The sequence below is a fragment of the Stenotrophomonas sp. GD03794 genome (assembly GCF_029842145.1).
In the GTDB taxonomy this organism is placed as follows: Bacteria; Pseudomonadota; Gammaproteobacteria; order Xanthomonadales; family Xanthomonadaceae; genus Stenotrophomonas; species Stenotrophomonas riyadhensis.
Window position 1 is genome coordinate 224,679 of the sequence record NZ_JAOCFV010000001.1, and the last position, 54,988, is coordinate 279,666.

General features: G+C 66.9%; 58 protein-coding genes and 1 tRNA gene (2 of these 59 only partly in view). 24 read left to right on the top strand and 35 right to left on the bottom strand.

Annotated features, from left to right (window positions below; translation table 11 throughout):
* The 7 genes from fabF to N5D91_RS01180 all read left to right on the top strand — a co-directional run.
* Window positions 1-782 carry the 3' portion of a beta-ketoacyl-ACP synthase II gene (gene fabF, locus N5D91_RS01150; RefSeq protein ID WP_110711294.1) on the top strand. It extends 481 nt beyond the left edge of the window, so the window shows 782 of its 1,263 coding nt (coding positions 482-1,263); its start codon lies off the left edge, out of view; it ends in the stop codon at window positions 780-782.
* 134 nt (window positions 783-916) lie between these two features.
* Complete coding sequence (locus tag N5D91_RS01155; RefSeq protein ID WP_180854061.1) at window positions 917-2,281, top strand: aminodeoxychorismate synthase component I; 1,365 nt, start codon at window positions 917-919, stop codon at window positions 2,279-2,281.
* A 155-nt stretch (window positions 2,282-2,436) separates the two neighbouring features.
* Window positions 2,437-3,498: an endolytic transglycosylase MltG gene (mltG, locus tag N5D91_RS01160; protein WP_180854062.1), complete on the top strand. Its 1,062-nt coding sequence runs from the start codon at window positions 2,437-2,439 to the stop codon at window positions 3,496-3,498.
* Window positions 3,495-4,160, top strand: coding sequence for a dTMP kinase (gene tmk, locus N5D91_RS01165; RefSeq protein ID WP_180851383.1), 666 nt, complete (start codon window positions 3,495-3,497; stop codon window positions 4,158-4,160). The genes mltG and tmk overlap by 4 nt, the downstream gene beginning before the upstream one ends.
* Window positions 4,157-5,113, top strand: a complete 957-nt coding sequence (locus N5D91_RS01170) for a DNA polymerase III subunit delta' (RefSeq protein WP_107230033.1) — start codon at window positions 4,157-4,159, stop codon at window positions 5,111-5,113. Before tmk ends, N5D91_RS01170 begins: the two co-directional genes overlap by 4 nt.
* Complete coding sequence (locus N5D91_RS01175) at window positions 5,110-5,463, top strand: PilZ domain-containing protein (RefSeq protein ID WP_004146965.1); 354 nt, start codon at window positions 5,110-5,112, stop codon at window positions 5,461-5,463. Before N5D91_RS01170 ends, N5D91_RS01175 begins: the two co-directional genes overlap by 4 nt.
* Window positions 5,464-5,574: 111 nt before the next feature.
* A tRNA-Val gene (locus N5D91_RS01180) sits at window positions 5,575-5,649 on the top strand.
* Between the two features lie 84 nt (window positions 5,650-5,733).
* Here the strand turns inward: N5D91_RS01180 and N5D91_RS01185 are convergent.
* Window positions 5,734-6,297 carry a hypothetical protein gene (locus N5D91_RS01185; RefSeq protein WP_180854063.1) on the bottom strand — a complete coding sequence of 188 codons (564 nt, stop codon included), beginning with the start codon at window positions 6,295-6,297 and terminating at the stop codon, window positions 5,734-5,736.
* Window positions 6,298-6,349: 52 nt separating this feature from the next.
* Entirely contained in the window at window positions 6,350-6,757 is a 408-nt protein-coding gene (locus N5D91_RS01190) for a hypothetical protein (RefSeq protein ID WP_110711303.1), read from the bottom strand.
* A gap of 519 nt (window positions 6,758-7,276) precedes the next feature.
* On the opposite strand from N5D91_RS01190, the gene N5D91_RS01195 reads away from it, so the two are divergent.
* The gene (locus N5D91_RS01195; RefSeq protein ID WP_180854064.1) at window positions 7,277-7,657 is read left to right on the top strand and encodes a tautomerase family protein; all 381 of its coding nucleotides are present in this window, start codon (window positions 7,277-7,279) and stop codon (window positions 7,655-7,657) included.
* 47 nt (window positions 7,658-7,704) lie between these two features.
* Complete coding sequence (locus N5D91_RS01200; protein WP_180846513.1) at window positions 7,705-8,127, top strand: hypothetical protein; 423 nt, start codon at window positions 7,705-7,707, stop codon at window positions 8,125-8,127.
* Window positions 8,128-8,194: 67 nt separating this feature from the next.
* Here the strand turns inward: N5D91_RS01200 and N5D91_RS01205 are convergent, their stop codons facing one another.
* The 23 genes from N5D91_RS01205 to N5D91_RS01315 all read right to left on the bottom strand — a co-directional run bounded on the left by N5D91_RS01205 (window position 8,195) and on the right by N5D91_RS01315 (window position 26,785).
* A complete protein-coding gene (locus tag N5D91_RS01205; RefSeq protein WP_110711308.1) occupies window positions 8,195-9,268 on the bottom strand; it encodes a contractile injection system protein, VgrG/Pvc8 family in 1,074 nt (357 codons plus the stop codon).
* The gene (locus N5D91_RS01210; protein WP_110711310.1) at window positions 9,259-9,474 is read right to left on the bottom strand and encodes a tail protein X; all 216 of its coding nucleotides are present in this window, start codon (window positions 9,472-9,474) and stop codon (window positions 9,259-9,261) included. The genes N5D91_RS01205 and N5D91_RS01210 overlap by 10 nt, the downstream gene beginning before the upstream one ends.
* Window positions 9,458-9,925 carry a phage tail protein gene (locus tag N5D91_RS01215; protein WP_110711312.1) on the bottom strand — a complete coding sequence of 156 codons (468 nt, stop codon included), beginning with the start codon at window positions 9,923-9,925 and terminating at the stop codon, window positions 9,458-9,460. Before N5D91_RS01215 ends, N5D91_RS01210 begins: the two co-directional genes overlap by 17 nt.
* Before the next feature lie 2 nt (window positions 9,926-9,927).
* On the bottom strand, window positions 9,928-12,330 hold the full coding sequence (locus N5D91_RS01220) for a phage tail tape measure protein (protein WP_239496523.1): 2,403 nt from the start codon (window positions 12,328-12,330) through the stop codon (window positions 9,928-9,930).
* Between the two features lie 165 nt (window positions 12,331-12,495).
* On the bottom strand, window positions 12,496-12,786 hold the full coding sequence (locus tag N5D91_RS01225; RefSeq protein ID WP_005412456.1) for a phage tail assembly protein: 291 nt from the start codon (window positions 12,784-12,786) through the stop codon (window positions 12,496-12,498).
* Between the two features lie 80 nt (window positions 12,787-12,866).
* The gene (locus N5D91_RS01230; protein WP_110711318.1) at window positions 12,867-13,370 is read right to left on the bottom strand and encodes a phage major tail tube protein; all 504 of its coding nucleotides are present in this window, start codon (window positions 13,368-13,370) and stop codon (window positions 12,867-12,869) included.
* 2 nt (window positions 13,371-13,372) lie between these two features.
* Window positions 13,373-14,572: a phage tail sheath C-terminal domain-containing protein gene (locus N5D91_RS01235; RefSeq protein WP_110711320.1), complete on the bottom strand. Its 1,200-nt coding sequence runs from the start codon at window positions 14,570-14,572 to the stop codon at window positions 13,373-13,375.
* Window positions 14,573-14,679: 107 nt separating this feature from the next.
* Entirely contained in the window at window positions 14,680-15,264 is a 585-nt protein-coding gene (locus tag N5D91_RS01240) for a hypothetical protein (RefSeq protein WP_088024784.1), read from the bottom strand.
* A 4-nt stretch (window positions 15,265-15,268) separates the two neighbouring features.
* The gene (locus N5D91_RS01245) at window positions 15,269-16,768 is read right to left on the bottom strand and encodes a tail fiber protein (RefSeq protein ID WP_094002002.1); all 1,500 of its coding nucleotides are present in this window, start codon (window positions 16,766-16,768) and stop codon (window positions 15,269-15,271) included.
* 7 nt (window positions 16,769-16,775) lie between these two features.
* Window positions 16,776-18,077 carry a phage tail protein I gene (locus N5D91_RS24265; RefSeq protein WP_180854065.1) on the bottom strand — a complete coding sequence of 434 codons (1,302 nt, stop codon included), beginning with the start codon at window positions 18,075-18,077 and terminating at the stop codon, window positions 16,776-16,778.
* On the bottom strand, window positions 18,070-18,966 hold the full coding sequence (locus N5D91_RS01255; RefSeq protein ID WP_164161007.1) for a baseplate J/gp47 family protein: 897 nt from the start codon (window positions 18,964-18,966) through the stop codon (window positions 18,070-18,072). The genes N5D91_RS24265 and N5D91_RS01255 overlap by 8 nt, the downstream gene beginning before the upstream one ends.
* Window positions 18,967-18,968: 2 nt before the next feature.
* Window positions 18,969-19,307 carry a GPW/gp25 family protein gene (locus tag N5D91_RS01260; RefSeq protein ID WP_005408332.1) on the bottom strand — a complete coding sequence of 113 codons (339 nt, stop codon included), beginning with the start codon at window positions 19,305-19,307 and terminating at the stop codon, window positions 18,969-18,971.
* A 52-nt stretch (window positions 19,308-19,359) separates the two neighbouring features.
* A complete protein-coding gene (locus N5D91_RS01265) occupies window positions 19,360-19,950 on the bottom strand; it encodes a phage baseplate assembly protein V (RefSeq protein WP_180854066.1) in 591 nt (196 codons plus the stop codon).
* Window positions 19,947-20,501: a hypothetical protein gene (locus tag N5D91_RS01270; RefSeq protein ID WP_180854067.1), complete on the bottom strand. Its 555-nt coding sequence runs from the start codon at window positions 20,499-20,501 to the stop codon at window positions 19,947-19,949. Before N5D91_RS01270 ends, N5D91_RS01265 begins: the two co-directional genes overlap by 4 nt.
* Before the next feature lie 117 nt (window positions 20,502-20,618).
* Window positions 20,619-20,849 carry a hypothetical protein gene (locus tag N5D91_RS01275; protein ID WP_180846507.1) on the bottom strand — a complete coding sequence of 77 codons (231 nt, stop codon included), beginning with the start codon at window positions 20,847-20,849 and terminating at the stop codon, window positions 20,619-20,621.
* Between the two features lie 22 nt (window positions 20,850-20,871).
* Window positions 20,872-21,249, bottom strand: coding sequence for a hypothetical protein (locus N5D91_RS01280; RefSeq protein ID WP_180854068.1), 378 nt, complete (start codon window positions 21,247-21,249; stop codon window positions 20,872-20,874).
* On the bottom strand, window positions 21,246-21,731 hold the full coding sequence (locus N5D91_RS01285) for a glycoside hydrolase family 104 protein (RefSeq protein WP_180854069.1): 486 nt from the start codon (window positions 21,729-21,731) through the stop codon (window positions 21,246-21,248). Before N5D91_RS01285 ends, N5D91_RS01280 begins: the two co-directional genes overlap by 4 nt.
* Window positions 21,728-22,078 carry a hypothetical protein gene (locus N5D91_RS01290; protein WP_110711331.1) on the bottom strand — a complete coding sequence of 117 codons (351 nt, stop codon included), beginning with the start codon at window positions 22,076-22,078 and terminating at the stop codon, window positions 21,728-21,730. The genes N5D91_RS01285 and N5D91_RS01290 overlap by 4 nt, the downstream gene beginning before the upstream one ends.
* Window positions 22,075-22,503: a Mor transcription activator family protein gene (locus N5D91_RS01295; protein ID WP_228756442.1), complete on the bottom strand. Its 429-nt coding sequence runs from the start codon at window positions 22,501-22,503 to the stop codon at window positions 22,075-22,077. The genes N5D91_RS01290 and N5D91_RS01295 overlap by 4 nt, the downstream gene beginning before the upstream one ends.
* 357 nt (window positions 22,504-22,860) lie before the next feature.
* The gene (locus tag N5D91_RS01300) at window positions 22,861-23,244 is read right to left on the bottom strand and encodes a hypothetical protein (RefSeq protein ID WP_125428585.1); all 384 of its coding nucleotides are present in this window, start codon (window positions 23,242-23,244) and stop codon (window positions 22,861-22,863) included.
* Between the two features lie 154 nt (window positions 23,245-23,398).
* Window positions 23,399-24,028, bottom strand: a complete 630-nt coding sequence (locus N5D91_RS01305) for a hypothetical protein (protein WP_180854070.1) — start codon at window positions 24,026-24,028, stop codon at window positions 23,399-23,401.
* 40 nt (window positions 24,029-24,068) lie between these two features.
* On the bottom strand, window positions 24,069-24,296 hold the full coding sequence (locus N5D91_RS01310; RefSeq protein ID WP_110711338.1) for a hypothetical protein: 228 nt from the start codon (window positions 24,294-24,296) through the stop codon (window positions 24,069-24,071).
* Window positions 24,297-24,448: 152 nt separating this feature from the next.
* Window positions 24,449-26,785 (bottom strand): VapE domain-containing protein, encoded by a 2,337-nt coding sequence (locus N5D91_RS01315; RefSeq protein ID WP_180854071.1) that lies wholly within the window; start codon window positions 26,783-26,785, stop codon window positions 24,449-24,451.
* Between the two features lie 488 nt (window positions 26,786-27,273).
* Here N5D91_RS01315 and N5D91_RS01320 point away from each other — a divergent pair, with 488 nt between their 5' ends.
* The 5 genes from N5D91_RS01320 (at window position 27,274) to N5D91_RS01340 (ending at window position 32,147) form a co-directional block, all read left to right on the top strand.
* A complete protein-coding gene (locus N5D91_RS01320; RefSeq protein ID WP_110711342.1) occupies window positions 27,274-27,498 on the top strand; it encodes a hypothetical protein in 225 nt (74 codons plus the stop codon).
* An 11-nt stretch (window positions 27,499-27,509) separates the two neighbouring features.
* A complete protein-coding gene (locus N5D91_RS01325; protein WP_153856496.1) occupies window positions 27,510-27,764 on the top strand; it encodes a hypothetical protein in 255 nt (84 codons plus the stop codon).
* Window positions 27,765-27,974: 210 nt separating this feature from the next.
* Entirely contained in the window at window positions 27,975-28,361 is a 387-nt protein-coding gene (locus N5D91_RS01330; RefSeq protein WP_180854129.1) for a DUF2946 family protein, read from the top strand.
* Between the two features lie 130 nt (window positions 28,362-28,491).
* Window positions 28,492-30,630, top strand: coding sequence for a TonB-dependent receptor (locus tag N5D91_RS01335; protein ID WP_180854072.1), 2,139 nt, complete (start codon window positions 28,492-28,494; stop codon window positions 30,628-30,630).
* Between the two features lie 11 nt (window positions 30,631-30,641).
* Window positions 30,642-32,147 carry a PepSY domain-containing protein gene (locus N5D91_RS01340; RefSeq protein WP_180854073.1) on the top strand — a complete coding sequence of 502 codons (1,506 nt, stop codon included), beginning with the start codon at window positions 30,642-30,644 and terminating at the stop codon, window positions 32,145-32,147.
* A 9-nt stretch (window positions 32,148-32,156) separates the two neighbouring features.
* On the opposite strand, the gene N5D91_RS01345 is transcribed toward N5D91_RS01340, so the two are convergent.
* Window positions 32,157-33,290, bottom strand: coding sequence for an MFS transporter (locus N5D91_RS01345; RefSeq protein ID WP_110711350.1), 1,134 nt, complete (start codon window positions 33,288-33,290; stop codon window positions 32,157-32,159).
* A gap of 11 nt (window positions 33,291-33,301) precedes the next feature.
* Window positions 33,302-34,078, bottom strand: coding sequence for a DeoR/GlpR family DNA-binding transcription regulator (locus N5D91_RS01350; RefSeq protein WP_279907049.1), 777 nt, complete (start codon window positions 34,076-34,078; stop codon window positions 33,302-33,304).
* Between the two features lie 159 nt (window positions 34,079-34,237).
* Between N5D91_RS01350 and smqnr the strand changes: the two genes are divergently transcribed.
* Window positions 34,238-34,885, top strand: a complete 648-nt coding sequence (gene smqnr / locus N5D91_RS01355) for a SmQnr family pentapeptide repeat protein (RefSeq protein WP_121504026.1) — start codon at window positions 34,238-34,240, stop codon at window positions 34,883-34,885.
* A 3-nt stretch (window positions 34,886-34,888) separates the two neighbouring features.
* Here the strand turns inward: smqnr and N5D91_RS01360 are convergent, their stop codons facing one another.
* Window positions 34,889-35,563 carry a class I SAM-dependent methyltransferase gene (locus N5D91_RS01360; protein WP_180854075.1) on the bottom strand — a complete coding sequence of 225 codons (675 nt, stop codon included), beginning with the start codon at window positions 35,561-35,563 and terminating at the stop codon, window positions 34,889-34,891.
* An 87-nt stretch (window positions 35,564-35,650) separates the two neighbouring features.
* Window positions 35,651-36,358, bottom strand: coding sequence for a glutathione S-transferase family protein (locus N5D91_RS01365; RefSeq protein ID WP_180846497.1), 708 nt, complete (start codon window positions 36,356-36,358; stop codon window positions 35,651-35,653).
* 115 nt (window positions 36,359-36,473) lie between these two features.
* Here N5D91_RS01365 and N5D91_RS01370 point away from each other — a divergent pair, with 115 nt between their 5' ends.
* Window positions 36,474-37,418 (top strand): LysR substrate-binding domain-containing protein, encoded by a 945-nt coding sequence (locus tag N5D91_RS01370; protein ID WP_164161026.1) that lies wholly within the window; start codon window positions 36,474-36,476, stop codon window positions 37,416-37,418.
* Here the strand turns inward: N5D91_RS01370 and N5D91_RS01375 are convergent.
* The gene (locus N5D91_RS01375) at window positions 37,357-38,736 is read right to left on the bottom strand and encodes a PLP-dependent aminotransferase family protein (protein WP_180854076.1); all 1,380 of its coding nucleotides are present in this window, start codon (window positions 38,734-38,736) and stop codon (window positions 37,357-37,359) included. The genes N5D91_RS01370 and N5D91_RS01375 overlap by 62 nt on opposite strands.
* A gap of 130 nt (window positions 38,737-38,866) precedes the next feature.
* Here N5D91_RS01375 and N5D91_RS01380 point away from each other — a divergent pair, with 130 nt between their 5' ends.
* The 3 genes from N5D91_RS01380 (at window position 38,867) to N5D91_RS01390 (ending at window position 41,687) form a co-directional block, all read left to right on the top strand.
* On the top strand, window positions 38,867-39,730 hold the full coding sequence (locus N5D91_RS01380; RefSeq protein ID WP_101765038.1) for a DMT family transporter: 864 nt from the start codon (window positions 38,867-38,869) through the stop codon (window positions 39,728-39,730).
* Window positions 39,731-39,888: 158 nt separating this feature from the next.
* Window positions 39,889-40,770, top strand: a complete 882-nt coding sequence (locus tag N5D91_RS01385; RefSeq protein ID WP_180854077.1) for an SDR family oxidoreductase — start codon at window positions 39,889-39,891, stop codon at window positions 40,768-40,770.
* 38 nt (window positions 40,771-40,808) lie between these two features.
* Complete coding sequence (locus N5D91_RS01390) at window positions 40,809-41,687, top strand: LysR family transcriptional regulator (RefSeq protein ID WP_110711365.1); 879 nt, start codon at window positions 40,809-40,811, stop codon at window positions 41,685-41,687.
* A 13-nt stretch (window positions 41,688-41,700) separates the two neighbouring features.
* Here N5D91_RS01390 and N5D91_RS01395 read toward each other — a convergent pair whose 3' ends face one another.
* Window positions 41,701-42,600, bottom strand: coding sequence for a LysR substrate-binding domain-containing protein (locus N5D91_RS01395; RefSeq protein WP_110711367.1), 900 nt, complete (start codon window positions 42,598-42,600; stop codon window positions 41,701-41,703).
* A 107-nt stretch (window positions 42,601-42,707) separates the two neighbouring features.
* On the opposite strand from N5D91_RS01395, the gene N5D91_RS01400 reads away from it, so the two are divergent.
* Window positions 42,708-44,225: an MFS transporter gene (locus N5D91_RS01400; RefSeq protein WP_180854078.1), complete on the top strand. Its 1,518-nt coding sequence runs from the start codon at window positions 42,708-42,710 to the stop codon at window positions 44,223-44,225.
* Window positions 44,226-44,322: 97 nt separating this feature from the next.
* Here the strand turns inward: N5D91_RS01400 and N5D91_RS01405 are convergent, their stop codons facing one another.
* On the bottom strand, window positions 44,323-45,708 hold the full coding sequence (locus tag N5D91_RS01405; RefSeq protein WP_153856485.1) for a HAMP domain-containing sensor histidine kinase: 1,386 nt from the start codon (window positions 45,706-45,708) through the stop codon (window positions 44,323-44,325).
* Window positions 45,686-46,369, bottom strand: a complete 684-nt coding sequence (locus tag N5D91_RS01410) for a response regulator transcription factor (RefSeq protein ID WP_153856484.1) — start codon at window positions 46,367-46,369, stop codon at window positions 45,686-45,688. The genes N5D91_RS01405 and N5D91_RS01410 overlap by 23 nt, the downstream gene beginning before the upstream one ends.
* A 152-nt stretch (window positions 46,370-46,521) precedes the next feature.
* On the opposite strand from N5D91_RS01410, the gene N5D91_RS01415 reads away from it, so the two are divergent.
* Both N5D91_RS01415 and N5D91_RS01420 read left to right on the top strand, forming a co-directional pair.
* A complete protein-coding gene (locus tag N5D91_RS01415) occupies window positions 46,522-47,700 on the top strand; it encodes an efflux RND transporter periplasmic adaptor subunit (protein ID WP_180854079.1) in 1,179 nt (392 codons plus the stop codon).
* Between the two features lie 4 nt (window positions 47,701-47,704).
* On the top strand, window positions 47,705-50,806 hold the full coding sequence (locus N5D91_RS01420; RefSeq protein WP_180854080.1) for an efflux RND transporter permease subunit: 3,102 nt from the start codon (window positions 47,705-47,707) through the stop codon (window positions 50,804-50,806).
* A gap of 270 nt (window positions 50,807-51,076) precedes the next feature.
* Here N5D91_RS01420 and N5D91_RS01425 read toward each other — a convergent pair whose 3' ends face one another.
* Complete coding sequence (locus N5D91_RS01425) at window positions 51,077-51,481, bottom strand: GFA family protein (RefSeq protein ID WP_153856481.1); 405 nt, start codon at window positions 51,479-51,481, stop codon at window positions 51,077-51,079.
* Between the two features lie 171 nt (window positions 51,482-51,652).
* On the opposite strand from N5D91_RS01425, the gene N5D91_RS01430 reads away from it, so the two are divergent.
* Together N5D91_RS01430 and N5D91_RS01435 are read left to right on the top strand one after the other, a co-directional pair.
* Entirely contained in the window at window positions 51,653-52,627 is a 975-nt protein-coding gene (locus tag N5D91_RS01430) for a DUF4105 domain-containing protein (protein WP_180854130.1), read from the top strand.
* Entirely contained in the window at window positions 52,627-54,648 is a 2,022-nt protein-coding gene (locus tag N5D91_RS01435; protein WP_180854081.1) for an alpha/beta hydrolase, read from the top strand. Before N5D91_RS01430 ends, N5D91_RS01435 begins: the two co-directional genes overlap by 1 nt.
* 85 nt (window positions 54,649-54,733) lie before the next feature.
* Here N5D91_RS01435 and N5D91_RS01440 read toward each other — a convergent pair whose 3' ends face one another.
* Window positions 54,734-54,988, bottom strand: partial view of an MFS transporter gene (locus N5D91_RS01440; RefSeq protein ID WP_180854082.1) — the 3' end only. Its footprint extends 1,167 nt past the window's final position; only the last 255 of its 1,422 coding nucleotides appear in the window; the start codon falls outside the window, past its right edge; the stop codon is at window positions 54,734-54,736.

Genomic DNA, 54,988 nt, shown 5'->3' on the forward strand with positions numbered 1-54,988 from the left:
TGAAGGGCCCGTCGTTCTCGGCGGTGTCGGCATGCGCGACCTCGAACCATTCGATCGGTACCGCGATGCGCATGATCCAGTACGGCGATGCCGACGTGATGGTGGTCGGTGGTGCCGAACGTGGCTCTTCGCCGACCGCCGTGGGCGGCTTCTGCGCGATGAAGGCCATGAGCACCCGCAACGATGCCCCGGAACAGGCCTCGCGCCCGTGGGACAAGGACCGTGACGGCTTCGTGCTGGGCGACGGTGCCGGCATCCTGATCCTGGAAGAGTACGAGCACGCCAAGGCACGTGGCGCGAAGATCTACTGCGAACTGGCCGGCTTCGGCGCCAGCTCCGACGCGTACCACATGACCGCACCCAGCGAGAACGGCGAAGGCGCCGCACGCTGCATGGTCATGGCCATGAAGGACGCCGGCGTGACCCCGGAACAGGTGGGCTACCTCAACGCGCACGGCACCTCCACGCCGCTGGGCGACCTGGGCGAAACCATGGCGATGAAGACCGCCTTCGGCGACCACGCCTACAAGATGATGGTCAGCTCCACCAAGTCGATGACCGGCCACCTGCTGGGCGCGGCCGGCGGCGTGGAAGCGATCTTCTCGGTGATGGCGCTGCAGGACAACGTGATCCCGCCGACCATCAACCTGCAGCAGCCGGGCGAAGGCTGCGACCTGGACTACGTGCCCAACGAAGCACGCCAGGCCAAGGTCGACGTGGTGATGTCGAATGGCTTCGGCTTCGGCGGCACCAACGGCACGCTGATCTTCAAGCGCGTCTGACCGAGTTGTAGCGGCGAGCCATGCTCGACTCCGCCGTTGTGTAGAGTCGAGCCATGCTCGACTGAACGTGCGTCACGCACGAGGAGGCCGCCGCAAGGCGGCTTCCGTGCATCTGAATCCCTGAACTGGCCGCCATGACCCACGCACCGCTGATCCACCCGCTGCCGCACCCGATCGATCTGCTGGCCCTGCAGCAGCACGATCCGGCGCGCTTCCCGCTGCTGATGGAATCCACCGCCTCGGGTACCGCCCAGGGCCGCTGGAGCCTGCTGCTGGCCGCACAGGGCGATTGCCTGCGGCTGGATGCCGACGGCCGGGTGCGCGACCAGCACGACGTGGTACACGCCGGCAGCTTCCTGCAGGTGCTGGACCGCGCCTGGCAGCACGAACGCCTGCCGCATGACGGCAGTCACAGCCTGCCGTTCCGCGGCGGCTGGGCGTTGATGCTGGATTACGAAGTGGCCAGCCAGATCGAGCCGGTGCTGCCGGCGCGTGCGCGCGAGGACGGCCGCCCGACCGCGCTGGCGCTGCGCTGCCCGGCCGCGGTGCTGCACGACCACCACAACGAGGCCAGCTTCGTCATTGCCGAAGCCGCTGAGCAGGCATTGCTGGATGCGCTGGTGGCGATGGCCTCGGCCGCGCTGCCCGAAGCCGGGCTGGGCTGGCAACCGCCGCAGTCGGTCGGCGAGGATGCGCCGCAGCGCTTCACCGACGGCGTACGCCGGGTGATCGAGTACCTGCGTGCCGGCGATGTGTTCCAGGTGAACCTGTCGCGGCGCTGGAGCGCGCAGTTTGCCGCACCGGTCAGCCCGCAGGCGCTGTACGCACAGCTGCGCCGCGCCAACCCGGCACCGTTCGCCGGGTTGTTCAGCGCGCACGGCCGCCACGTGGTCAGCTCCTCGCCGGAACGGCTGGTGTCGGTGCATGCCGGTCATGCGCAGACCCGGCCGATTGCCGGTACCCGTCCACGCTTCGAAGGCGACGACGATGCCGCGCGCATCCAGGAGCTGGTCGGTCACCCGAAGGAGCGCGCCGAGCACGTGATGCTGATCGACCTGGAGCGCAACGACCTGGGCCGCATCTGCCTGCCCGGTACCGTGGTGGTCGATGAGCTGATGACCGTGGAGAGCTACGCGCACGTGCATCACATCGTCAGCAACGTCAGCGGCCATCTGCGCCCGGAGGTCACGCCCGGCGAGGTGATTGCCGCGACCTTCCCCGGCGGCACCATCACCGGCTGCCCGAAGGTGCGCTGCATGCAGATCATCAGCGAGCTGGAGCAGGTGCCGCGTGGTGCCTACACCGGTGCGTTCGGCTGGCTGAACCGCGATGGCGACCTGGACCTGAACATCCTGATCCGTACCGCCGAAGTGGACGGGCATGAGGTGAGCTTCCGCACCGGCGCCGGCATCGTGGTCGACTCGGACCCGGACAAGGAACTGGACGAGACCCGCGCCAAAGCCCGCGGCCTGCTGCGCGCACTCGGCCAGCAAGGGTAGTGCCGGCCGCTGGCCGGCAACCTCATTCATCCGGGGCCGCGGTTCTGGTGGGTGCCGACCTTGGTCGGCACGGATGCGGGCATCTGCCACCCGGTCATGACCCCAATCCACCGGCACGGTATCCTGCACGACGGAATCGAGTTCAGAGGTAGTCCATGGCGGGAGCCAAGCGCGGGTGTCTGTTCGTGGTAACGCTGGTGGTGGTGCTGGCCGCTGTCGTGGCCGGCGCGGGCGCGTGGTTCTTCTACCAGCAGACCCGGTTCGCCGACGCCCCGATCACCCCGACCGCCGAGAGCATGGTCATCGCCAGCGGCGATGGCATGAACAGCGTGCTGCGCAAGCTGCGCGACGCCGGCGTGGATGAAGGCCAGGACGCGCAATGGCAGCTGCTGGCGCGCCAGCTCGACGCCGCCGGCAAGCTGAAAGTGGGCGAGTACGCGCTCAGCGCCGACCTGACCCCGCGCGAACTGCTGCTGCGCATGCGCGCGGGCAAGGTGCTGCAGCACCGCGTCACGATCGTCGAGGGCTGGAACATCCGCCAGCTGCGTGCTGCGCTCAAGCGCGCCGAGCCGCTGCTGCACACCACCGACACCCTGGATGACGCCGCGCTGATGCAGCGTCTCGGTTTCGGTGGCCAGCATCCGGAAGGCCGCTTCCTGCCGGAGACCTATGTCTACCAGCGCGGCGACAGCGATCTGGACGTGCTCAAGCGTGCCCACGCTGCGATGGAGAAGGCGCTGGACGAAGCGTGGGAAAGCCGCGCGCCGGACCTGCCGATCAACACGCCGTACGAACTGCTGACGATGGCCTCGATCATCGAGAAGGAAACCGCGCTGGCCAGCGAACGCCCGCAGATCGCCGGCGTGTTCATGCGCCGCCTGAAGATCGGCATGCGCCTGCAGACCGACCCGACCGTGATCTACGGCATCGGTGCCGCGTATGACGGCAACATCCGCCGTCGCGACCTGACCACCGATACGCCCTACAACACCTATACCCGTGCCGGCCTGACCCCGACCCCGATCGCCATGCCCAGCCGCGACGCGCTGATGGCCGCCGCGCAGCCGCTGTCGGGCGACGCGCTGTACTTCGTTGCCGTCGGCGATGGCAGTGGTGCGCACGTGTTCTCGCCCAGCCTGGACCAGCACAACGCCGCAGTGGCCCGCTACCTGCAGCAGCTGCGCCAGCAACGTACCAAGGAGACCCCGGCGCAATGAGTCCCGCGCTGCTTCGCCACCCGCGTTTCGTCAGCCTGGAAGGCGGCGAGGGCGCGGGCAAGACCACCGCCATCAATGCCATCCGTGACTGCCTGCGCAGCCACGGCCACGAGGTGGTGCTGACCCGCGAGCCGGGCGGTACGCCGCTGGCCGAGCGCATCCGTGGCCTGGTGCTGAAACCCGATGCCGAGATCGCCGCCGAGCCGCTCAGCGCCGAAGCCGAGCTGCTGCTGGTGTTCGCTGCACGTGCGCAGCATGTGCGCCAGGTGATCCAGCCGGCACTGCAGCGTGGCGCCTATGTGCTGAGCGATCGCTTCACCGATTCCAGCTATGCCTACCAGGGCGGTGGCCGCGGCCTCGATCCGCAGTGGATTGCCGATCTGGAACGACGCGCGGTGGGCCTGCTGCCGGGCCTGACCCTGCTGCTGGATGTGGATGTGGCCGTGGGCCGTGCACGCGCCAATGGCCGCGACCTGTGGCCGGACCGCATCGAAAGCGAACAGGATGATTTCTTCCAGCGCGTGCGCGAAGTGTTCCGCAGCCGCGCGCAGCAGGACCCGCAGCGCTTCGCGCTGATCGACGCCGGCCAAGTACAGGAGCGTGTGGCGGCCGATGTGGTTGCATGCGTCGAGCGTTGGCTGCAGGGCGGGGAGGGCGCATGAGTACGTTCTCGCCGTGGCAGCAGCGCGCGTTCGATCAGACGGTGGCCGCGCTCGATGCCGACCGGCTCGGCCATGGCCTGTTGATCTGCGGCCCGGCCGGGCTGGGCAAGCGCGAGGTGGCGTTGGCGTTGGCCGACCACGTGCTGGCGCGCGGTGATGCCGCGCATGCCACGCGCACGCGCCAGCTGATCGCCGCCGGTACCCATCCGGACCTGCAGCTGGTCAGCTTCATTCCGAACAAGAGTGGCGACAAGCTGCGTACCGAGATCGTCATCGAGCAGGTGCGTGAGATCACCGACAAGCTGGCGCTGACCCCGCAGTACGGCGTGGCGCAGGTGGTGATCGTGGACCCCGCCGATGCGATCAACCGTTCGGCGGCCAACGCGCTGCTGAAGACGCTGGAAGAACCGCAGCCGGGCCGTTACCTGTGGCTGATCAGCAGCGACCCGGCGCGCCTGCCGCAGACCATCCGCAGCCGTTGCCAGCGCCTGGAATTCAAGCTGCCGCCGCAGCACGAAGCGCTGGCCTGGCTGCAGCAGCAGGGCCATAGCGAAGCATCTGCGCGCGAAGCGCTGGAGGCTGCGCGTGGTCATCCCGGCCAGGCCGACAACTGGCTGCGCGAAGATGGCCTGAGCCTGCGCCGCGAAGTGGGCCGCGAACTGGAACAGCTGGCCGCCGGCAAGACCGGCGCGGTGGAGCTGGCGCAGAAGTGGTGCGGTGATGACAACGCGGCGCTGCGCCTGCGCTTTGCGGCCGACCTGGCGCTGGCCCAGGCCAGCACCGATGCCTTGACCACGCCGGAGCGATTGCACAAGCTTGCAGCCTGGTTCGATGCGGCCAACCGCACCCGCGACCTGCTGCGCACCACGGTGCGTGCAGACCTTGCCGTGGTCGAGTTGCTGCTGGCCTGGAACAAGGTGAACGAGCGGCCTGCCGCAAGGGGAAATCGATGAGTGCCAGCAACGCCCGCCAGGGCATCCTGTCCCTGGCCGTGAAGGACAAAGCCGCGCTGTACAGCGCGTACATGCCGTTCGTGAAGAACGGCGGCATCTTCGTGCCCACGCCCAAGCGCTACTTCCTGGGCGACGAGGTGTTCCTGCTGCTGACCCTGCCCGATTCCAGCGAACGCCTGCCGGTGGCCGGCAAGGTGATCTGGGTGACCCCGGCCGGTGCGCAGGGCAACCGTACCGCCGGCATCGGCGTGCAGCTGGCCGATGGCGCCGAAGGCGAGGGCGTGCGCCACAAGATCGAGACCCTGCTGGCTGGCCTGACCAGCTCGGACAAGCCGACCCACACGATGTGAGAGCCGAGCCATGCTCGGCTGCGTGCCCCGGAAAACGCCCGTGAACACCTATGTGAAAAAGTGTTGACGGCCTCTGAAAAGCCCCTATAATGAGCGGCTCAGCAACACACCGGGCGGTTAGCTCAGCGGTAGAGCATTGCCTTCACACGGCAAGGGTCACAGGTTCGATCCCTGTACCGCCCACCATGTTGCAGAACGAAAAAAGCCTCCAGCAATGGGGGCTTTTTTGTTGCCTGTGGTTCCTCGGCGCTTGCCGAGGCGGGTTCCATCTCAGCCGGGATCCTCCAGCAGTTCGCGGGCCATCATCGCGACACCATCCAACAGGTCGTAGCCACTGCCGGCCCGCACCACCACCGCCAGCAGACTACGGCCCACCTCGGCATTGCCGCCGCTCAGTTCCATCCCGCCTTCAAAGCACAGATCGCCCAACCATTCGTGCGCCTGCTGCAGCCCGTGCTTGCGGACGCGGCTGAACTCCGCAAGCAGCTTGGCCTGGCCGGCTTCGTGCTCGCCATCGGCCAGCAGGCCGATGGCACCGCCGTGTGCCGCGCGCCAGATGGCTGGCAGCGGACGACCGTTCGCGTCCACCACGTCTGCCGAGAACGCGGCACAGTACATTTCGTAGCGTTTGCCTGCCGTACTGCGGGGCACGATGCCAGCCTCCGCGAGCAGGCGTTCGGCTTCATCCAGTGTGTTGAACTTCAAGCGCAGCAGCGCAGGGCGGCTCAGCTGCTGTGCCAGCGCCTGCTGGTTGGCAGCGAACCATACGTTCCAGCCCACGCTTGCGCGGCCTTCCAGTGCGGCCTTGAAGTACTCCAGGTGTTCGGCATCCATTGCGTTCTCCTGCGATTCCCTGCGCGATTGTAGCCACGTGGCGGCCAGTCGCTCAGGCGGTTCCACCTTCCAGGCAATGGTTGGCTTCGCGCACCAGCTGTCGCGCGGCCACGATCAACCCGTCGGTGTGGAAGGCGCCCAGCTGTTCATCCGGGCCGGCCTCGTTGCGCGTGCGTTCGGCGGCCTGCAGCAGATCGAGCACTGCGGTGAGCCCTGCCATCGAGCGACGCAGCGACGCGTGATTGCTGGCGGCAAGGGTGAGACTGCTGCACGGCTGCCCGTCCTCGCCATCGACGTTGCTGATGGCATTGAGGCACGCGAAAAACGCGGGTGACTGCACGGGCAGGTTCTGCTCGTCCAATGCGCACTCGATCTCGCGTGCGATGTCGTCGGGAACCTGGATGGCGATGTCGGCAATCAAGGCGTACAGGCGTGGAAACGATGCGGCTCGTTTGGTCATGGCGAAACCCTCACTGGCGTAGGGCCACCTTCGGAGTGAAGGTGGCGGACGGTGCGGGTTGGCGTACCAAGGCAGAAAGGCTCACAGGGAGAAAAGGCCCGGCGGATCTTGCGATCCCCACGCACCGCCCGCCATAGAAGGCAGTCGGTGCATTCTCTTTGCTGCGATCTGGATCGCAACATCCTGTGAGCCTGTTCGTTTATTCGAGACGCCAATCCCGACCAGGGCATGCTGCCTTGGCGAGGCGATCATCGATCCGCGTAAAGACGGAAGTCATTGAGGAAAGTTGCAACAACGCCAGCCAAGACGGGGTTCCACCATCCATGGGGTAATCCGCGCCTTGTCTGAACGAAGCAGCGCCGCTACACAGCCCAAGTAGATGGCAATCACGTCACCCGGCGCGGGCGCAGACAAACGTGCCATCCATGAAAGCAGACGTTCCATCCATGCGCTGTGCGGCCCCTCCCGACGGGCGTAGTCTCGGCTCACTGTCGTCCCATCTGGCCCTGGAGCCCCGCCATGCCGCTTGCCCGCATCGATCTTCGCAAAGGTAAATCCGCCGACTACCTGCAGCGCGTCGGTGAAGCCATCTACCAGGCCATGCGTGTGGTGGGCGTGCCGGAAAATGATCGCTTCCAGATCTTCCAGGAACACGAGCCCGGCACGTTGATCTACGATCCCGGCTACCTGGGCGTGGACCGCACCGACGATTTCGTCTGCATCCAGATCACCTGGAACGAAGGGCGCACGCTGGAGCAGAAGAAGGCGCTGTACGCCGGCATCGCCGAGGGCCTGCACGCGGCGGTGGGCATCCGCCGCGAGGACGTGTTCATCAACCTGGTGGAAGTGAAGAAGGAGAACTGGTCGTTCGGGAACGGCCAGGCGCAGTATGTGATCTGATACCGTGCCTGGGCGCATGGGCCCGTCAAGCCAGCAGGGAGTGTCACATGGGGAGCAGGATCTTCCGGACGTTGGGCATTGCCTTGGTCCTGTGGGGCGTGCTGGCGCCCGGCAGAGGCTCGGCAGCCGATCCCATGCGAACCGCGCTGCCCATCGTGACGTTACAGATGAAGGCCGAGCAGATGCTGGACAGCATTCACAGGATGCCGCCGCCGGAGGGTGCTCAGAAGCAGGACATCAGTGGCTTTGTGAAACAGCAGCTGCCGCCCCGGATGGGCCTGTTGAACGTCAAGTCAGCCTTCGAAGATGTTCCCACCGCGCGAATATCCCGACCGGCTGAAGGTGTGCTGGTTGTGCGCGACGAAAGAAGACGCTGGCTGTGGTCCCGTACCCATGTCGTGGTGATGACCTATCGCTTCACCTACATGCCAGAGCAAGCCAAAGTGCACGCAGTGCGATACACGGAGTAGCGCCGGCAGGTCGTAGCAGTGTTACAGCAACTGGATCGGGAGAACTGCATCCGCGCCCCACCTGGATCTACACCTCGCTGCCGACCTGCTCGCCTTCGGTCGCTGGCGCGCTGCTGGCCGCCTTCACTGCGTCGGCACTGTTGGGTTGTTCGCACTCGATGCTGGTCACGTAGCCCTCGTGGCTGATGTTGTGCTCGGCGCGCTTGACCAGCCACCGCCCATCCACGCCGTCGCGGAAGCCCCGCATCACCACCGTGGCTTCGGCCATCAGCGTCTCGCGGCCGGGCAGGGTGTAGCTGAGCGTGCGCGTCTGCCGGGCTTGTTCCTGGTGCTTGGCGCGTGCTGCGGCTTCGGCGGTTTCGCGGTCGGCGTAGGCCATGCGCAGGCGCACGATCGGTTCACCGCTGCCCAACTTCACCTCCTGGCGCGTGGCACCGCGTACATCGCGGTAGTAGGCAATGGTGGTGCCGGTTTTCTCGCGTGAGACGATGCTCACCTTGTAGCTACTGCCATCGGCGGGGGTCAGGGTGACGTCGGGAATGCGCTCACCGCTTGCACTGGTGGAGTCGCCCCGTTTGACGAACATCAGGCGGCCGCCGCCCGGCTTGGCGATGGCATCGTGCTGCTTGGCCAGGCGCAGCAGCAGGTTCATGTCCGATTCCTGCGACTGCACCGTCAGCGGCAGCACGATCGATGCCAGCGATCCACTCACGGCGGCGCTCAGTCCGTGTTCGGCGGCCATGCGCTGCACCATGCCACCGATCGTCGTGCCCTTCTTCCAGGTGCGCGTCTTCTGTGTCTGCAATTCGTTCTTGCCGCCCTTGCTGGCCTCGAACGGTGCGGCGCGCGCGCGCAGGGTCATGCTGCCCGGGTAGCCGGAAATCTCCACCTCGTCGCAGATGTACAGGCCCATGCGCCGCACTTCGCCGTCATAGCCGATGAAGGCTTCCAGCTCCGCGCCTGCCGGCGGAAGCTGGATCGGATCGGACGGATCATGGTCGGCCAGCTGCAGCTCCAGCATGTCCGAGCTGTTATCGGTCTCGTCGGTGATGCGCAGTGATTTGAAGCGCGACATGATCTTGTCGGTGATGTCCTGGCTGTTGGCCACCACGCGGAATGCCGGTGCGATGTTCAATCCCACAGGGCCACTCCCTTGCGTTCGCCGGCGGGGCGCTGCACGTCCGGCAGGGTGATCGCCAGGCCCGCAGGCAGTACCGCGCCGCGTGCGGCCAGGCCCGGGTTGGCATCGAACACCGCGCGCAGGATGGCCGGTGATTGTTCGCCATAGTGCGCGTACGCGATGCGGTCGACGACGTCGCCGTCGCGGGTGTTATACGTTCGTGCCATCGCTGTGCTTCCGCAGGGAGAGGGTGAATTCATGCCGCTGGATTCCCGCATCGACGGTGAAACCGGAGGCGGTGGCGTCGATCTTGTCGATGACCCACAGCCCCAGGTTCCCGCCCTTGCCGGTCAGCAGCCGCTGTGGCTTGCCCTGCGCTGCCAGCTTGCGCAGCTGCGAGAGCTCATTGCCGGCGCCCCGGAACTGATAGTGGATGACGCCGGGCAGCGTCATGCTGGCCTTGCCGGGGCCGGTGTACTGCAGGGCGGCCATCTGCCCGATGCGCTCCTGCGCAGCCCAGCCATACTCGTTGCTCTGCTGGATGTTCTGGAACACGGCGGTGTTGAGGCTGAACTTGAAGCCCCCCAGCATCAGCAGCACCGGGGCGTTGCCGGAGTCGTTGCTCTGGAAACGGGACAACAGCTTGTCGATGGATGCGGTTACGAACTCGCGCTTCATGCTTAGTTCCTGTCTGCCAGGCTGCCACGGGCGGCGAGCGCGTTGCGACGCTGCAGCTCGTCTGCAGTGCGACGTGCCACCGATTCGCTGGATTCACCGGGTTGCTGGTGGATGGTGATGTTGTTGGTCTGTTGCTGCTGCACGGTGGTCGGTGCACGCATCGTGGGCGAGGGCATGTCCGGCGCCCGGCGTCCCTGCGCGCCGCTCAGCTCGGCCATGCGGCGGTTCAGGCCATCGTTGTCGTTGGTGCCGACCGCGTACGCCACGCGTGCCATGTCACCGATGCCACCACCGCCGCGCGCCTTCATGCCGCTGTAGATGTTGGCGGCGCCCACCGCGGTCTGCAGCCCGCCCTCGGCGACCTCCAGTGCTTTGTCCTTGGCAGCCCCTACGCCACCACCAAGCTTGTCCATGAACCAGCCGACGCCTTCGATGACCGGCTTGAGCTTCTCCAGGATGCGGTCGAACGCTGCGGTCGCCTTCTGGCTGATCGACTCCCAGATGTTGCCAAGGGTCTCGTTGATGAAGCCGGCGACGGTGCCGAGCATCTCGCCCAGCCACACCACCGCCCCCACCACGCCGCCGATGACCTGGATCACCAGCCGGAAGTTGGTCAGCAGCGCCTCACCCACCAGCGAGCCGATCTGGGCGACGCGTGACAATTCATTGCCGGTGTACTGCGCCGGTTCCAGCATCTTCGACAGCCAGTCCCAGGCCTGGCCGATCAGCCCGCTCATGACTTCCCAGGCGGGGCGCAGTGGTTCAACCGCGCGCATCAGTTCACCCATCGCCGCGGTGCCTGCACCGCTCAGGCCTTCCCATACGCCGCCCAGGAATGCCTTGATCGGTTCCCAGTACTTGCGCACCAGCAGGGCGCCGGCGGTGATGGCGGCGACCGCAACGGCGATGGGGCCACCGCCGATGGCACCCACGGCAGTGGCGACGATGCGGAAGCCCGATGCCAGGCGCATGGCCATCGGCCCGAAGCGGCCCAGCTGTGCCAGCAGGCTGCCGCCACGGAACAGCTCGAAGGCCTTCTGCACGCCCAGGATCGGGCCCTGCAGGAACGTCCAGGCGTAGCGTGCGCCGAGCACCGCCGTGCGCATGCCCAGCATGCCGACCACGATCTGCGTGGTGTTGGCGATCAGCTTCGGGTTTTCCTGCACGAACGAGGTGACCCCGTTCAGCAGTTCGGTCAGCTTGACCGCGGCCTCGCCCACCGCCGGCAGCAGCGCCGCACCGAACGCCTTGGACAGGTTGTCCACGGCGATCTTCGCGCCTTCGATCTTCTGCGGATCGGTCTGCATCGCATCGGCATAGGCGGCATCGGTGGTACCCGCCGATCCGTTCAGTGCCTTGTCGCGGACGCGGATGTAGGTATCCCAGTTCTCGATCATCGGCTGGACGAAGTCCTTCGCCTGCGCATCGCTGAACAGGGTGCCGATCTTCTTCTGGTCGCCCGCCGTGGCCTTGATGATCCCCTGCATCGCGGCATCGAAGGGATTGCCACCACTCGTCTGTGCCTCGCCGATGATCTTGCGCAGATCCAGGTTCAGGCTCTTCTTGGCCTTCGCCTGCAGGTCCGGGGACAGTACGGCCGACATGAAACTCTTCATGTTGCTGGCGGCCTTGTCGGCACCGCCGGCCGAATCCAGCGTGGCCTCAAGTGCCGCACCCAGCGTGGCGGCCGCTGACGTGCCCTGCAGCTTCATCGCTTCGAACGACGAGCCCAGTGTGGGCAGCACCTCGGCCATGTCCTTCAGGCCCAGGCTGCCCTGCTGGCTGTTCACCACCAGCACGTCCAGCGCGCTCTGCATGCGCGAGGGATCGATGTCGAACGAGCGCTGCAGGCTGGCGGCCGCCTTGGCAACGTCATCGATGCTGGCACCGGTGACGGTGGTGGTCCGTCCAACGGCGCCGAGGCTGGCCTGCGCGGACTGTGCATCCATGCCGGCTGCGACCATCAGCTTGATCGACCGCTGCAGATCGTCGGCGCCCTGGTTGGTTGCGCGCGACTGCTGCAGGATCGCCTGGCCGAGCGCACTCACCTGCGCGCGGCTGAGGTTGGCTGCCACGCCGATCTGCTGGTTCTGGCGGGCGAAGCCGGAGGCGTTCTCGACCGGCTTGGCCAGTGCGGTGACGGCGGTGCCGAGTGTGCCGCGCGCTGCCTTGAACGAGGCGCCGAGTTTCTCGCGCTTCTCCAGGTTGGCAGTGCGCTTGGCTTCGACACGCTCCAGCGCTTCCTGTGAGGCGCGCAGCGCATCGGCCTGCGCGCGCATGCGGGTGTAGGCGGCGCCCGACTTCTTCATCGCGGCGAGCTTGAGCTCCAGCTTGCCGGCTTCATCGCCGAGGCGCTTCACGCCATCATTGGCGAAGGACAATGCGTCCTTCAGCGATTTGGACACCGAGCCGCCGATCGTGATCGTTGTCGTTTGAACGTTATTGGCCATGTACCGGCAACCCCTGAATCCACCAGATGAACTTCGACACCCGCAGCGTCATGATCTCGCGCAGGCCCCAGCCGGTATGACCGGCCAGGGCGAGCACTCCCTGCCTGATCTGCGGCAGGGTCAGGTGGTAAAAAGCGCGACGCCTGCCTGCAGCCGGGCGTAGTCGCGCAGCGGCATCTTGCGCACGTCGTCCGGCGAGATCTCGCACAGGTTGGCGATCATCCGTACCTCGCGCTGTGCATCACTGCCCTTGTCGTCCTGGTAGCGCTCCATGTCTTCCACGGTCGGTTCGCGCATGCGCAGCACGGCGGTTTCCATGCCGTTGACCTGGCGCGGGCGGGTGAGGGTGATCTCGGCAAAGCCATCGCGCTCGATGACGGTGTCGGTGGGGGTCTTGGTCTTGCTGGACATGAAGGCGTTCCTGGAATGCGATGCGGTGCGATGGATGCGGGGGCGCGAGGCGCCCCCGTGTTTCTCGGTGCGGTGCCGGCTCAGATGCCCAGCGCGCCGCGGATGCCGGCCAGCACGTCCACGCCACCCTGGCGCGCGATCATGTTGACCACGTCGATCTCCTGCACGACCTGGGCACCATGGGTCAGCTTGTAGTAGCTCAGCGCCAGGTTGACCTTGATCGTGCCCTTCTCGCCAACCTTGGTTTCGCCGCGGTCCAGCAGCTTCACCTTGCCGCGCATGTTGTGCACGACCTGGGTCACCTCGCCGTCGTCGCCTTCCAGCGCCTCGCGGGCGGTGAAGCCGTACTCCTTGCTTTCGATGACGTGGAACTTGCTCATGATCTCCGCGTCGTCGGAAGCGAACTCGACATCGGCGGTGAGCTTTTCATGGCCGAGCACGATCTCGGTCGGGGCGAGCATGCCGCCGGCCTGGAAGTCCTCGGTCTTCAGCGACAGCTTCGGTGCAGTGAAGGACATCACGCTGCCGGCATAGCCCTTGCCGTCGACGTAGAAGTTGAAGTTTTTGCGGATCTTGCGCGCCATGCTTAGAAGATCTCCGAGACGTAGTTGTTGTTCATGTGCATGCGGAAGGTCAGCTGCTCACCCGGGTAGGTCGGGGTGAAGTCGAAGTCCCAGAAGAAGCGGCCCTGGGCCACGCTGTCCGCTGCGTTCAGTTCCGGGTCGATCCAGCAGTTGCCGCCGAGGATCGCGCCCTGGGTCTTCAGGCCGCGCAGGAAGGCGTTGACGCCCTCGCGCACGTCGTCGACGTAGGTCTTGCTGATGCCGCGATCGACGGCCCACAGATGGGCAGCCTCGAGGCTGTCGGCAATGATGTCGGCAGTGCGCACCACGCACAGGAACTGCCACTTCTGGTCGCTGCTGGCGGTACGGTTGCCCCACAGGCGGAAGCCACCTTCGCGGATGATGGTCGCCACGTTCGACTGGTTCAGCAGGTTGGCGCGGCTGGTCGCGTCGGACAGGCCGAAGTCGATCGCACGCGCGGTACCGACCACGCCGTTGAGTTCCAGGTTCGACGGCGATGCCCACCAGCCGCGTTCGTTGTCGCTGCGGGCGATGGCGCCGGCCACGGCACCGGAGGCGTAGCGGGTGACGATGGCATCACCGGACTGCACCAGCAGCGCCGGGTCGACCACGTAGACGCGCTTGGAGCCGGTCAGGGCGGTGGTGCTCTTGGCAGCGTCGTCGGTGCTGTTCGGGCCATCCTTGATGATCACCGCGCGCAGCTTGTCGGCGATGCCGAGCAGTTCCGCTACGACCGGGTTGGCCAGCAGTTCGGTGTCGCGCTTTTCGTGGGTGTGGGTGAAGCCCGGCACCGCCAGGATGCGTGGCTTGATGCCCACTACCGACTTTGCCGCCAGCAGTGCATGCACGCCGGTGTAGGCACCGGTCTGCGCGTTCACGCCGCCCAGCACGTTGGCCAGGGTGTCGTTCTCGGTGGCGCCCTTCTCGACGCGGACAACGACGACGACCGCGTTGGACTGGTCGAAGATGGCGTCGAGCTGGCCCGGGAGGGTGCCCTCATCGACTTCGGTGGCGGTGCCGGCGAGCAGTTTGGCTGCCTGCGAACGCGAGGTCACCAGGACCGGGGTGTTGTACGGGAAGGCGATCTTGTCGGCGCGGGGCGCGGTGCCCACGATGCCGATGACGCTGGTCGAGGCAACAGCGATCGAGCGGGAACCACCATCGATGTTGACGACCTGCACGCCATGCAGAAATTCGGCCATGCGTTGTTTTTTCCTTGGTTGGGTGGGTGCTGCGGTCGCGATCTGCGCCGCATGGGTACATGTTCGTATCTGGCCGCGGCTGGATTAATTGCAGCCGTGGCCCGACGTCAGGGTTGCGGCTGCGCGGCCGGGTCGGGTTCGGGTGCAGTGACCATCACCCAGGCGGCACGGGTTTCATCGAAGGTGACCGGGTAGCTGCGATCCGCAGGCGGTGCCAGATCGGTGACCGATGACGGCAGCGCGACCCCACGGGAAACGGGAGTAGCGAAGCTGGCATCGTGCTTGTTCCACAGCGGTCGCGTGCTGTAGTCCGGCAGCAATGTCCATTCGCGGCGGCTGGCATTCCACGCGTTGTATTGCGCGGTGGTGCCATCCAACTTGAATGGCTCGGACAGGGTTACGTCCTTGGGCAACGGCTCGCCCAGCGCAAGGCGATTGGGTATCGCCATCGCGGTGCGTGTGTCCCACAGCATGTGGTTACGGAAATCGGCCACCGTTTCCCAGCGTGAGCCGTCATCGGCCAAGCGCAGTGCCTGGTATTCGCCGGCAGTTTGGCGAGGCGTGACGTCCACGGTGAAGTCGGGCAGGTTCCAGGTACCGTCCGGGGAAGGCTGCAGGCGGACCTTGCCCATGTAGGCGCGGGTATCGGGATCGTAGGAGTGCGCGAAGCGCGGTTCAGTAGGCAAGCTCATGTCCTCAGTACGCGATGCAATAGATCATCCGCAGGCCGGCAGGCAGGTTGCGGTCGCCACCGGTGTTCTCCACCACGATGGTGTGGGTGTGTGCACCGGCATCGGCGGCCGAGGCGGCATGGCCGTGGTCACCGACCTGGGCGATGGAAATGGTGTGCGAGTGGCCGCCGGCGCCGTTCATGCCGATGTTGTGGCCATGTGCGCCTGCGCCGTCGGTGCTGAAGCTATGGGCATGACCGCCGGCGGGTGCTGTGGCGCCGTCCGGATACAGCGCATCGTTGTCGCGTTCGCGATAGACGCCGTAGCCGTTGAGGGCAGGATTGGAGGGAACAACGCCTCCATGCTGGTGGTCGCCGGCCCACGAGGTGCCGCCGGTATGCGCATGGTGGCCCTGCGAGTCGGTCCATGCACCGTGCGCGTGGTCACCGACGGCACTGGCGCTGGCACCGTGGGAGTGCGCGCCGCCTGCGCCCACGGAAATGGCGTGGCTGTGGTTGCCTGCCGTTGCCGCGCTTGCACCGTGGGCATGGCGGATCACTTCACCCTGGGTGAAGCTGCCGACCGCTTCCGGGTTCAGCGTGTGCGTGACCACCGTGCCTTCCTGCATTGCCGGGAGGTTGAAGGTGGTCGCGCCATCACCGGCGCCGTAGCGGGTACCGATGGCGGCGAACAGTGCCGGATAGCTGGCACGCGGTACAGCGGCGCCATTGCACAGCAGCATGCCGTTGGGCGCAGTGGCACCGGCGAACAGAATCACCTGTCCGGGCACGTGCACGCTGGATGGCACGCCGGTCATGTTGCGCCAGTCCAGGTAATGGTTGCCGTGCCTGCCATCGAGCAGATCGGCATCCAGGCCCTTGTCGGCGCCCTCGTCCTTCAACGCTGCCGATTTCAGCCCCAGGGCGGAACGGAACGCGGCATCGGTTGCGATCGACAGCAGCGTGCGCACGAACTGGGTGGGGGCGCTGGCACCAAAGCGCTTGTCGATGAAGGCACGCAGCCCGCGCGGTGTCACCGCACGCTGGGTGTCTGCACCATCTTCGGTCTCCGTCGTAGTGGCCAACTCGACCACGCCCTGCACTTCGGTGGTGGAAGGGGGATAGATGAATTCGGCATTGCCGAATTCGATCAGCGCGGTATCGACTTCACTGAAGCGGGTATCGGTGGAGAGCAGCAGCATCGAGGCTGCGGTCTTCTCCATGATGGGATCGGTCTGGCCGAAGGTTGCAAACAACGTGCCGTCGCCCAGGTACAGGCCGAAGCCGCGCAGGCTGTAGGCGGTAGCGCTGTCGTCGCGGATCGTGACGTGCAGCGTGTCATCTCCCACGGCCTTGCCGCCGAAAGTGGTGACCCGCTTGATCTCGCCGGGCAGGGCGGTCAGCCCCGCCGTCGGCGTGAATGCCGTGGACGTCAGGCCGATCTCGGTGATCAGCACGGCATTGGTGCCGGTGTTGGGTGGATTGACCAGCTTGGCAAAGCCGGCGTCGGTGATTTTCAAGCGCATGCGGGGTTTACTCTCCGATCAGTTGGATGCGGCGGAAGGTGGTGCCCTGGGCACCGACAAGTGCACCGATACCGGCGCTGGCCTGCATGCCCTGGGTGAAGGTGAAGTGCGATCGCACCGGCTTGGTCCGGCTGATCTCGCCGATCACGTCGTCGACGAACTTGGCGGTGGCGGTCTCGCCGCCCTGGTTGGCGATGGTCATCACCGCTTCGAAGGTGTGCGGTGCGCCTTGCGGCTGCATCTCCCACCATTCGCGGATCAGGATCGAGCCACCAAAAGCGGCGACCACGTCGCGCACGCTGCCCCAGGTACCCTTGCGGCGCTGGATGGCGATCGCGGTACGCACGCGCGCACGCTTCACCGTCTCCGGCCAGTAGGCCTTCCATTCGTCCACTGACAAGGCCCAGGCCAGCCAGGGCAGCAGGGTGGCCGGACAGCGGTCGGCGTCCCACAGCGCGGTGATGTCCACCGGCAATGGGCGGGTGACCGCAGCGCGGGCCAGGGCCCGCTCCGCGTGGGTGGCGTTGGGCGGCAGCAGGGTGCCTGCCATCGGCACCCTGATCAGCGCATCGCCGTCGATGATCGAGCCGGGAGCGGGTGCCTGGCTGAGCGTGATCACGTTGTTGAGCACGCTGTAATCAATCACGCCCACAGGCTGGGGCATGGTGCGGATGTAGCTGGTTGCTTCGCGGCCTTCCTCCACCTGCACGCCCCAGAGATGGATGCGGCTGTCCGGCCTCAGGCCGGTGTTTCCGGCTGCCCGTCGATCCAGCACGATACTCACGCCCCGGCGGGCGTCATCTGCGGTTGCGGCATAGGTGTAGCTGTAGCGCTTCCACTCGGTACCCACCTGCAGACGTGTCCTGCCTGCGCCGGTGGTGCGCATGCCGAGGTCGATGGCACATGGCTCGGTTGCGCGCAGCCAGATGCTGACGGTACGCACGGCACCATCGGGAAAGGCGCTTCCATCCTCGTCCACCAGACCGGTGAAGTTCTGATTCGGTCCCCCGATCGCATCGGAGACAGGAAAGGAGCAGGCACTGGAACTGCCATCTGGAGCGGGGTGATTGAACGACAGGTTCGCTGGCTTGGTGTAGAAGCCCTTCCACCAGGTGTTACTGAACGCTGCCGAGAAGCGCTGCAGGTTGCGCCGCAGCGTATCCGACAGCTTCAGCCGCCCCTGCCAATCGGTGCGGTACACCCCCTGCAGGGTGGACAGTGCGCCACCCGGATGGCGGAACTGCAGGTTGTGGCCATCGACCGCGCCGCGCAGGCGCGCATTGATCAGGCGAGTGGTGGAGTCACTCATCGTTGCCGCCATGGGTCAGGGTCACGGCAGTGCAGTAGGTGGCCTGTGTACGGTCGACCACCACGTCCGCTGCCGGGCTGGAAATCTCCACGCGCTGCACACCCTCGGCATGCAGTGCGGCGAACAGGCCCGAGCGGGTGACATCGCGGCCGAGCCGATGCGATTCGGCGATGTAGCGGTCCAGGCGTGTGCGCGCTTCCGCCAGCACGACCTGCGAGTCTGGACCGGCAAAGGTAAACAGCGTGGCGCTGACCGAGAAGTTGACGATTGCCGCGGTACGCACCAGGACATGATCGGTCAGCGGTCGCACATCATCCGCGCTCAGTTTTGCTTCTACGACGTCGAGCAGGCCCTGGGTGGCGGTTCCATCCGCCTCGCGCGACAGCACCGACACCACCACTTCGCCCGGTGCGGGGCTGGTGGCACTCGCATCCAGTACCCGCGAGTCGGCGCTCAGCGCATGGAATACATAGGCACCTTCCGGCCCTGCCACGCTGAATCCTTCCGGGCCCAGCTGGATGCGGCGGCGGAAGTCCTCATCGCTTTCATATCGAGGAGGAATGCCCTGCTGCGGCTTGCCCGGGTCGAGCACCTGACGGACGATGCCGAAGATCGCGGCCAGCTGGTCGAGGTCGCTGCCAACCGCATAGGCCAACATCACGCCACGCGCGGCATCATTGACACGCTGGCGATCGAGCAGGCGCAGGTAGGTGCAGACCTCCAGGATCTTGAAGGCCGGGTCCGACGGCAGCAGCGCGTCGAAGGTGGGATCCAGGGCCTGCAGCGCGGTCAGCGATTCATCGAACATGGCTTCGAAATCGAGCACTTCGATGACCGCCGGGGCAGGCAGCTGGGACAGATTGACACTGGTGAACGAGCCGGATGCCACGGTTAGCGAACCTCGATTCCTTCGATGGTGATGGCCTCGCCGTCCGGCAGGTGGATCCCGGTCACTGCCAGGATCATCACGCCGGGGGCGGGGAGGGAGACGTCGACGTTCTCGACGTGGAGACGCGGTTCCCATCGCGCGAGTGCGTCGACGGTGGCCGCGATCAGGTCCATGCGCAGCGAGCGGTTGGTCGGCGCATCGATCAGTTCGAACACGCGCGAGCCGTATTCGCGGCGCAGTACGCGGGAGCCAAGGGGCGTGGTGAGAATGTCACGCACGGACTGGTGCAGATGGGCGAGCCCATCCAGTGATTTGCCGGTGTTGGCGTCGATTCCTCGCATGGCCTCTATCGTCGTGGAGTGCGGGTTTTCAGGGCATTGCAGGCGTGGCCGCTCAGGCCTGGGCCGGCGTGGTCGGGGCGGTCGGGCCCTGTGCGGTGTGCGTGTGTGCCTTCAGGCCGATGGCACCGGCCTTGATCTCGCCGGGTGTGCTGATGTCCTTGCCGGCGCTGATCGCACCGGTGACATCCAGGTTGCCGGTCGCCTTGATCGACGGCGTATCGAGCACGATCGATTCGCTGGCGATCACCTGCGCACTTGCACAGGTGACAGTGACCTTGCCGCTGCCAACATGGACGTTGAGCGTGCCGGTTTCCTGGTCGTACTCGACGATGCTGCCGTCGGCGTACTCGGTGCGCTGCCGCAGTCGCGAGTCGGCGGGCGCCGGGAACCGGTCCTGGTACAGGCTGCCGAGCACGAGTGCCTGGCCGGGGTCGCCATAGGGACACGCGAGTACCACCTGCTCGCCGGGTTCGGGGGCACACCAGCTGCGTACGCCCGGTCCCGCCCGGCGTTCCAGCCAGGGAATCCAGTCGGTGAGCATGCCATCGGCATCCACGCGCACGCGGCTGCCCGCTTCGTCCAGCTCGCGCACCACGCCGATCATCAGCAGGTTGCCGATCAAGCGTGCGTGTTCGGCGCTCATGGCGCGCGCTCCGGCAGCGGCTGGTAGCGTGCCTCATGGGCACGGCCGATCTCTGGCGCGAAGCTGTAGGACGCTTGCGGCACCACGGCTCCCACCTCTTCCCAGGCGTTGTCGCCCAGCGCGACCGGCAGTGACCATTCGACGACCCAGCTGCGCAGGCCGGCCTGTGCGGTTGCGGCGTCTTCGGGCAGGGCGGCGATCACGTCGATTGCGCCGCTGGAGGCACCATGGAAGCGGCCGAGCTGGTGCAGCCAGGTGGCCAGTGCAATGGCGGCATTGCGTAGTTGCAGCGCGCCAGCGGTACTGCCCGCTGCTACGACGACGCGTGCTTCGAAACGCAGTAAGGCCTGCAGCAGACCACTGCCGTCGTTGCCTTCGCGGGCGCGGTCACAGCGGGTCATTTCCAGCAGGCAGGCCGGCGTGGGCATGCCTTCGGTGCCGGCGTCGCGATAGAACTGGACGGTTGCGAAGTCCGGAAAGCGTGCGCGGATGGCGCTTTCGATGGCGCCGTGGAGCGTGTCGAGTGTCGGAGAGGGGGAGTCAGTCGCCATGTCAGCTCATGCGGTGAATGAAGAATGGGTGTGGCCCGTGTGGCGCACGCGGTCGGCAGCCAGTGTTGCCATCACCGGAAGGGCGCGGCATTGCAGGCGTGGCCGCCCGCACCGGAATCAGAAGGCAGGCGTTGCGTCGTGGCGGTTGCCGGTGGCGATCTCACAACCCGGAGGTGTCACCGGTGCCGAGCCGTTGAGGGTGATGCCGCGTTGGCTGCCGAGGCTGCACAGCAGCGCGCGCAGCTGGTCGGCCAGCGCGTGGTACTGCTGCGCGACTGCAACGTGATTGCGCAGCAGCGCATCGTCACTGGCCGCCTGCAGGTCCGGCAGTTCAAGCGGGGCACGCAACTGCGCGGGCGCGATGCTGAGATCAACGCAGCAGGGCGCGGCCGGCGTTGGCTTCGCGCCAGATGCGCACGAACTCAGCATCAGCGTCGCCGCGATCGTGGCCAGGTGTCTTGGCATGGGTCTCGATGTCCTGTTGCAGGGTGTTGAACTGCCGGGTGCGCTCTGCCTGTGTGGCCAGGCGCTGCGATTCGGTCTGCGCGCCTGCGGCGCTGTTGGCGAGGGCCTGCTGGTGCGCGCGCTGGGCTGCTTCGGCGCGGGCCGCCAGCTGCGTTGCCCGGGTGGTGGCAACGGCAAGGTCCGCGTTGCGGTCGCGCAAGGTCCATCCCAGCCAGGCGCAGCTCGCGTGGCTGCCGGCAAGGATCAGCAGTCCGATGCCCAGCCTCAGGGCCCCGGGCGTCACTGCAGGGCTCCGCCGGCGGCGCGGTAGGCCACGCGCAGTGTTTCCAGCGCATGTTCCTTCTGCCCATAGCCGGCACCGGGCAGCGACGCCCAGATGCGCCGGGCCGCGGTGACGGCGGCATCGAAGCGTCCCAGCCGGATCAGCTCGTAGGCACCGCACTGTTTCAGCAGGGCGACTGCTGCACGGTCCTGCGAGACGGGGCCGAAATCGGGCAGGCCGAGTCGCGCGCGCAGGTCGTCCCAGGTGCTGCGAAGAAACTGGTAGCGGCCGGCGGCGCTGGATTTGATGCCATAGCGTGGCAGCGACACCAGCACGCGGGGATGGTCGCGGTAGTCGTTGAACAGCTGGCCTCCGACAATCACGTCGTAGCCACGGTCACGCGACCGCTGGCTGGGGATGTCGGTGCCTTCGGACACGGCCAGCATGTCGAGGAATGCGGCGACATTGGCGCCGCCGAGGGCGCTGGCTGCGGCGGCGGTCATGCGGCGGCTCCCGGCTGCTTGCGCACCAGCGCGAGCAGCGCGTCTATCTGCACGCTCTGCTGGGCAACCTGCGCACGCAGGGCGCTGACTTCGCCGCGCAGCTGCCCGATTTCCTGTGCCATTGCCTCGCGTTCGTGCATCAGGCCGTCGGCGCGGGTGCGCTCGGCGGCGAGCTGTTCCTGCAGGGTGCGCAGGGTATTGCTGGTGGCTTCGTCGGCGGTACGGTCGACCTTGGCCGACGACAGCCATTGACGCAGCCACAGCGATACCGCGATCAGCACGCCCGAGGTTCCCCCCAGGTACTTGGCCCAGTCCGGTACACCGGCCAGCAGGTCGCTTTCGTTCATGCGCGCGCGTACCCCTTGAGCAGGGCCGGATGAACTGCCGGCGGTGGTGCGGAGCGGGCTCCGCGCAGGGCGCGCTTGATGGTGGTCTGCGAGACGCCGAACTCACGTGCCACGTGTTCGCGCGGCATGCCACTGGCGATGGCATGCGCGATCCGCTCGCGACGTTCGTGCGCGCCGGCGGCGAAGCAGGACGCCAGGAACAGCAGTTCGCCACCGAAGTGCGTGACCAGCCGCTGGGCAACGTCGTGGCCGAGGATGTCGATCAGGCGATGCTGGTCGGGCAGGGTGGAGGGAACGTAGACGATGACGCGATGGCGGCCGGTGGTGCTGGAGGTGGTCGGCGGCCATGCGCGCACCAGGGTGAGGGCTGCGGATTCGCCGATGACCTCGGCCAGGGTCTGGATGCTGTCGGGCAGGGCGTTCATGAAGGATGTCGTCAGTGGCATTGATCTCCACTGTTGCCATCCCGCCTCGCCAGTCAACACCTTTCATCTACTTTGGATGCGGTGTACTGAAGGGGTTCATCGGTGCCCCGAGGACGGGTGAGGAGTACTGCAAGGCGGCGCCTGACGCCCTGCGATCGTTTGTTGTTGCCACCGGTGTTTCCCTCGTTCTTTCGTACTCGTCGTCCTCACAGGGTGGAAGGAGGGGCGGATCAAAGGGATACGGCAGGTACGGGGTGAGGACGTCGCCGCGATGGCCGTCCTCATGCAGGCGAGCGGGCCCTGAAACGAAAAAGCCCCGGACGATGCCGGGGCTTCAGGACTGCAGGTGGGGCTGGATCAAAGGTCGAACACCAGGTTGCCGCCGGTCTTGCGCGGGATGTAGCCCGCGTCGCGCAGCCAGCGGGCGGCATTGACCTGGTCCATGCGCTTGACCGGGAAGCGGTTGGCGAACATCAGGAAACGCGCCACGGTGATCGACTCGCCCTTGCCCTTCAAGGCAGCGAGGGTTTCGGTGAACCACGGCGCGGGCGGCTGCTGGCTGCCGGGGCGTGCGGCGGTCCGTGCCTGCCTGGCGCTGCCGGCGTCGCCCTGGGCGTTGGCCTGCGAGCACAGCGAGATGAAGATCGCGTCCAGGCTCACGGTGTCCTTGCTGCCCTTGGGCTGGGACTTGAACAACTCGATGGCCTTCAGGCGCGTCGACGTGAACTGTTCGACCTCCATGGCATTTCCTCTTTGCGAACGGGGTTGGGGATGCAGGGTGACGACAGGTGTCGTCGGTGATGGGGGACGACCTTACATCATTTTCGCCGACGATGGGTCGGAACCGGCGGGCGGGACAGGGCACGCGGCAGGGCAACACGGCCTTGCACAAGGCTCAGATCACGCCGCGCGACAGCAGCTGATCCAGTGTCCTGCGTACCAGGTCGGCCTGGGTACCGTCGTTGTTCACCTCGATGTCGACCAGGTCATCAGGCAGTGGCTGCTCGCTGTCATGGCTGCCATGGCCGGGACGGCTGACGCGGATCACGACACCGCTGCGGCGGCGGATCGCGTGGGCTTCATTGGCGAAGCGGACGTCGGGTACCAGTCCGCCCGCAGGCAGGCGGGCAAACAGCGAGCGTACCCACAGCTCGGGATGGACGCGATCACGCCCCCATTCGGTACCAGCGGTCTGCATCAGGTGGCGCGGAGTGAATTCGGCCAGCCAGTCGATGGCTTCCTCCTTGCGGCCGTCCAGTTCACGCAGGGACAGCCCAAGAAGAGAGGCGACAAACTGCCGAAGCGGGGCGGCGAAGCTGTCGCAGGGCAGCACCAGCGCCGAGGCCAGCCCGTTGGCGAGGGTGTCCTTGCCCGCACGCTTGCCGCCGGCGATGCCGATGTAGAGCGGAGGACGCGCCTGCGGCGCCGCCCGTAGCGCGATGCTGCCCAGAGCGGGGCTGGCGCGGAACGCAGCCAGCGTGTCGACAATCATGCGATGGCCGCTGTCGAGGGAGGCGGGAATCATGCGGAATCTACTCCTGGAGGAATTCGGCAGTGCGGGCGGGTCAGGAATCGCGACCGGCCGTGCTGCGCGCGCGCAGGATGCGCTGGGTGATGCGGCCACCGCGCGCAGCCGCTGCGATCGGGTCGAAGCACAACATGGCGGAACGTGTACGGCGGCCAGCTGCGAGGTGATCGCGGATGGTGCGTTCCGAAAGCACCGGCACCCGCTGGTGGATCTGCTGCACGGTCAGCTGCTCATCTTCAAAAGTGTGCAGTCGGGGACGGGGCATGGCGGAAGCGCTCCTGGAAGGCGGCGGGGCCGATACAGGCATCTTGCCTTTGTGGACCACCCCAGTCAACACCTTTCATCTACTGTCATCCTGATCGAGGGCAAGGCGTCAGCTGTCGCGCTCGATCCGTGCACGCTCACGGGCAGGTGGCATCAGAACGGACCCGCCGAGTGCCCAGGGAGGCTGAGCTTTCGCGGTGGCATCAACCAGACCTTGGCCCGCTCCTTGCCGACCACCTTCGTGCGCACATCATGTCGCTTGACCACATAGGCGGCGGCCTCGTTGACCTCGCGGCGGTTCGGCTTGTCGATGCCCACCGCGATGACGATCTCGGTGGCACGGTACTGTGCGCTCCACTGTGCGGCGGGGATGGACCAGTCGAAGTGGCGGTCGATCAGCTCGGCGATTGGCGAGATCGGTTCGTGCTCGCTGTTGGTGGCGTTCAGCGCATCCAGTTCCTCGCTGGACAGATGCCAGGTCTCGCCGTCGCAGTAGAGCGCATGGGCCTCGGCCCACACCTGCTGCATGTCGATCCGTGCCGGTTCGCCCAGGCCCACGGCATGTATGGTCCACCAGCGGGTGTTGCCGGTGGCGTCGCGCAGGAAGCGCTCGTCATTGACACTGGCGAACAGGATGGTGCGTCGCGCATAGCGGGATTCCGTGCGCGCATACGGGCGGCGGATCTCATCGTGGCTGCGCGAGATGAACGACTTCAGCGCAGCGATGTCGGTGCGACGGAACGTGGCGTCGACTTCGCCCAGTTCCACGATCCACTTGGAGATGACCTGTTTGACGCTGTCCTTGTTGGCTGGATCGAGCACTACGCCATCGGCGATCAACTGCAGTTCGGCCGGTGCCAGCTGCCGTGCCCAGCGCGTCTTGCCCAGGTTCTGCTTCGAAACGAAGGTCAGTACACCACGCGCCACCACGCCGTCCGGCTCAAACGCCGCGGCCACGCCGGAGATCAGCCAGCGCCGCATCAGCACTTCCTTCAGGATGCGGCCGTCGGCCATGCGCGTGGGTTGGGCTTCCTGCACGGTGTCGAAGAACGCCTGCAGGCGGGACTGGCCATCCCAGGGCCGTGAGCTGATCCAGCTGGCGACAGGATTGTACGGATTGGCCTCGGCGACCTGGCACAGGTTGGTCTCGAAGCTGGCGATGGCCATGCCGGCGCGGTGCATGCAGTCCATCACTTCGCCGGCGGCCACCTCCTTGGCGTTGTCGACCGTGCTCTGCAGCCCCGGGACCAGGATCTCCAGATCCTTGCGGATGACGTTGTAGCGCACGGTGACGCCGGTGCGCCGGCACAGCTCGGCCAGATTGCGCGCGGTCGGCAACGGCCGGCCACGCGCGCTGGTATCGGGAAACGGGGTAAAGGCATCGAATGCGGACAGGTTGCCGGGTACCTGGTAGCGCGCGTTGGACGGCGATGGCGCGTCCTCCTCCCCAGTGCCTTCTTCGGTTGTGGCAGGCGGCAGAGGGAACAGTTGGGTGCGTACTGCCTCCAGTCCTTCGCGCAGGTGCAGATCGTTGAAGTCGGTCGGGCGGTCATCGTCGCCGTGCAGCGTGGTGAACTCGGGCCACACCACGCGTGCATCGATCTCCGCGGCGGCGCGCGTGGCGTGGGTGACACCGGGATTGTCCAGCGGCTGCCGGGTCCATTGGTCGTTGTCGGCACAGATGACGAAGGAGCCATCGGGAACCGCGCTGCGCCAGGCACGGGCGACCGCCGCGAGGTTGCCGGCGTCCCATGCCACCACCGCGCAGCCGCCCGTGGCCTGGTGGATCGATGCCGCCGTGGCATAGCCCTCGGCGATGGCGATCGGCTCGCCAGGAAGCGGCTTGCCGATGACGTGGAAGCAGCCCTGCTTGCGGCCTCCGCAGAGAAAGTCCTTGTCGCGGCCGAGTGCCGGGTCCGTGCGCGGAAAGATCGCCTGCAGCGAGACGATCCGGCCCGCGGCGTTCATCACCGGCACCAGCAGGGCATTGTCGATGTAGCGGAAGACCAGGCCGTCGCTGTTGCGCACGGGCCATGCCGCCACACGTAGCCCATGTGCGTGGATGCCCTTGCGCACCAGGTAGGGATGGTGCGCGTCTGCAGGAAGGGCACGGTTCCACAACACGTTGGCGGCCTTGGCTGCGGCCTCCTCACGTTCGCGCTGCTGCCGTTCCCGTTCGGCACGGGCGGCTTCCTGGCGTTGCCGGATCGCGCGCTGTTCGGCGGCGTTCAGCGTGGTTTCCGACTTCGCACACCAGGCATGGCGGCTGCCGGTGCGCCAGCTGCCGAACTCACCGGCCGGCACGTGGTCTCCGAACAGTACGGCCCAGCCATTGCGGGTGCCACGGCGGTCGCCCTCCACATGGAAGCGCACCAGCGTGCCATCGGCGTTGAGTGCGTCGCGGCCGCGCGCATCCGGCACGATGCCGTGCGCGTGCATGGCCTGCAGGAACGCGGGAACGATGTCCTGCGCTGGGTGCGGTGTGTGCATTCGACGGGGCCCCTTGGAACGTGGATCGGTCCACAGCAGCCGATGGTGGCCAATGCGCTGTGCAATGCCTGCCGGATGCAGGCCACGCGGCGGCGGACCGACGCGGCGAGGTCAGGATGAGGTGGAAGGTGATGACCTGATCATGGTGTCGGAAAGGACTTTCTTTTGCAACACCTTCCAGTACCTTGCATCCCCGGTGCCCGATGAGGGCGATCCGTCTGCGATGGATCTGCGATGGCCTTCGCAGATCGTCGCCTGCGCGACGTTGCGTCGCAGTTGGCGAGAACCGTTTTCCCGATGATGCGATCACCGTCAGAGACGGCCCTTCGTTTCAATCCACCGCCCCTCGGGGCACCCATGCACAAGGAGCCTGCATGCCTGAAATCCATTGCAACTGCGAACGCCGATCCGATGCCGAGCCCGCGTCGTCCACTGTCGTCGCGGCGTTCTCAATCGGTGCGACCACCCCCCGATAAAATACAGCTGGCATGACGGACACCATCGACGAAGCGCAGGAACTGGAAGCGCGCCATCTGCAACGCGCATTGGCCCGGCACGCAACGCGGGCCAGCAGCGTTGCGCCTCTCATACCCATTGGGGAATGCCACAACCCGGACTGCAGCGAAGACTTCGACAACCATCCGGCCAGGCTGTTCTGTGGGCCTGCCTGTGCCGAGCGTTTCGAAGCCATCCATCAACACCGCAACGCATAGGAACAGGGGACATGTCTCTGAACAGCAACGACGCTGGCTTCACCGAACGCATCGCCGGATTGTCGGCCGAGCTTGCCGTGCTGGTGGGCCTGGTGGAGAACCACATCCATCTGCAGTTGGCCGACCTGGCCGATTCGGGTGACGTGGATGCGCAGGAGCGATTCGCGGTGGCCGATCCGGAGCGCTGGTTGGAGAACGCCCGCAACAGCCTGCAGGCGGGCGTCATGTTCCTGGAGCGTGCGGTGCAGCAGCCCGTGCGGTTCTAGCACTACGACGCGGGGACGGAAGGGGCCGTACGGTCGCCTTCCGTCCCCGTCGGGAGCAGGGCAACCGCGTGCATCAGACGCTGCGTCATAACGTCGCACCACCTTTCCGGAAATCCTGAACGGGGTCCAAGGTTGGTCAGGGCCCCGTAGAATGGCGGCGTGCGCCGTTCTGTCCTCCACCGCCGGTTCCAGGCCCTGGCATGGCTCGCCATGCTGCTGGTGCTGCTCGCCCCGCTGGTGAGCCGCTGGCTGGTGCATGGGCACGTGGCTGCTGCAGTGCCCGTGGCGGCGATGGACCATGCCACCCACACCCAGCACGCGATGGAAGGCCATCACGACCACCACGCGATGGCGATGCCGCATGGCGAGGCCGCAAAGACGCCGCCCGCTGATCCACATGCCGATCATGAAATGGGCGTGGACTGCGACTACTGCCTGATCGCTGCACGGCTGATCACGCTGTTGGTGGCGGCAGTGCTGCTGTTGGTACCGACGGCACCGGTGTGCCGCGCGCTGCGCGGTGCGGTGCGGGCGCTGCCGCATCGGATCAGCGGCACATTGGGAGCGCGTGGGCCGCCGGCCTTCATGGCTGCCTGAGCCGCACGCGCGTTGCATTGAACGTTTTTCCATGAGGTTGCCGGCCACGGCCGGTGCCCGCACGCGCGTGTTTGTCCCTTTCTGATTGCTGCCCTGCCATTGCGGGGTGGCCTTGCATGCCGTGAAAAAAATGAAAACGAACCCCAGCTCCGCGCGCCTGCGCAGGGCGGCGCTGCCTGTCCTGTGCGCGTTGCTCCTGCACACCGCCCCCGTACTTGCCGCCGATGCGGCCCCACCGACCACGCTGGATACCGTGCGGGTAATCGATACCCGCAGTGGTGAGCTGTCGTCCACCGCCAACGCCGGTTCCGCGCTGGGCCTGAGCGTGCTGCAGACACCGGCCAGCCTGACCGTCATTTCGCGCGAACAACTGGAGCAGCGCGGCGACAGCAACCTCAACGATGCGATTAGCCGGGCGGGTGCGATCAGTGCCATGCCACACCCGGGCAATGGGCTGAGTGCGCTGTCCAGCCGCGGCTTCACCGATGGCGCTTCGGTGATGCGGCTGTACGACGGGCTGCGGCAGTACGGTGGTGTGGGCATCACCTTCCCGTTCGATACCTGGTCGATCGAGCGCATCGAAGTACTGCGTGGACCGGCCTCGGTGATCCATGGCGATGGTGCGATCGGCGGCGTGATCAACATCGTGCCAAAGAAGCCCTCGCGTGGCGCCATCGAGAACGAGATCAGCGTGACCGTGGGCAGCGAGGACACTGCGCGCCTGGGCTTCGGCAGCGGCGGCGCGCTGACGCCCGAGCTGGCCTACCGGCTGGATATGAGCGGCAACTACAGCGGTGGCTGGGTCGATCGCGGGCGTAACAGTGACGCGACATTCTCCGGTGCATTGCTGTGGCAGCCGCGCGCGGACCTGCAGCTGACCCTCACCCATGCGCAGGGCTACCAGCAACCGATGCGTTACTTCGGCACGCCGCTGGTCGAGGGCCGCCAGCTGGAGGCGCTGCGCCAACGGAACTACAACGTGGAAGACAGCCAGATCCGCTATCGCGACCGCTGGACCCAGCTCGATGCGCTGTGGACGCCGAACGCAAACGTCGAATGGCGCACGCGTCTCTACCAGATCGACAGCCAGCGCGATTGGCGCAATGCAGAGGCCTATGTCTACAACCCCGCCACCGGCCTGATCGATCGCTCCGGCAACACCGAGATCACCCACAACCAGGACCAGACCGGACTGACCTCGACGCTGCGCGTGCAGGGGACCGCAGGTGGCCTGCAGAACAGCTTCGCGGTGGGCCTGGATGCCAACCGCGCGCACTTCAAGCACACCAACAACACCTATGCCGGCAGCTCGGGTCCGGTGGATCCGTTCGACCCGGTGCCGGGCCAGTTCGCCAGCGACGCGCCGAACCTGCCGCGCTACCGTAATCGCGCCGAGCAGTACGCCCTGTTCGTGGAAGACCGCTTGGCGCTGAGCGAGCGCTGGTCGGTGCTGGGTGGGCTGCGCCACGACCGCGCGCGCATCGACCGTACCGATCTGATCAGCGGCCAGAACGCGTTCTCGAAGACCTACCGCAGCACCGGCTGGCGTGCAGGCACGGTGTTCGCGTTGCAGCCGACGCTGAGCCTGTATGCGCAGTACTCGCAGGCAGCAGACCCGGTCAGTGGCCTGCTGATGATCAGCCCGGCCAACGGCGCCTTCGACCTGGCCAAGGGCCGGCAGATCGAGGTGGGCCTGAAGCAGGCGTTCGATGGTGGCGAGTGGACGCTGGCGGCGTACCGCATCCGCAAGACCGGATTGCTCAGCCGCGATCCCGTGCAGCCGGACCGCCGCGTGCAGGTGGGCGCGCAGACCTCACGCGGTATCGAGGCGTCGTTAAACTGGAACGTCGCGCCGCACTGGACGCTGGATGCCAACGCCACGGTGCTGAAGGCCGAGTTCGAGGACTTCCTGGAGACCACCGGTTCGCCGCCGATGCTGGTGTCGCGCGATGGCAACGTGCCGCCGAACGTGGCCGAACGCCTGGCCAATGTGTGGTTGAGCTGGCAGTTCGCACCGGACTGGAGCGCGGCGGGTGGCGTGCGTTATTTCGGCAAGCGCTACGCCGACAACGGCAACACGTTGGAGCTGCCCGGCTACAGCACCACCGACCTCGCGCTGACCTGGCAGGCGGCACCGCGTACGCGACTGTCTGCACGCCTGTTCAACGTATTCGACAAGGCGTACTACGCCACCGCGTACTACACCAGCACGCAGTGGCTGCTGGGCGCGGACCGTCGCGTCGAGTTCACCGTCGACCATCGCTTCTGAGGATGCGCACCATGTCGCTGCGATCCACTGCCAAGCGTTGGACCTATCTGGTGCATCGCTGGCTGGGCATCGGGGGATGCCTGTTGATGCTGCTGTGGTTTGTCAGCGGCATGGTGATGCTGTTCATCGGCTACCCGAAGCTGACGCCGGGTGAGCGTCTGGCGGCGTTGCCGGTGCTGGGTGATGCGAACGGCTGGCGGGGGCTGGCGGTGCTGCCGGCCGCTGTGCAGGCCGAGCCGGAGGCCGTGGCACTGACCACGCTGCGTGGCGAGCCTGCGTATGTTGTGCGCAATGGCCGCAACGTGGGTGCCTGGTCGGCGTATACCGGCCAGGCCCTGCTGCCGGTGTCGGCACAGCGTGCCGAAGCATCCGCCGCACAGTTCGCGGGCGGCCCAGCCTTTGTCGGCGCGACGCGCGTGGACGAGGACCGCTGGACGCATTCGCGTGCGCTGGACGCGCATCGGCCGCTGTACCGGGTGGAGGTGGGGGGCGCGAAGCCCGGTGACCTGTATGTGTCTTCGCACACTGGCGAAGTGGTGCTGGACGCGCCGCATGTGCAGCAGCGCTGGAACTATGTGGGCGCTTGGCTGCATTGGCTGTACTTCCTGCGCATGCAGTCGGTGGACCCGGTGTGGACGTGGGTCGTGATCGTGTTGTCCGCGCTGTGCACGGTGGCGGCAGTCAGCGGCATTGTGGTCGGTGTGTGGCGCTGGCGTTTCCGTGGGCGTTACCGTTCCGGTGCGAAGACGCCGTACATGGAACCATGGATGCGCTGGCACCATCTGATCGGGCTGGTGGCTGCGGCTTTCGTGTTCACCTGGATCTTCAGCGGGCTGATGTCGATGAATCCGTTGGGGGTTTTCAGCAGCACGCGTGAAGCGATCGACAGCGGACGCTATCGTGGCGGTACGGTGGCGCTGGATGGAGCACTGGGCGAGCCGGCGACACTTCTGGCCGCCGCCGATGCCGAGCGCTTCCTGCCGGTGGAAATCCAGTGGCGACGGATCGGTGGCGAGCTGTTCGCGGTGCTGCTGGATGGGAAAGGCGATACCCGCATCGTGTCCGGCAACGATGGGCATCTGCAGGTTGCGCGGTTGCTGCCGGCCGCGTGGCTGCAGCAGAAGGTGCGGGCGCTGTCCGATGCGCCGATGCAGGGTTTCGTGGTGCAGCGTGCAGCGGACGCCTACTTCTATCCGCGTGCACCGGAAGCCATGAACGGGGCGGCGGTACGGCGCTTCCCGGTGGCGGTGGCGGATTTTGGCGATGCCGAGGCCACGCGCGTCTACCTCGACCTGGCCACCGGCGATCCGTTGCTGACAATGGGGCACCGTGAGCGCGTGGGGCGCTGGCTGTTCTACTTCCTGCACAGCTGGGACCTGCCGGCGATGCTGCGCCAGGAAGGTGCCCGGCTGGCTGTGTTGCTGCTGCTGAGCGCTGCTGGCACCGCGCTGTGTGCCACGGCGACGGTGATCGGCTATCGGCGAATGCAGATGAAGCTGAGACGCCGGCGGCGCTGAGGCCCTGGACTACACCCGCAGCCAACGCGTGGACACCGCCACCAGCAACAGGGCCGTGGCCACGCCGATGAACGCAGCGATCAGGCCGAAGTGGTTGGCAGCAAAGCCGATCAAGGCCGGCCCGGCAAGGATGCCGGCAAAACCCAGCGTGGACACCGCGGTGATCGCCAGCGCACCCGGCATGCGGGTCTGGTGGCCAGCCAGTGAGAACAGTGCCGGTGCGATGTTGGCGCAGCCGAGGCCGACCAGCACATAGCCCACCAACGACGCCTGCCACGGCGTGACCAGGGTCAGCACCAGCACGCCCGCGGCGGCGAGCAGCGCGCCGAACACGATTGCGCGCTGTCGTCCCACGCGCGCCACCAGTGCGTCGCCGAACAGGCGCGCCACGGTCATGGTCAGGGTGAAGGTCACATAGCCGATGCCGGCAAGGCTGGTATCGACGCGGCGCACATCGCTGAGGAAGACCGCACTCCAGTCCAGCATCGCGCCTTCACCGAGGAAGGCGACGAAGGCGAGTACGCCGATGAACAGCACGATGCCGTGCGGCAGGGCCAGCATCGGTGCGCCGTGCGGCATGCGTTCGCTGTGCCAGTACGCCGCCGACAGCAGCATCACCAGCAGCATGGCGCCGACGCCGATCAGCACCGATGCCAGTGGCGGCAGCTGTGCGGAGAGCAGCACGGTCATGATTGCCGCACCAAGGAAACCGCCGATGCTGAAGAAGGCATGGAAGCCGGACATCATCACCCGCCGTGCTTCGCGCTCGACGATGACCGCCTGCACGTTCATCGTGCAGTCCATCGCGCCCACGGCCGCACCGAACGCGAACAGCACCAGGCCCAGCGTCCACGCCGAACCGGCCAGCGCCAGGCCGGGCACGCTCAGGCAGATCAGCAGGCTGCTGGCCACCATCACCCGGCGGCAACCGAGGCGTGCCGCCAGCACGCCGGACAACGGCATCGCCAGCAGCGAGCCGGCACCGAGGCAGAGCAGCACCAGCCCCAGCGTGGCGTCATTGATCCCGGTGCGCGCTTTGGCGAATGGCACCAGGGTGGCCCACAACGCAGTGGCGAAGCCGGGAATGAAGAACGCAGCGCGGGTCGCGTGCTGTTCGGCACGCGCGCGGTTGGCAAGGGACATGAGCGGTACGGTCAGGGAGGCGTGGGGTGCACCGAGATACCGGCGGCGCGGAAGCGAGCCGCCAGTGCGGGCGGTGCGGTGGTGGTCAGCACCAGGTCGTCGATCTCGTCCAAGCTGGCGATCTGCCAGTTGCCGCGGGCACCGAGTTTTTCGGTGGTCGCGGCGACGATGACGCGGCTGCTGCAGGCCACCATTGCGCGCTTCAGCGTGGCTTCTTCCGCATCCATCGCCCACACGCCGGTGTCGCCGTCCACTGCACATGGGCCGGGCAGGTATACGTCGGCGCGCAGGCGCTGCACCTGCGCCAACGCTTCAGCGCCGACCGCGCCGCCACCGCTGGCCAGGCGGCCGCCGATCAGCTGCACTGAAGTGCCTTCGAGCATGCTGGCTGCGGTGGCGATCTGCGGGGCATTGGTGATCACCGTCAGCCCGAGAGCGGCCGGCAGCTGCTGGGCGATCGCCAGGTTGGTTGATCCAGCATCAAGCAGCACCACCTGCCCGGGTTGCAGCAGCGCGCAGACGCGGGCGGCCAGTTCTGCCTTGTCGCCGCGGTCGCGGGTCAGGCGCTCGCGCAGCGGGCGCTCCTTGGGCGGCGGCAGCACGGCGCCGCCGTAGACACGCTGGCACAGGCCTTGCGCGGCCAGTTCGCGCAGGTCACGGCGGATCGAATCTTCGGAGACGGCATAGCGGCGCGCCAGTTCGGCGGCGACCACGCGGCCCTGCTGGCGCAGTTCGTCGAGGATCTGCTGGGGGCGCTGGGCGGGGAGGGGGCTGGGATCGGAGCTCATGACGCAAGTCTGCACATTCGTGCATTAACGTGCAACAACATGCATTTGGCGGGCGTGGCCACAGACCGGCTGGACTGCCGGTGAACCCGACCGCGCTCGCGTCTATGGATCGCCCTCGCGGCCCGGCATCATGGCGGGGCACCTGGCATGGAATCCACGATGTCCCCCACCGTTCACCGCAAGCTGCGCATCGGCGCGGACCAGTACACCGGCCAGAAAGTGGTCGACCAGCAGTTCCACGAATGCGATTTCTCCGGCGCGGACCTGACCGCCACCGAGTTCATCAACTGCAGCTTCTACGACGCTGAAAACCGCGCCGGTTGCCGCTTCAACGGCGCCACATTGAAGGAAGCCAGCTTCCGAAGTTGCGACATCAGCATGTGCCACTTCAGTTTCATCAAGGCGCTGGGCCTGGAGATCAGCGAGTGCCGTGCGCAGGGCGCGGACTTCAGCAACGCCAGCTTCATGAACCAGATCACCACGCGCAGCTGGTTCTGCAGTGCCTTCATCAAGAAGTCGAACCTGCGCTACGCGAACTTCTCGCGGGTCACGCTGGAGAAGTGCGAGTTGTGGGAGAACCGCTGGGATGGCGCGAATGTGAGCGGTGCCAGTTTCGCCGGCTCGGATCTGTCCGGTGGCCAGTTCGAGGGGATCGACTGGAACAGCGCCAACTTCACCGACTGCAACCTGACCAACTCCGAGCTGGGCGAGCTGGACCTGCGCAGCACCAACCTGCGTGGTGCCACGCTGGACGTGCAGCAGGTGGCGCTGTTGATGCAGCGCATCGGCATCACGGTGGTGCCGTAGGCATCAACCGGCGTACGCCACCCAGCCCTTGAAGCTGAAGCCAGCATAGAACAGCTCCACACCATCGAAGCCGGCCTCCTGCAGCAGTGCGACCTCCTGCTCGGGTGCCAGCAGCGGCAACCGCTCGGCAATGGCGTTGATCGCGCGCTGCGCATCGGCGTGAGCAACCCCCGAGGCTTCGGCGAACGCCGCGTAGCGCTGCAACCAGCGCAGCTTGCCGGCCGGGTCCTGTGGCACGCTGTGGTGCGCCACCACCAGCGGCGCGCCGGGTTGCAGGCGCCGGTGCAGTCCGCGCAGCGTGTGCAGGCGCTGCCCGGCATCGAGGAAGTGCAGGGTCAGCAGGCAGCTGGCGCCGTCGAAGCGCGCATCGGGTGCATCGTCGATATAGCCTTCCAGCAACTGCACGCGCGACATCAACGGACCCAGTGTCTGCTCGGCCAGGGCCAGCATCGGCGCAGCCGGGTCCACGCCCAGCAACTGCCAGCCCGGCTGCGCCTCGGCGAAGGCCTTCAGCTCCAGCCCACCACCGGCACCCAGCACCAGCACGCGGCCCTGCGCGGGAACACGTTCGGCCAGCAGCAGCTGGCTCATCTGCTGCAGGGCGAGGAAACCCGGCACCTGGCGCAGCGGCGCTTCGGCATAGCGGGCCACGGCCTGCGGATCGGAGAACGTGGACATGCGCGGATTCCTGCGGCGGGCGACATACCACTGTAGCGCGGCGCGCAAGAGGCATTGCGCGCCGCTGCCTCACGGGCAGGACAGGGCTCAGTCCGCTGCGGCCTCAAGCACGTCTTCCAGCCGCACTTCGCCGAGGAATCCACCGCTGCTGGTTGCCGGCTGCTGCGCTTCGATGGCGTGGGCGAACTGCACGCCGGCGTCGTCCTGCAGGCGCTCGAACAACTGCTGCACCCTTGGGAACCCGCGACGATCGACCACCTGGTGATAGTCGTTCCAGCGCGCGATGCCTGCGAAGTAGGCATCGGCAAAGCTGCGCTGTTCGCCCAGCAGCCACGGGCCCGTGCCGATCATCTGCTCCAGCGCCTGATGGGCGTGGCGCACCTTGGTCGTGCCATAGGCACGCAGCGCCTCGCCCTCATCGCCTTCATCGCCTTCCGCATGCTCCAGTGCGTGCCAGAGCGGCGCGTAGGCACCGAAGAAACTGGTGTTGAGATAGGCCAGCCGATGGTTGAGGCGATCGAAGCCGGAGGTGCCCTGTGCGAAGCCCAGCCCCTGTGCGATGCCCTTCGCGGCCAGGTGGTTGAGGATGGCCAGGCTCTCGCTGAGCAGCTCGCCCTGTGTGGTTCGCAGGGTCGGGGTTTCGCCCAGTGGATTGAGGCGGCGGTAGTCTTCGCCCTGCACCTGGCCGGGCATGTCGATGCGGCACAGGTGATACGGCTGGCGCAGCCACTCCAGCGCAACGATGGAGCCGAACGAGCAGCCCGAGGGCACGCCGTAGAAGAGGGTCGGGGTCATGGCAGGTTTCCGGTTCGAGCCGCGACGCGGCGGGTGAGGAAAGCGTGCTCGCGTGGACATTGCCCCGGAAGCCGTCAGAATGGCATCCTGAAGTCCACATATGTGGACGTTGCGCATGCTCAACCTCAACGATCTGGCCCTGTTCGTGACTGCGGTGGAGCAGGGCGGTTTCGCCGCAGGCGGGCGCCATCTGGGCCTGCCGCGCTCGACCCTGAGCAAGCGCGTGGCGTTGCTGGAAGAACAGCTCCAGGTGCGGCTGCTGCAACGCAGTTCGCGCCGCTTCACATTGACCGAGGTCGGTCAGGAGTTCTTCGAGCGCGCACGCGCAGCGTTGTCCGAGGTCGAGGCCGCCGAGGCCATCGTCCGCGACCGCCAGGCCGAACCCAGCGGCACCGTACGCATCAGCGCTTCGATTCCGGTGGTGCAGGGCGAGCTCGCCGCGTGCCTGCCTGCACTGGCCCGCCGCTATCCACGGCTGCGCATCGAAGTTGAAGTAAGTGATCGCTTCATCGATCTGGCTCAGGAGGGCATCGACATCGCCCTGCGCAGCCACTTCGGTCCGCTGCCGGATTCCGGGTTGGTGCAGCGCTCGCTGGGTAGCGAGCGCATCGTGCTGGTGGCGTCCCCTGGCTATCTGGCAGCCGCGCCGGCAGTGGATACGCCCGAGCAGCTACGTGCGCATGCCGGCCTGCTGACCGCGCGCCATGCAACGCGCTGGACGCTGCACGGCCCCGACGCCCGCACCGTGCAGGTGGAGCCGCAGGTGGCGCTGGTCGGCAATGAATCGCAGCTGCTGATCGCGGCGGCCGAAGCGGGTCTTGGCATCACCGTGTTGCCACACAGCCTGTGTGCCGCAGCCCTTGCCGCCGGCCGCCTGCAGCAGGTGCTGCCGGCGTGGCATGCCGGCGAAGTGACCACCAGCGTGCTGCTGCCGCATCGTCGCGGCCAGTTGCCTGGCGTGCGCGTGGTGGTGGATGCGCTGGTCGCGCATTACCAGCTCAACGCAGCGCGCGCGCCAGTACCTGCCAGATCCTCGGGTCCTGGCACTGCGAAACGTTGAAACGTACATAGTCGGCCGCGCGCTGCGATTGGCTGAACGCATTGCCTGGCGCCAGCACGATGCCCTCGCGCAGGCATTGCCGTGCCAGTGCAGCGGCATCGCGGCCATCGGGTAGCTGGCACCACAGGAACAGCCCGGCTTCCGGCTGCAGCCACGGCGTGATGCCCAGCGCCTGCAGCTTGCGCAGCGTGTGCCGGCGCGCATCGGCCAGGCGCGAACGTACCGACTGCATGTGGCGGCGGTAGCCACTGTCGGTCAGCGCGATGTGCATCAACTGCATCGCCAGATGGCCGCCGCCGAAACTGGTGGCCAGCTTCAGATCGGTCAGCGCCTCGATCCACTCAGGGCGAGCGGCCACGTAGCCACAGCGCGAAGCCGCCGACAGCGTCTTGGAGAAACTGCCGACGTGGATCGCCCGCGACAGCCCATCAAGCGCGGCCAGCCGCGGCGCTGGCTGCAGTTCGAAGTCGGCGAAGATGTCGTCCTCGACGATGATCAGTTCGCTGCGTTCGGCCAGGCCCAGCAGGCGGTGTGCGGTGCTCGCGGAAAGCACCGCGCCGGTCGGGTTGTGCAGGCCGGAGTTGGTGATGTACAGCCGTGGCGAATGCGCTTGCAGGGCCTGGGCGAAGGCGTCCAGGTCGGGACCGGTGTGTGTGTACGGCACGCCCACTGCCTGCACCTGGTGTGCCTTCAGCAACGCGTGGTAGTTGAAGTAACTGGGGTCGTCCACCAGCACGCAGTCGCCGGGTTTGAGCAGGAAGCGGCAGATCAGGTCGACCGCGTGCGTCCCGGATTCGGTCAGCAGGATCTGCTCCATCGGCGCATCGATGCCCAGCGCGGCAGCGCGTCGCTGCAGCAGCTGGCGTAGCGGCGGCAGGCCCAGCGGGCCGGCATAGTCGACCAGATGCGCGGCGTCGACGCGTGCCAGCCGACGCAGGCCCCGGCGCATGCCGTCCTGGTACAGCCAGTCGCTGGGCATCCAGCCGCAGCCCGGCTTGAGATGGCCGGCCGGTGTTTCCAGCGATTGCCGCGACACCCACAGCGGGTCCACGGCGCGATCCAGCCGGGGTTCCATTTCAGCCAGCGCGAGCGGTGCGACCGGCCCGCTGACGTAGAAGCCCGAGCCCGCGCGCGCGCTGATCACACCCTCGGCGGCCAGGCGCTCGTAGGCCTCGACCACGGTGGAGACCGATACCCCCATTGCCGCCGCCTGCGCCCGTACCGAAGGCAGGCGCGAGCCGGGGCCATCGACCCGCGCGTTGATGCGGGTGCGTACCGCCTGGATGACGGATTCGATGCGGGTCAGGGGGCGTGGCATGGCGGACTGTAGTGGAAGTGTGGGCAGTACAGTTACTTGTGACTGTACTGGATTGTAGCTGGGGTGAGGGGGGCACAGGTGCTCTCATGGAAATCCCGCCGGGACCGCCCGGCATTGCAGGAGTACAGGCGTGGAACGGTCGGCGAGTGGTTGGATCAATGGCTTCATCGGTGTGGTGATTTTCGCGGGCTCGTTGCCGGCCACCCGCCTGGCGGTGCTTGAACTGGATGCCGGGTTCGTCACCGCCGCACGCGCCACCATCGCCGCTGTGCTCGGCCTGGGGCTGCTGTTGCTGCTGCGCCAGCCGTGGCCGCGCCGCAGTGACCTGCCAGGCCTGGTGGTGGTCAGCCTCGGCGTGGTGGTCGGCTTTCCACTGCTGACCGCGCTCGCCCTGCGCCACGCCTCATCCGCACACACCATCGTGTTTGTCGGCCTGCTGCCACTGAGCACCGCGATATTCGGCGTGCTGCGCGGCGGCGAGCGGCCGCGTCCTGCCTTCTGGCTGTTCTCGTTGCTGGGCAGTGCCTGCGTGGTCGGCTATGCGGTGCGCAACGGCATCGAGGCCTCGCTGCAGGCCGACCTGCTGATGCTGGCGGCGATCGTGGCGTGCGGGCTGGGCTATGCCGAGGGCGGTCGGCTCGCCCGTCATCTTGGCGGTTGGCAGGTGATCAGCTGGGCGCTGCTGCTGGCGTTGCCGGTGATGCTGCCGCTGACAGTGCTGATGCGCCCGGCCTCGTTCGCCGCCGTCGGTGCGTCGGCGTGGTGGGCACTGGGCTACGTGGCAGTGTTCAGCATGCTGGTCGGCTTCCTGTTCTGGTACCGCGGCCTGGCGCAGGGCGGCATCGCCGCCGTCGGCCAGCTGCAGTTGCTGCAACCGTTCTTTGGCCTGGCCCTGGCTGCGCTGCTGCTGCACGAATCGGTCAGCCTCAGCATGGTGCTGGTGACCGTGGTCGCGGTGATCTGCGTCGCCGGCGCACGCCGCTTCAGCCGCTGAACGAAAAAGGGGACGGAGGGGATTAAGTCGTAACTGGCCACACTGCGCCTGAAACGACTTAATCCCCTCCGTCCCCTTTTCGGCGATAGCGTGGGCGTATCGTGGTGGGCGGCGAACGGTATTGGCCGCCGTCGCGGCGCGTGGCGGAAGCTGTGCGCATGAAGCCGATCTCGCGTATTTCCTTCGAAGGCCAGGTGGGCCTGGTGACCGGTGCTGCCGGTGGTCTGGGCCTGGCCTACAGCCGCTTGCTGGCCGAGCGTGGTGCGCACGTGATGATGCATGACATCGGTGCTGGCACCGACGGCCGTGGTGCCGATCCGCTGCGCATTGTGCGCAGCGTCGAGGCGCTGCAGATGCAGGGCCTGTCAGTGCAGGCCGCGAGCAGCCCGATTGACCATCGCGCAGGTTGCCATGCGCTGGTACAGGAGCTGCTGCACCAGCATGGCCGCATCGACTTCCTGATCCATAACGCTGGCTGGGTCGGGTACCAGGCGCTGGAAGCGATCGAGGACGATGCGCTGGAGCAGATGCTGTGCCTGGCCGCGAAGACGCCCTTGTGGTTGGCACAGGCGGCGTGGCCGGCGATGCGCGCGGCGGGCGGAGGGCGCATCGTCATCACCACGTCCGATCGCGCGCTGTATCCGCAGTACGCACAGCGCGGGCTGTCTGCGTACGCGATGGCCAAACTGGCTGCGCTCGGTCTGGTCAATGTGCTGGCACTGGAAGGTGCCGAGCATGGCATCGTGGTCAATGCGGTTTCGCCGGTGGCGAAGACGCGGATGTGGGGCATCGAGGGTGAGCCCGATGAACTTCATCCGGACGCGGTCGCACAGGGCGTGGCCTTCCTGGCGTCCACGCGCTGCCAGGACGGCGGCTGGGTGCTGCGCGCAAGCAACGGCCAGTTCCACGCGCTGCGCCTGCAGGAGGCCGAGCATGTGGCGTACCCAAGGGATCTGCGCGCGGTCAGTGCCGACAGCATCGAGTCGGTGGCCCTGCAATGGCCGGCCATCGCCCGCGCGAGCGTGGACGTGCGCGGCTGAGGGCGTACCCTAGGCAGGTTTCCACTGCCTGCTTCGAGATGATCGACCTGCGCCTGCTTCGCCAGTATGTGGCCGTGGCCGAAGAACTGCATTTCCACCGCGCCGCAGCCCGCCTGCACATGTCGCAGCCACCGCTGACGGCGGCAATCCGACGGCTGGAAGATGAACTGGGCAGTGAACTGATCGTGCGCGGCAACCGCACCCTGGGCCTGACCGTGGCCGGGCAGACCTTGCTGGTGGAGGCGCGGGCAACGCTGCAGCAGGCCGAGCAGGCATTGCAGCGCACGCGCGAAGCCGCCGCCGGGCAGTCCGGCAGCCTGCGCGTAGGCTATGTGGGCAGTGCCCTGTATGGTCGCCTGCCGGGCTTGATCCGCCGTTTCCGCCAGATCTACCCGCACGTTCAGCTGCATCTGCAGGAAGCCACATCACGCCAACAGCAGCTGTGGCTGCGTGAGCAGCGCATCGACGTCGGCGTGCTGATCCCACCGATTCCCGCCGCTGAGCTGGTGCTGCACGACTTCGATTACGACCGCCTGGCGATTGCGCTGCCGCGTGCGCATGCGCTGGCCGATGCGGCGGAGGTCAGTGTGGCGATGCTGGTTGACGAGTCGTTCGTGTCGTGGCCGGCGGGTGAGGGCATCGGCTTCCACGCGCAGGTGCTGGGCCTGTGCACTGCGGCGGGATTCACCCCGCGCGTCGTGCAGGAAGCGCAGGGCATGCATGCGGTGCTGTCGCTGGTGGCGGTGGATGCCGGCGTGGCGATCGTGCCAGCCAGCATGGCCAGCTTCCGTTCGCAGGAAATCGCTTATCGCCTGCTGGCCGATGAAGCAACGCGCTTCGCGCTGCAGTTCTGCACGCGCCCGGAAGCTCCGGCGCCGGTGCTGAGCAATTTCCTGGACGTTGCCAGCGCAAGCTGATCCCATGTATTCGCTACGCCTTGCTGCCCTGGAACAGATGCGCAACGGCGTAGTCGATGAACACCCGCAGGCGTGCACTGGGATGGCGCCCACCGGGCCATAGCAACGAGAACTGCCCCTGGTGCGTGGGCAGCGCGGGCAGTACCCGTTGCAGGCGGCCATCGGCCAGCGCATCGGCCGCGAGGAAGTCCGGCATCCAGGCCAGGCCCATGCAACCGATCGCAGCGGCCAGCACGGCTTCCATGTTGTTGCAGGTCATTGCCGTGGGAAGCCGCGCGCCGGCATCGCCTTCGATGCCCGGCAGCTGCCACGGATGCAGCTTTCCGGTGGTGGGGTAACGGAAGCGCAGCGCGGTATGCAGGCGCAGCTCGCTCACATCACCGGGCGTGCCGTGCGCCTGCAGATAGCCCGGCGCCGCACAGAGGATGAAACGGAAGCCGCCCAGCCGCCGTGCGGTGAGGCTGGAATCGGCCAGTTCACCGCTGCGTATCACTGCATCCAGGCCTTCGCTGACTACATCAACGATGCGGTCGTTGAAGTCCAGTTCCAGCTGCACCTGCGGGTAGCGCTGCTGGAACCCGGGCAGTACCGGCAAGAGGAAGCGGTAGCCGATGGTGGGCAGGCCGATACGCAGCAGTCCACTGGGTGCGTGCTGGCGCTGTGCCAGGTCCGCCTGTGCTTCGGAAAGCTCGTCCAGCGCACGCCGGCAGCGCTGCAGCAGCAGTTCGCCTTCGTCGGTGAGGTGCACGCGGCGGGTGGTGCGCTGGAACAGGCGGGTGCCGAGTTCCTGTTCAAGGCGGGCGATGCGCTTGCCGACCGCCGACGCGGAGAGGCCGAGCACGCGGGCGGCACCGACGATGCTGCCCGCCTCCGCGGTGCGGACAAAGGCGAGCAGGGCAGAGATGGAGTCCATGCGGGGCATGATTGCGGAACATCTGGCCGTAATCAACGTCCATCGAGCCTGTTTTTCAGGAATAGCGTCCTGTCCATCATCAATGCCCCTGATGGATGGAGGCCCGCATGGCCCCGGTTTCGATGCTTCCCGTACCTTCCCACACGCAGCAGCGCTGGACGCTGCTTGCCGTCTGCCTGGCCGCGCTGGCGTTGCCGTTGTCCTTCTCGGCCGGTGCGGTGGCGGTGCCGGCGCTGGCCCGTTCCGCGGCGTCGTCGCCGACCGCGCTGGCGTGGGTGACCAACGCGTTCATGCTCACCTTCGGCAGCCTGCTGCTTGCTGCCGGTGGCCTGGCCGACCGCTATGGCCGACGACGGTTGTTCCTGCTGGGCACGGCAGGCTTCACCGTCGCCACGATCGTCGTCTGCCTCGCGCCCACGCTGCTGTGGCTGGATCTGGCGCGCGGGCTGCAGGGCGTTGCCGCTGCAGCGGCGTTGGCATCCGGCACCGCCGCGCTGGCGCATGCCTGGCAGGGGCCGGTGCGTGCCCGTGTGTTCGCCCTGCTGGGCACCACGTTCGGTGCAGGGTTGGCACTGGGGCCGCTGCTCGCGGGCCTGCTGCTGCAGGCTCTGGGATGGCGCAGTGTGTTCGCCGCGGGCGGTGTACTGACGCTGGCGGCGTTCGCCGTGGGCGCGCGCGCGTTGTCCGAAAGCCATGGCGAACGCGGGCGGCTGGATGTTGGCGGCATGCTGGGCTTCAGCCTGATGCTGGCGGCGTTGACCCTGGCCCTGTTGTGGCTGGGTGAATTCGGCCTGCATGCCATGCGCGTGCAACTGGCGCTGCTGGCGACGCTGTTGCTGGGCGGGGTATTCATCTGCATCGAACGGCTGCACCGCTCACCGTTGCTGGACCTCTCGCTGTTCTCGCAACCGGCGTTCCTCGGTGTCCAGCTGCTGCCGGTCGCAACCTGCTTCGGCTACGTGGTGCTGCTGGTGGTACTGCCGCTGCAGTTGCTGGGCGTGCATGCACAGAGCACGACATTGGTCGGGCTGCAGATGCTGGCCTTGTCTGCGCCGATGCTGGTGCTGCCGATGCTGGCCGCGCGCTGGGCGGAGCGCGTCGGAAGTGCGCGGCTGTGCACGCTGGGCCTGCTGGTCTGTGCGTCTGGCCTGTACCTGTTGTCGCGCCATGCATCGCATCCGTCGCCCTCGCAGTGGGTGCCGTTGCTGATGCTGGTCGGTGCAGGAACGGCCTTGCCGTGGGGCCTGATGGATGGGCTGTCGGTCAGCGTGGTGCCGGTACAGCGTGCGGGCATGGCCGCCGGCATCTTCGGAACCGTGCGGGTGGCCGGTGAGGGCATCGCATTGGCCGCAGTCACTGCCTTGCTTGCGCTGCTGATCGGCCACCAGCTGCAGGGAGCATCGCCCGCATCGTTGGCGCGCGCCGGTGCCTATCTGGCCACGGGGGCGCAGGAACAGGCGCAGGCACTGCTTCCGGCGATGAGCAGCGCACAACTGCAGCAGGCCAGTGCCGAGGCGCTGGCGATACTGCTGCGTGTCCTGGCGCTGCTGACCGCCGCATGCGCTGTGCTGTTGCACCTGCTGCTGCGGCGGCCCAGGTTGGCTGTGATCAGAACCGAGGGCTGAAGGCGTCGGTCACCCCGCGCGGGCAGCAGGGGGTGTGTCGGTTGCCAGCTGGTTTTCCTTTCCTGCGGGGGCTGCGCATTGGCTCGAAGGCCGTTGCTCAGGGCAGGCCGTCCGTCGCGCCGCGGATGCTCATCCAGGCGCCGCCGCCGGGGGCGCTGCCGGCGCGGACACGGAAGCCGTGCAGGCCGGCAATGGCGGCTACGATCGACAGGCCCAGGCCGAATCCAGGTCCCTGGCCGGCGCTGCTGCTGCCGCGGAAGAAGCGCTGGTAGATCAGCGAGCGGTCCTGCGGTGGGATGCCCGGCCCGTTGTCGATCACATCGATCCTGGGAACGCCTTGATCGTCCACTGCGCGCAGCAGGATGTGGCCCTGCGCCGGCGTGAACTGCAGGGCATTGGACAGCAGGTTGGCCAGCGCTTCGAACAGCAGCTCGCGGTCGCCACGCAGCGGGCCCACCTTCGGATCCACCTGCAGCTCCAGCAACTGCTGCTTTTCTTCGGCCAGGGGCAGGTAGAACTGGTGAAGTTCCTGCAGCAGCTCGGAGACGTCCACCGCGTCGAAGGCCGAACGCCGCTGGTGGCTCTCCAGTTCCGACACCCGCAGCAGCGCGGCGAAGCGCGCCATCAGCATGTCAGTCTCGGCCAGCGCCTTGTCCAGTGGATCGGCGTGCGGGTCCCGTTCGTCCAGGCCCACGCGCATGCGGTACAGGTGGGCACGCAGGCGGGTCAGCGGGGTGCGCAGATCGTGGGCGATACTGTCGCACACGCCTTTGACCTCGGTCATCAACTGTTCGATGCGTTCCAGCATGGCATTGACGATGCTCGACAGCCGATCGATCTCGTCGCGGCGGCTGGAGACCGGCAGGCGCTGGCCGAGGTCGCCGGCAACGATGCGGTTGGTGGCCGCTTCGATCTGCTGGATACGTTTCAACGGGCGCCGACGCAGCAGATGCCAGCCCACCAGGCCGGGAATGACGGTCAGCGACACGCCCCACAGCAGTGCATCGAGGATGATGCTGTTGACCGCCATGAGCTTGCCATTCTGGCGTACGAACACCAGCGTGCGGCCATCGCGGGTCACCACGCCGAGCGCACTGCCACCGTTGTCGTGCGGCCCATCGGCCAGCGTCCAACCCTCGACCGGATGCGAGCTGCCATCCAGCGGCAGTCCCTCGGGGATCGCTGTCAGCGGGCCCGCCATCGGCATGCCGGCCTTGTCGAACAACCCATAGGTATAGACCTGGTGCAGATCGAAGCGCTGGCTGTCGCGCAACGCTTCATCCAGTGCCGGGCCGTCGAAGCTCATGAACAGGTGCGCGCGCTGCTGCAGGCCCGATTCGGTCAGGTCACTCAGGTAATCCGAGATGCGCCAGTACATCACGCCCAGCAGCAGGCTCGACCACGCCACGAACAGGATGCAGTACAGGCCCAGCAGTCTGCTGCTGGAGGAGCGCCAGTGGTCAGGATTGCGCGTCGAAGACATAGCCGGTTCCACGGACGGTCATGATCGGCTGGGGCCGGCCGGGTTGTTCGATGCGTTTGCGCACGCGACCGATATGCACGTCGATCAGGTTGGTGCCCGGATCGAAGTGGTAGCCCCAGACTTCCTGGAACAGCATGCTGCGGGTGACCACCTGGCCGGCATTGCGGACCAGGAATTCGAGCAGCTTGAACTCTGTGGGCAGCAGTGCAATCTCGTGGCCACCGCGTCGCGCCGAACGGGTCATCAGGTCCAGTTCCAGGTCGCCGGCACGCAGTACGTTGTCGATGGCCGGGGCCTGGCCCTGGCGCCGGATCAGCACTTCCACGCGTGCGGCCATCTCGTCCGAAGCGAAGGGCTTGGTCAGGTAGTCATCGCCGCCGGCGCGCAGGCCGCGCACGCGCTCATCCACGTCAGACAGTGCGCTGATCATCAGCACCGGCGTGGTGATGCCTTCACGGCGCAACGTGGTGACCAGGGCCAGCCCGTCGATGCCGGGCAGCATGCGGTCCAGGGTGATCACCGCGTAGTCGCCTGCACGTGCCAGCGCCAGGCCGTTGCTGCCGTCGCTGGCCAGGTCCACGTCGAAGCCGTGGCTGCGCAGTTCGGTGGCGATCTCCTCGGCGGTGACAAGATCGTCCTCGATGGTGAGTACGCGCGGCATGGGCCAGTGTGCAGAGTGGGACAGGGGCATCCTCGCAATCGTGGGCAGCGACTGCAAATGAAAAATGTTTCATGCGCCATTTAGCAGGATCGTGCCGCCGCGTCTTCTATATTCGGCGCCGAACGCTCCCCCACGCGTGGAACCTGCAGCCGATGATCCTTCCGAATCCCTCCCGTCCGTACCGTGCCTGGCGGTTGCCGCGAACCGCGGCCCTGCCGCTGCTGGCGCTTGCCCTGGCCGGGCTGCTCAGCGCCTGCGGCAAGGACGCGCCCAAGCCCGGCGCGACGACGCCTGAGGTGACGGTACTGACCCTGCGCAGCCAGCCGCTGGCACTGCAGCAGGAACTGCCTGGGCGCAGCGTCGCCTCGCAGGAATCGGACGTGCGCCCGCAGGTGGATGGCGTGCTGGTGAAGCGGTTGTTCGAGCAGGGCCAGTGGGTGAAGGCCGGGCAGCCGTTGTTCCAGATCGAGCCCGCGCTGTACCAGGCCGCGCTGAACGAGGCGCAGGCCAACCTGAAGACGGCCGAGGCCGCTGCGGTGACCGCGCGCCTGCGGGCGCAGCGCATGCAGGCGCTGGGCAAGGACCAGCTGGCCGCGCGCCAGGATGTGGACGATGCGATCGCGAGCGACCAGCAGGCTGCCGCCGCGGCGCAGGCCGCACAGGCCGCACGTGACACGGCCAGCACGCGGCTGGGGTTTGCCACGGTGACCTCGCCGATTGCCGGGCGCATCGGCCGCGCGCTGTTCACGCCGGGGGCGCTGGTCACCTCCGGCCAGGCCGAACCGCTGGCACGGGTGCAGCAGATGGACCCAATGAACGTGGACATCACCCAGTCCAGCAATGAGTACCTGGCACTGCGCCGCGCCATCGCCGACGGTGGCGTGCAGGTCGATACAGCACTAGTGCGGCTGCGGCTGTCCGATGGCACCGACTACCCGCTGCCCGGCACGCTGGAATTTGCCGACGTGGACGTGCAGCAGGAAACCGGCAGCATCACCCTGCGTGCGCGTTTCCCCAACCCGGATGGGCAGCTGCTGCCGGGCATGTATGTGCGCGCATTGGTGGGGCAGGGTACCCGCCAGCAGGCACTGCTGGTGCCACAGGCCGCGGTCGATCGCAGCCCCAAGGGCGAGGCACAGGCGTGGCTGGTGGACAAGGACGGCAAGGCGCGGCTGCGCCTGTTCCGCACCGCGCGTGCGGTGGGCGACCAGTGGCTGGTGCTCGATGGCCTGGCCGCCGGTGAACAGGTGGTGGTGGCCGGCGCGCAGGGCCTGGCCGATGGCATGACGGTACGGGTGAAGCCTGCGCCGGCACCGGCCGGGAAGGACTGAGCAGATGCTGCCGCGCTTCTTCATCCATCGCCCGGTATTCGCCTGGGTCCTGGCGATCTGCATCATGGCCTTCGGCACCATCGCGGTGACCCAGCTGCCGGTGGAGCAGTACCCGGACATCGCACCGCCACAGGTCAACATCACCGCGAACTACACCGGTGCCTCGGCACAGACGGTGGAAGACAGCGTCACCCAGGTGATCGAACAGCAGATCAAAGGCATCGATCACCTGTTGTATTTCTCCTCCACCAGTTCGTCATCGGGGCAGGCGCGCATCACGGTCACCTTCGACCAGAGCGCCAACCCGGATATCGCCCAGGTGCAGGTGCAGAACAGCGTCAACCAGGCCATCAACCGGCTGCCGCAGGAAGTGCAGCAGCAGGGCGTGACGGTGGCCAAGTCGCAGGGCGATTCGCTGATGGTGGTCTCGCTGTACGACACCAGCCGGCGCATGGAACGTGTGGATGTTTCCGATTTCCTGGTCAGCAACGTGCAGGACCCGATCAGCCGTATTCCCGGCGTTGGCGAGATCAACGTGTTCGGCTCGGCTTACGCAATGCGCGTGTGGCTGGACCCGCACAAGCTGCGCGCCTATGACCTGATGCCGTCGGACGTGCGCGCTGCGATCCAGGCGCAGAACACCCAGGTGACGGCGGGTGAGCTGGGCGCGATGCCGTCCAGCCCGACGCAGAGCCTCAACGCCACGGTCACCGCGCAGTCGCGCCTGCAGACCCCCGAGCAGTTCCGCGCGATCATCCTGCGTACCCTGCCCAATGGCGCGGCGGTGTTGCTGGGCGACGTCGCGCGGGTCGAGATTGGCGCGGAGAACTACCAGACCAGCAGCTATCTCAACGGTTATCCGGCGGCCGGCTTCTCAGTTACCCTGGCCTCCGGCGCCAACGCATTGGCCACCGCCGACGCGGTCCGCGCGGAGATCGAACGGCTGCGACCGACTTTCCCGCCGGGGTTGCAGGTGGCCTATCCGCGTGACAGCACGCCGTTCGTGCGGGTCTCGATCGAGGGGGTCATCCATACCCTCATCGAAGCCATCGTTCTGGTCGTGGTGGTGATGTTCCTGTTCCTGCAGAACCTGCGCGCCACGCTGATTCCGGCGATCACGGTGCCTGTGGTGCTGCTGGGCACCTTCGGCGTGCTGGCCGTTGCCGGATTCACCATCAACACACTGACCCTGTTCGCGATGGTGCTGGCGATCGGCCTGCTGGTCGACGATGCGATCGTGGTGGTGGAAAACGTCGAGCGCATCATCCACGACGAGCATCTGCCGCCGCGCGAAGCGACCGAAAAATCGATGGGCGAGATCACCGGCGCGTTGATCGGCATCACCGTGGTGCTCGGTGCGGTGTTCCTGCCGATGGCGCTGTTCGGCGGTTCCACCGGCATCATCTACCGGCAGTTCTCGATCACGATTGCATCTGCCATGGCATTGTCGGCGCTGGTGGCGCTGACGCTGACCCCGGCGCTGTGCGCGACCCTGCTCAAGCCGTCTTCGGCGCAGAAGCCACAGGGTCGTTTCTTCCGGGCGTTCAACCGGGGCGTCGAGCGCAGCCAGCTGGCCTACCAGGGAAAGCTCGGTGGCGTCGTTACCCGGCCGCGGCGCTGGATGGCGTTCTACCTGCTGCTGGTGGTCGCCATGGTCGCGCTGTACGCACGCATGCCGACCGGTTTCCTGCCGGTGGAAGACCAGGGCCAGGTCACCTTCCAGTTCTCCACGCCGGAAGGCACGCCGATGGCACGTACCGAAGCGCTGGGCGAGCAGATCAGCCGCTACTTCATGGAGCACGAAAAGCAGAACCTGGACGTGGTGTTCGTGGTGGTCGGCCGCAACAATGCCGGCACCGGCCAGAACGCCGGGCAGGGCTTCCTCGCACTGAAACCCTGGGATGAGCGCACGGGCGACAACACCGCTGCGGCGATCATCACGCGAGCCAATGCCTACTTCCGCAGCTTGCCGGATGCCAAGGTCAATGTACTGGCACCGCCGGCGGTGCGTGGACTGGGCCAGTCCAGTGGCTTCGAACTGTGGCTGCAGGACACCAGCGCGGCCGGGCGCGTGGCCCTGCAGTCAGCGCAGGAACAGGTGGTGCGTGCGGCCGGCGAAGACGATGGGCTCACCTCGGTGCGCCTGAACGGTCTGGGCGACAAGGCCGAGCTGCGGCTGGACATCGACCATGCCCAGGCCAGCGCGCTGGGCCTGGCACAGGCCGACATCAATTCCACGCTGTCGGCGGCCTGGGGCGGCAGTTACATCAACGATTTCCTCGATCGTGGCCGGGTCAAGCGGGTCTACATGCAGGGCGACCAGCCCTACCGCAGCGTGCCCGACGACATCGGCCAGTGGTATGTGCGCGGTGGCAACGGCCAGATGGCGTCGTTCGCCAGTTTCGCCAGCAGCCACTGGGCACGCGGGCCGCAGCTGCAGCAGCGTTTCAATGGCCTGCCGGCAATGCAGATCCAGGGCAGCGCCGCTGAAGGGCGCAGCTCGGGCGAAGCGATGCAGCGCATGCAGGCGCTGGTTGCCGATCAACCCGGGTTCGACCTGCAGTGGAGTGGCCTGTCCTACCAGGAACAACTGGCCAGCAACCAGACGTTGTGGCTGTACACCGCCTCCATTGCTTTCATCTTCCTGTGCCTGGCGGCGCTCTATGAGAGCTGGACGGTGCCGGTGGCGGTGGTGCTGGTGATCCCGCTGGGCGTGATTGGTACGGTGCTGGCGACCACCGCGGCCGGGTTCGTCAACGACATCTACTTCCAGGTCGGTCTGCTGACGACCATCGGCCTGTCGGCCAAGAACGCGATCCTGATCGTGGAGTTTGCCGAGGCCCGCTATCGTGCCGGCAGTTCAGCGGTGGAAGCGGCCCTGCAGGGCGCACGCCTGCGCCTGCGCCCGATCGTGATGACGTCGTTGGCCTTCGTGGCTGGTGTGATCCCGTTGGCGTTGGCGACCGGTGCAGGCGCGGTCAGCCGCCGTGAAATCGGCATGAGCGTGATCGGCGGCATGGTCTCCGGTACGGTGCTGGCGGTGGTGCTGGTGCCGTTGTTCTTCGTGCTGGTGCGCCGCCTGGGCCGGTCACGGCCGCAGGACTGAGGGGGGACGCGGCTGTCATCTGGCTGCCGCAGCACCCTCACCCGTTCTTTGCCCAGGTGTCGCTAGCGTAGGTCGTCCCCGTCCCCCACGGAGACCTGCCATGTGGCTGCTCGATCATCTCTGGCCCGGCCGCAGACCCGTACCTCCCCCGGTCGCGGTCGAGCCGCAGGCGTCGCCCCGCCGGCCCTGGCTGAAACGCCCGGTGCGGGCCGGTCGCAGCGGCATGGCCCCCTGGCAGAAGGTTGCCGCACCGCCACGACGCACGCGCCACTAACCGGTGCGGTCGGCGGGGTGATTGACCCCGTCATTGACCGGGATCACGCCCAGCGCGAACGGGTCGATGCCTTCCAGGCAGGCCACGTTGTAACCGTACTGCTCCGGGTTGGAGCGGCGCCGGTGATGGGTGTAGATGCCGCATACGCCACAGAAGTAGTGCTCGGCCACATGGGTGTTGAACTGGTACAGCTGCAGGTGGTTCTGCCCGCGCACCACCTGCAGTCCCGCGCGGGTGACGCTGGCGGCAATGGCCCCCCGACGTCGGCACATCGAGCAGTCGCAGCGGCGGGGTTCGACAATACCGTCCGGCAGGTCCAGCAGCAGTTCGACCGTGCCGCAATGGCAGGTGGCGCGGTGCCGGGGTTGGACCGGAACGCCGGCCACGGAAGTGATGCCCATCGTTGCTCCTGTGAAGTGAACCTGGCCGCAGAGGCCGCCGCCGACGGTGCGCCGGCCTGCCTGAACGGTCCGTAGATGCCACGGTGAACCCGCTTGTGGCTAACTATGCGGCTTCAAGACCGCGACAGGATGCCAGTGAACGCCGCAGGACGATGGATGACAGGAAGTGCCATGGCGCTGCTGGCGCTGTGGGTGACCGGGCTGCTGACCTATCAGTTGCCGGGGCCGGGCTGGCTGGCCACCGGCGTCGCCGGGCTGTGGCTGCTGGTGGCGCTGTGGGCGTCGTGGCGGGTCGCGCGGGGCCGTGCCTCGCGCCGACTGGGCCTGGCCTTCGGGGCATCGCTGGCACTGGCCGGCCTGTGGTGGCTGCTGCTGACCCCACGCCAGGACCGGCTGTGGGCCGATGACGTGGCCCAGCGTTTGCACGTGGTGTCCTTCGATGGCCGCCACGTCGTGCTGGACAACGTGCGCGACTTCCGCTGGCGCACCGAAACCGACTACGACGCACACTGGGTGCGCCGCGAGTACGACCTGGACCAGCTGCGCTCGGCCGACCTGGTGCTGTCGTACTGGATGGGCCCGGCGATCGCCCACACCCTGATCTCGTTTGGTTTCGAGGACGGTCGCCACGTGGTGTTCTCGCTGGAGATCCGCAAGGAGCGCGGTGAGTCGTTCTCGGCGCTGGGCGGCTTCTTCCGCAAGTTCGAGATGACCTTGGTGGCTTCGGAGGAGACCGACATCATCCGCACCCGCACCAACGCGCGCGGCGAAGATGTCTACCTGTACCGCCTGCACGGCATGGATCGCGCGCAGCTGAAGGAACTGTTCGCTGCGTACATCGAACAGGCGCGTGAACTGGATGCCAAGCCGGGCTTCTACAACACGCTGACCAGCAACTGCACGACCATCGTCTTCGACCTGGCCCGCCACATCGCACCGCGCCTGCCGCTGGACTATCGGCTGCTGCTGTCCGGCTATCTGGCCGAGTACGCGCAGGAGGTCGGTGCGCTGACGCCGGGCGTGCCGTACACCGAGCTGCACGACAAGGGCCGCATCACCCAGCGCGCATTGGACCTGGGTGATGGCGAGCATTTCTCCACCGTGATCCGCCAGGGCGTGCCCGGCACCGAGCAGGACCCGCAGTAATGACCCAACTCTTTCTGACCCGCTGGCAGCGCCTGCTGCCGGTGTTGTTCGCCGCCTTCCTGCTGCTGGGCAGCAGCGGCTGCGCGATGGTCACCGTCAAGCAGGTCAAATCCAGTGATTCGCTGGTCAACAAGCGCGCCGATGTGCTCAACACCGGCAAGCTCAGCCCGGCCGCGCGTGAAACGCTCAGCGCAGCGGGCCTGGACGAATCGCAGTGCGAGAAGGACTTCCTGGTCTGCCGCAGCACGTTGCTGATGACCGACGACCTCAATGTCGAGCAGCGGCTGTCGGCGCTGTCCGAACTGTGGGTGAAGGCTGCATTGGCGATGACGCCGAAGAAGACCGCTGCCGGTGATCCGCCGATGAGCGATGCGGCGCTGGATGCGTGGCTGGAGGCCGCGCGCTATGCGTACGCGTACCTGTTCTACAGCGGCCGCTCGCCGTCCGACCGTGCGTTCGAGGACCGGCAGACGCAGGTGCGTGACTACTACAACTACGCGGCCGAGAAGGCGGCGGTGGTGCTGTTCGTGCGCGCACGTGCCGCTGCGCTGGCCGGCGAGGACTACACGAAGCCGCTCACGGTCGGTAGCTGGTCGCTGGCCTCCAACTACCAGCAGCTGGGTCTGAAGAGCATTCCGGCGCAGCTGGTGCCAGCGGGAACGGTCAGCTTCGTCGGCCTGCGCAGCACCTATCGCCGCGATGGCTTCGGTGCCGAGCTGGTGATGGTGATGGACCCGCCGAAACTGGTCGCGCCAGTGATCGCGCCCGACGGCCCGAAGGCTGAAACCGCGCAGGACGACGAGGACGACGAGCGTCGTGGCCGCCGCCACCGCCATGACGATTCGGTGCCCGAGTTCAGTGAGATGTCCTCGATCAACGTCACTGCGCTTCTGCGGTTCGAAGGCAGCAGCCTGGAAGACGTGATGCGCACGCGCCGGGTCGAGCTGGATGCCTATTCGCCGGAAGCGACCGAGCGCATCACTCTGCACGGTGAGCAGGTACCGCTGGCCGGCAACTTCACTGCCGCCTACGGCCTGTGGCTGGCGCAGAGTGGCTTCGCCCGGCAGTCGCTGCGTACCCTGTTCGGCATGAGCGAGGGCATCGGCGAGCCGCACATCTACCTGATGCAGCCGTGGGACCCGAACCGCCGCATCATCTTCATGCTGCACGGCCTGGCCAGCAGCCCGGAAGCGTGGGTGAACCTGGCCAACGAGATCATGGGTGACCCCGAGCTGCGCCAGCAGTTCCAGGTGTGGCAGGTCTATTACCCGACCAATGCGCCGATCGCGCTGAACCGCTACGAGATCGCCAATGCATTCAACGACACGCTGAAGCATTTCGATCCCAACGGCAGCACGCGTGCGTCGAAGGACATGGTCTACATCGGTCACAGCATGGGCGGCGTGCTGGCGCGCCTGCTGGTGAGCGATTCCGGCGATGTACTGTGGAACGACCTGCTGGCCAACTACGACCTGAAGGGGGAACGGCTGAAGCGGGTGCAGAACAAGCTGGGTCCGCTGCTGCATTTCAAGGCACAGCCGAACGTGGAGCGTGCGATCTTCATCGCCGCGCCGCACCAGGGCACCGACATTGCCGGCAACAAGGTCGGTCGCCTGATCGGTCGCCTGGTGCGTCTGCCGCTGACCATCCTCGGCAAGTTCGAGGACGTGTTCATGGCACTCGCACAGGCCGAGCAGCAGGAGGACGGCACCGCCAAGCCGAAGATTCCCAACAGCATCGACAACCTCAAGGCCAGCGATCCGTTCGTGAAGGCCGCTGCGCAGCTGCCGATCGAAGCGGGCCTGAAGTACCACTCGATCATCGCCCAGCGCAAACCGGAACTGCCGGTGGAAAAGTCCGATGACGGGCTGGTGCCGTACTGGAGTGCGCACCTGCCGGGTGCGTTGTCGGAGAAGGTGATCATTTCCGGTCACAGCGTGCAGGAGACCCCGCAGGCCGTGCTGGAAGTGCGGCGCATCCTGCACCGGGATATCGATGACATGGGGACGGGTACCCGGTAGTGCCGGCCGCTGGCCGGCATTATCTGGACATTCCAGCGTTCGTGAGGTTGCCGGCCAGCGGCCGGCACTATCGCAATGCGGCTGCCTACACCCGCCGCGCGATCACTGTGGACAGCAGCGCCAGGCCGAAGGTGATCGCCAGGCACAGCAGGTAGCCGGTGTGCGGCGCGGCTTCCACGAACAGCGCGAACAGCGCACCGGAAACCGCCAGCGCGGTGGTCACCGACAGCGCCTCGCTCAACTGCAGCGCCGAGGTGTTGGCGCCCTGCTCATGCGGCGCGGACAACGACAGCGTCAGCACCGACAGGCTGGCGTAGATCATGCCCATGCCGAAGCCGGT

Bases quoted from the DNA above. Each gene is read 5' to 3' on its own strand.
- N5D91_RS01410 (WP_153856484.1), bottom strand. From the start codon at position 46,369: ATGCCGCGCGTACTCACCATCGAGGACGATCTTGTCACCGCCGAGGAG.
- N5D91_RS01425 (WP_153856481.1), bottom strand. From the start codon at position 51,481: ATGGGCATCACTTCCGTGGCCGGCGTTCCGGTCCAACCCCGGCACCGC.
- N5D91_RS01310 (WP_110711338.1), bottom strand. From the start codon at position 24,296: ATGCCCCGTCCCCGACTGCACACTTTTGAAGATGAGCAGCTGACCGTG.
- N5D91_RS01240 (WP_088024784.1), bottom strand. From the start codon at position 15,264: ATGAGCTTGCCTACTGAACCGCGCTTCGCGCACTCCTACGATCCCGAT.
- N5D91_RS01420 (WP_180854080.1), top strand. From the start codon at position 47,705: ATGCTGCCGCGCTTCTTCATCCATCGCCCGGTATTCGCCTGGGTCCTG.
- N5D91_RS01225 (WP_005412456.1), bottom strand. From the start codon at position 12,786: ATGTCCAGCAAGACCAAGACCCCCACCGACACCGTCATCGAGCGCGAT.
- N5D91_RS01395 (WP_110711367.1), bottom strand. From the start codon at position 42,600: ATGGACTCCATCTCTGCCCTGCTCGCCTTTGTCCGCACCGCGGAGGCG.
- N5D91_RS01390 (WP_110711365.1), top strand. From the start codon at position 40,809: ATGATCGACCTGCGCCTGCTTCGCCAGTATGTGGCCGTGGCCGAAGAA.
- N5D91_RS01285 (WP_180854069.1), bottom strand. From the start codon at position 21,731: ATGACCGCCGCCGCAGCCAGCGCCCTCGGCGGCGCCAATGTCGCCGCA.
- N5D91_RS01185 (WP_180854063.1), bottom strand. From the start codon at position 6,297: ATGGATGCCGAACACCTGGAGTACTTCAAGGCCGCACTGGAAGGCCGC.
- N5D91_RS01375 (WP_180854076.1), bottom strand. From the start codon at position 38,736: ATGCCACGCCCCCTGACCCGCATCGAATCCGTCATCCAGGCGGTACGC.
- N5D91_RS01270 (WP_180854067.1), bottom strand. From the start codon at position 20,501: ATGGCGACTGACTCCCCCTCTCCGACACTCGACACGCTCCACGGCGCC.
- N5D91_RS01370 (WP_164161026.1), top strand. From the start codon at position 36,474: ATGCTCAACCTCAACGATCTGGCCCTGTTCGTGACTGCGGTGGAGCAG.
- N5D91_RS01435 (WP_180854081.1), top strand. From the start codon at position 52,627: ATGACCCAACTCTTTCTGACCCGCTGGCAGCGCCTGCTGCCGGTGTTG.
- tmk (WP_180851383.1), top strand. From the start codon at position 3,495: ATGAGTCCCGCGCTGCTTCGCCACCCGCGTTTCGTCAGCCTGGAAGGC.
- N5D91_RS01190 (WP_110711303.1), bottom strand. From the start codon at position 6,757: ATGACCAAACGAGCCGCATCGTTTCCACGCCTGTACGCCTTGATTGCC.
- N5D91_RS01170 (WP_107230033.1), top strand. From the start codon at position 4,157: ATGAGTACGTTCTCGCCGTGGCAGCAGCGCGCGTTCGATCAGACGGTG.
- N5D91_RS01320 (WP_110711342.1), top strand. From the start codon at position 27,274: ATGACGGACACCATCGACGAAGCGCAGGAACTGGAAGCGCGCCATCTG.
- N5D91_RS01295 (WP_228756442.1), bottom strand. From the start codon at position 22,503: ATGAACGCCCTGCCCGACAGCATCCAGACCCTGGCCGAGGTCATCGGC.
- N5D91_RS01415 (WP_180854079.1), top strand. From the start codon at position 46,522: ATGATCCTTCCGAATCCCTCCCGTCCGTACCGTGCCTGGCGGTTGCCG.
- N5D91_RS01405 (WP_153856485.1), bottom strand. From the start codon at position 45,708: ATGTCTTCGACGCGCAATCCTGACCACTGGCGCTCCTCCAGCAGCAGA.
- N5D91_RS01335 (WP_180854072.1), top strand. From the start codon at position 28,492: ATGAAAACGAACCCCAGCTCCGCGCGCCTGCGCAGGGCGGCGCTGCCT.
- N5D91_RS01400 (WP_180854078.1), top strand. From the start codon at position 42,708: ATGGCCCCGGTTTCGATGCTTCCCGTACCTTCCCACACGCAGCAGCGC.
- N5D91_RS01200 (WP_180846513.1), top strand. From the start codon at position 7,705: ATGGGGAGCAGGATCTTCCGGACGTTGGGCATTGCCTTGGTCCTGTGG.
- N5D91_RS01385 (WP_180854077.1), top strand. From the start codon at position 39,889: ATGAAGCCGATCTCGCGTATTTCCTTCGAAGGCCAGGTGGGCCTGGTG.
- N5D91_RS01195 (WP_180854064.1), top strand. From the start codon at position 7,277: ATGCCGCTTGCCCGCATCGATCTTCGCAAAGGTAAATCCGCCGACTAC.
- N5D91_RS01230 (WP_110711318.1), bottom strand. From the start codon at position 13,370: ATGGCGCGCAAGATCCGCAAAAACTTCAACTTCTACGTCGACGGCAAG.
- N5D91_RS01360 (WP_180854075.1), bottom strand. From the start codon at position 35,563: ATGTCCACGTTCTCCGATCCGCAGGCCGTGGCCCGCTATGCCGAAGCG.
- N5D91_RS01340 (WP_180854073.1), top strand. From the start codon at position 30,642: ATGTCGCTGCGATCCACTGCCAAGCGTTGGACCTATCTGGTGCATCGC.
- N5D91_RS01245 (WP_094002002.1), bottom strand. From the start codon at position 16,768: ATGCGCTTGAAAATCACCGACGCCGGCTTTGCCAAGCTGGTCAATCCA.
- N5D91_RS01235 (WP_110711320.1), bottom strand. From the start codon at position 14,572: ATGGCCGAATTTCTGCATGGCGTGCAGGTCGTCAACATCGATGGTGGT.
- N5D91_RS01290 (WP_110711331.1), bottom strand. From the start codon at position 22,078: ATGAACGAAAGCGACCTGCTGGCCGGTGTACCGGACTGGGCCAAGTAC.
- N5D91_RS01265 (WP_180854066.1), bottom strand. From the start codon at position 19,950: ATGAGCGCCGAACACGCACGCTTGATCGGCAACCTGCTGATGATCGGC.
- N5D91_RS01215 (WP_110711312.1), bottom strand. From the start codon at position 9,925: ATGAAGCGCGAGTTCGTAACCGCATCCATCGACAAGCTGTTGTCCCGT.
- N5D91_RS01430 (WP_180854130.1), top strand. From the start codon at position 51,653: ATGGCGCTGCTGGCGCTGTGGGTGACCGGGCTGCTGACCTATCAGTTG.
- N5D91_RS01300 (WP_125428585.1), bottom strand. From the start codon at position 23,244: ATGGAGGTCGAACAGTTCACGTCGACGCGCCTGAAGGCCATCGAGTTG.
- N5D91_RS01330 (WP_180854129.1), top strand. From the start codon at position 27,975: ATGCTGCTGGTGCTGCTCGCCCCGCTGGTGAGCCGCTGGCTGGTGCAT.
- N5D91_RS01210 (WP_110711310.1), bottom strand. From the start codon at position 9,474: ATGGCACGAACGTATAACACCCGCGACGGCGACGTCGTCGACCGCATC.
- N5D91_RS24265 (WP_180854065.1), bottom strand. From the start codon at position 18,077: ATGAGTGACTCCACCACTCGCCTGATCAATGCGCGCCTGCGCGGCGCG.
- N5D91_RS01175 (WP_004146965.1), top strand. From the start codon at position 5,110: ATGAGTGCCAGCAACGCCCGCCAGGGCATCCTGTCCCTGGCCGTGAAG.
- N5D91_RS01315 (WP_180854071.1), bottom strand. From the start codon at position 26,785: ATGCACACACCGCACCCAGCGCAGGACATCGTTCCCGCGTTCCTGCAG.
- N5D91_RS01365 (WP_180846497.1), bottom strand. From the start codon at position 36,358: ATGACCCCGACCCTCTTCTACGGCGTGCCCTCGGGCTGCTCGTTCGGC.
- N5D91_RS01350 (WP_279907049.1), bottom strand. From the start codon at position 34,078: ATGAGCTCCGATCCCAGCCCCCTCCCCGCCCAGCGCCCCCAGCAGATC.
- smqnr (WP_121504026.1), top strand. From the start codon at position 34,238: ATGTCCCCCACCGTTCACCGCAAGCTGCGCATCGGCGCGGACCAGTAC.
- N5D91_RS01345 (WP_110711350.1), bottom strand. From the start codon at position 33,290: ATGTCCCTTGCCAACCGCGCGCGTGCCGAACAGCACGCGACCCGCGCT.
- N5D91_RS01260 (WP_005408332.1), bottom strand. From the start codon at position 19,307: ATGCGAGGAATCGACGCCAACACCGGCAAATCACTGGATGGGCTCGCC.
- N5D91_RS01325 (WP_153856496.1), top strand. From the start codon at position 27,510: ATGTCTCTGAACAGCAACGACGCTGGCTTCACCGAACGCATCGCCGGA.
- N5D91_RS01155 (WP_180854061.1), top strand. From the start codon at position 917: ATGACCCACGCACCGCTGATCCACCCGCTGCCGCACCCGATCGATCTG.
- N5D91_RS01305 (WP_180854070.1), bottom strand. From the start codon at position 24,028: ATGATTCCCGCCTCCCTCGACAGCGGCCATCGCATGATTGTCGACACG.
- mltG (WP_180854062.1), top strand. From the start codon at position 2,437: ATGGCGGGAGCCAAGCGCGGGTGTCTGTTCGTGGTAACGCTGGTGGTG.